Annotated in this window: 46 protein-coding genes (1 of these 46 running past the window's edge); 31 read left to right on the plus strand and 15 right to left on the minus strand. The window is 29.2% G+C overall.

All coding sequences use genetic code 11. The features are described from left to right. From V2W16_RS09915 to ilvD, 7 genes are all read left to right on the plus strand, one after another. Nucleotides 1-458: the 3' portion of a branched-chain amino acid ABC transporter permease gene (locus V2W16_RS09915; RefSeq protein ID WP_329385267.1), read on the plus strand. The gene continues 421 nt to the left of window position 1, outside the view; only the last 458 of its 879 coding nucleotides appear in the window; its start codon lies off the left edge, out of view; the stop codon is at nt 456-458. 15 nt (nt 459-473) lie between these two features. Beyond that, the gene (locus V2W16_RS09920; RefSeq protein WP_329385270.1) at nt 474-1,499 is read left to right on the plus strand and encodes a branched-chain amino acid ABC transporter permease; all 1,026 of its coding nucleotides are present in this window, start codon (nt 474-476) and stop codon (nt 1,497-1,499) included. A gap of 3 nt (nt 1,500-1,502) precedes the next feature. Beyond that, nucleotides 1,503-2,285: an ABC transporter ATP-binding protein gene (locus tag V2W16_RS09925; RefSeq protein ID WP_138269370.1), complete on the plus strand. Its 783-nt coding sequence runs from the start codon at nt 1,503-1,505 to the stop codon at nt 2,283-2,285. A 1-nt stretch (nt 2,286) separates the two neighbouring features. Continuing rightward, nucleotides 2,287-2,994: an ABC transporter ATP-binding protein gene (locus V2W16_RS09930; RefSeq protein ID WP_329385276.1), complete on the plus strand. Its 708-nt coding sequence runs from the start codon at nt 2,287-2,289 to the stop codon at nt 2,992-2,994. A 209-nt stretch (nt 2,995-3,203) separates the two neighbouring features. Next, on the plus strand, nt 3,204-4,865 hold the full coding sequence (ilvB, locus tag V2W16_RS09935; protein ID WP_329385279.1) for a biosynthetic-type acetolactate synthase large subunit: 1,662 nt from the start codon (nt 3,204-3,206) through the stop codon (nt 4,863-4,865). 17 nt (nt 4,866-4,882) lie between these two features. Continuing rightward, nucleotides 4,883-5,380 carry an acetolactate synthase small subunit gene (ilvN, locus tag V2W16_RS09940; RefSeq protein WP_253229934.1) on the plus strand — a complete coding sequence of 166 codons (498 nt, stop codon included), beginning with the start codon at nt 4,883-4,885 and terminating at the stop codon, nt 5,378-5,380. 26 nt (nt 5,381-5,406) lie between these two features. After that, nucleotides 5,407-7,071, plus strand: a complete 1,665-nt coding sequence (ilvD, locus tag V2W16_RS09945; protein WP_329385284.1) for a dihydroxy-acid dehydratase — start codon at nt 5,407-5,409, stop codon at nt 7,069-7,071. A gap of 125 nt (nt 7,072-7,196) precedes the next feature. On the opposite strand, the gene ilvA is transcribed toward ilvD, so the two are convergent. Then, a complete protein-coding gene (gene ilvA, locus V2W16_RS09950) occupies nt 7,197-8,402 on the minus strand; it encodes a threonine ammonia-lyase (RefSeq protein ID WP_329385287.1) in 1,206 nt (401 codons plus the stop codon). Between the two features lie 141 nt (nt 8,403-8,543). Here ilvA and V2W16_RS09955 point away from each other — a divergent pair, with 141 nt between their 5' ends. Beyond that, nucleotides 8,544-9,740, plus strand: coding sequence for an ATP-binding protein (locus tag V2W16_RS09955; RefSeq protein ID WP_329385290.1), 1,197 nt, complete (start codon nt 8,544-8,546; stop codon nt 9,738-9,740). 22 nt (nt 9,741-9,762) lie between these two features. Here V2W16_RS09955 and V2W16_RS09960 read toward each other — a convergent pair whose 3' ends face one another. Further along, the gene (locus tag V2W16_RS09960) at nt 9,763-10,305 is read right to left on the minus strand and encodes a 5-formyltetrahydrofolate cyclo-ligase (RefSeq protein ID WP_329385293.1); all 543 of its coding nucleotides are present in this window, start codon (nt 10,303-10,305) and stop codon (nt 9,763-9,765) included. A 2-nt stretch (nt 10,306-10,307) separates the two neighbouring features. After that, complete coding sequence (locus tag V2W16_RS09965; RefSeq protein WP_329385296.1) at nt 10,308-11,141, minus strand: deoxyribonuclease IV; 834 nt, start codon at nt 11,139-11,141, stop codon at nt 10,308-10,310. A gap of 185 nt (nt 11,142-11,326) precedes the next feature. Here V2W16_RS09965 and V2W16_RS09970 point away from each other — a divergent pair, with 185 nt between their 5' ends. The 6 genes from V2W16_RS09970 to V2W16_RS09995 all read left to right on the plus strand — a co-directional run bounded on the left by V2W16_RS09970 (nt 11,327) and on the right by V2W16_RS09995 (nt 17,140). Beyond that, nucleotides 11,327-11,809: an NADH-quinone oxidoreductase subunit NuoE family protein gene (locus V2W16_RS09970; protein ID WP_253229931.1), complete on the plus strand. Its 483-nt coding sequence runs from the start codon at nt 11,327-11,329 to the stop codon at nt 11,807-11,809. Further along, on the plus strand, nt 11,809-13,059 hold the full coding sequence (locus tag V2W16_RS09975; protein ID WP_329385301.1) for a complex I 51 kDa subunit family protein: 1,251 nt from the start codon (nt 11,809-11,811) through the stop codon (nt 13,057-13,059). The genes V2W16_RS09970 and V2W16_RS09975 overlap by 1 nt, the downstream gene beginning before the upstream one ends. 2 nt (nt 13,060-13,061) lie before the next feature. Beyond that, complete coding sequence (locus V2W16_RS09980; protein ID WP_329385304.1) at nt 13,062-14,522, plus strand: [Fe-Fe] hydrogenase large subunit C-terminal domain-containing protein; 1,461 nt, start codon at nt 13,062-13,064, stop codon at nt 14,520-14,522. A gap of 67 nt (nt 14,523-14,589) precedes the next feature. Beyond that, the gene (locus V2W16_RS09985) at nt 14,590-15,582 is read left to right on the plus strand and encodes a hypothetical protein (RefSeq protein ID WP_329385306.1); all 993 of its coding nucleotides are present in this window, start codon (nt 14,590-14,592) and stop codon (nt 15,580-15,582) included. A gap of 99 nt (nt 15,583-15,681) precedes the next feature. Beyond that, a complete protein-coding gene (locus tag V2W16_RS09990; protein ID WP_329385309.1) occupies nt 15,682-16,563 on the plus strand; it encodes a glycyl-radical enzyme activating protein in 882 nt (293 codons plus the stop codon). A gap of 241 nt (nt 16,564-16,804) precedes the next feature. Next, on the plus strand, nt 16,805-17,140 hold the full coding sequence (locus tag V2W16_RS09995; RefSeq protein WP_329385311.1) for a sigma-70 RNA polymerase sigma factor region 4 domain-containing protein: 336 nt from the start codon (nt 16,805-16,807) through the stop codon (nt 17,138-17,140). 23 nt (nt 17,141-17,163) lie between these two features. On the opposite strand, the gene V2W16_RS10000 is transcribed toward V2W16_RS09995, so the two are convergent. Further along, entirely contained in the window at nt 17,164-18,561 is a 1,398-nt protein-coding gene (locus V2W16_RS10000) for a peptidoglycan D,D-transpeptidase FtsI family protein (protein WP_329385314.1), read from the minus strand. A 212-nt stretch (nt 18,562-18,773) separates the two neighbouring features. On the opposite strand from V2W16_RS10000, the gene V2W16_RS10005 reads away from it, so the two are divergent. The 4 genes from V2W16_RS10005 to V2W16_RS10020 are packed head-to-tail and all read left to right on the plus strand — an operon-like array spanning nt 18,774 to nt 23,459. After that, nucleotides 18,774-20,225, plus strand: a complete 1,452-nt coding sequence (locus V2W16_RS10005) for a nicotinate phosphoribosyltransferase (protein WP_138269441.1) — start codon at nt 18,774-18,776, stop codon at nt 20,223-20,225. A 17-nt stretch (nt 20,226-20,242) separates the two neighbouring features. After that, entirely contained in the window at nt 20,243-21,319 is a 1,077-nt protein-coding gene (locus V2W16_RS10010) for a D-alanine--D-alanine ligase family protein (RefSeq protein WP_329385318.1), read from the plus strand. Nucleotides 21,320-21,331: 12 nt separating this feature from the next. Continuing rightward, a complete protein-coding gene (gene argS / locus V2W16_RS10015; RefSeq protein ID WP_329385321.1) occupies nt 21,332-23,005 on the plus strand; it encodes an arginine--tRNA ligase in 1,674 nt (557 codons plus the stop codon). A 10-nt stretch (nt 23,006-23,015) separates the two neighbouring features. Continuing rightward, on the plus strand, nt 23,016-23,459 hold the full coding sequence (locus V2W16_RS10020; protein ID WP_329385324.1) for a C-GCAxxG-C-C family protein: 444 nt from the start codon (nt 23,016-23,018) through the stop codon (nt 23,457-23,459). Nucleotides 23,460-23,487: 28 nt separating this feature from the next. Here the strand turns inward: V2W16_RS10020 and V2W16_RS10025 are convergent, their stop codons facing one another. After that, on the minus strand, nt 23,488-24,495 hold the full coding sequence (locus V2W16_RS10025; RefSeq protein WP_329385327.1) for a YeiH family protein: 1,008 nt from the start codon (nt 24,493-24,495) through the stop codon (nt 23,488-23,490). Nucleotides 24,496-24,625: 130 nt separating this feature from the next. Here V2W16_RS10025 and V2W16_RS10030 point away from each other — a divergent pair, with 130 nt between their 5' ends. From V2W16_RS10030 to V2W16_RS10040, 3 genes are all read left to right on the plus strand, one after another. Continuing rightward, a complete protein-coding gene (locus tag V2W16_RS10030; RefSeq protein ID WP_329385330.1) occupies nt 24,626-25,510 on the plus strand; it encodes a LysR substrate-binding domain-containing protein in 885 nt (294 codons plus the stop codon). 31 nt (nt 25,511-25,541) lie between these two features. Then, nucleotides 25,542-25,967: a C-GCAxxG-C-C family protein gene (locus V2W16_RS10035; RefSeq protein WP_329385333.1), complete on the plus strand. Its 426-nt coding sequence runs from the start codon at nt 25,542-25,544 to the stop codon at nt 25,965-25,967. A gap of 246 nt (nt 25,968-26,213) precedes the next feature. Next, nucleotides 26,214-26,822, plus strand: coding sequence for a recombinase family protein (locus tag V2W16_RS10040; protein ID WP_329385336.1), 609 nt, complete (start codon nt 26,214-26,216; stop codon nt 26,820-26,822). 24 nt (nt 26,823-26,846) lie between these two features. On the opposite strand, the gene yajC is transcribed toward V2W16_RS10040, so the two are convergent. The 9 genes from yajC to yqfC are packed head-to-tail and all read right to left on the minus strand — an operon-like array spanning nt 26,847 to nt 34,543. Then, entirely contained in the window at nt 26,847-27,137 is a 291-nt protein-coding gene (yajC, locus tag V2W16_RS10045; RefSeq protein ID WP_329385339.1) for a preprotein translocase subunit YajC, read from the minus strand. Nucleotides 27,138-27,160: 23 nt separating this feature from the next. Beyond that, entirely contained in the window at nt 27,161-28,279 is a 1,119-nt protein-coding gene (gene tgt, locus V2W16_RS10050) for a tRNA guanosine(34) transglycosylase Tgt (protein WP_138269450.1), read from the minus strand. A gap of 3 nt (nt 28,280-28,282) precedes the next feature. Further along, entirely contained in the window at nt 28,283-29,191 is a 909-nt protein-coding gene (gene era, locus V2W16_RS10055; RefSeq protein WP_329385344.1) for a GTPase Era, read from the minus strand. Nucleotides 29,192-29,196: 5 nt separating this feature from the next. Continuing rightward, entirely contained in the window at nt 29,197-29,571 is a 375-nt protein-coding gene (locus tag V2W16_RS10060; RefSeq protein ID WP_253229917.1) for a diacylglycerol kinase family protein, read from the minus strand. A 9-nt stretch (nt 29,572-29,580) separates the two neighbouring features. Continuing rightward, nucleotides 29,581-30,039 carry an rRNA maturation RNase YbeY gene (ybeY, locus tag V2W16_RS10065; protein WP_329385349.1) on the minus strand — a complete coding sequence of 153 codons (459 nt, stop codon included), beginning with the start codon at nt 30,037-30,039 and terminating at the stop codon, nt 29,581-29,583. Continuing rightward, on the minus strand, nt 30,039-32,114 hold the full coding sequence (locus tag V2W16_RS10070; protein WP_329385352.1) for an HD family phosphohydrolase: 2,076 nt from the start codon (nt 32,112-32,114) through the stop codon (nt 30,039-30,041). The genes ybeY and V2W16_RS10070 overlap by 1 nt, the downstream gene beginning before the upstream one ends. Further along, nucleotides 32,089-33,060, minus strand: a complete 972-nt coding sequence (locus V2W16_RS10075) for a PhoH family protein (RefSeq protein ID WP_329385355.1) — start codon at nt 33,058-33,060, stop codon at nt 32,089-32,091. The genes V2W16_RS10070 and V2W16_RS10075 overlap by 26 nt, the downstream gene beginning before the upstream one ends. Before the next feature lie 13 nt (nt 33,061-33,073). Continuing rightward, nucleotides 33,074-34,255 carry a sporulation protein YqfD gene (locus V2W16_RS10080; protein WP_329385358.1) on the minus strand — a complete coding sequence of 394 codons (1,182 nt, stop codon included), beginning with the start codon at nt 34,253-34,255 and terminating at the stop codon, nt 33,074-33,076. A 9-nt stretch (nt 34,256-34,264) separates the two neighbouring features. Next, the gene (gene yqfC / locus V2W16_RS10085) at nt 34,265-34,543 is read right to left on the minus strand and encodes a sporulation protein YqfC (RefSeq protein ID WP_253229914.1); all 279 of its coding nucleotides are present in this window, start codon (nt 34,541-34,543) and stop codon (nt 34,265-34,267) included. A 103-nt stretch (nt 34,544-34,646) separates the two neighbouring features. Between yqfC and V2W16_RS10090 the strand changes: the two genes are divergently transcribed. Together V2W16_RS10090 and fliB are read left to right on the plus strand one after the other, a co-directional pair. Next, nucleotides 34,647-35,534, plus strand: coding sequence for a DegV family protein (locus tag V2W16_RS10090; protein ID WP_329385360.1), 888 nt, complete (start codon nt 34,647-34,649; stop codon nt 35,532-35,534). A gap of 83 nt (nt 35,535-35,617) precedes the next feature. Then, a complete protein-coding gene (fliB, locus tag V2W16_RS10095; protein ID WP_329385362.1) occupies nt 35,618-36,703 on the plus strand; it encodes a flagellin lysine-N-methylase in 1,086 nt (361 codons plus the stop codon). Between the two features lie 2 nt (nt 36,704-36,705). Here fliB and V2W16_RS10100 read toward each other — a convergent pair whose 3' ends face one another. Next, the gene (locus V2W16_RS10100; protein ID WP_329385365.1) at nt 36,706-37,350 is read right to left on the minus strand and encodes a Crp/Fnr family transcriptional regulator; all 645 of its coding nucleotides are present in this window, start codon (nt 37,348-37,350) and stop codon (nt 36,706-36,708) included. A gap of 99 nt (nt 37,351-37,449) precedes the next feature. Between V2W16_RS10100 and V2W16_RS10105 the strand changes: the two genes are divergently transcribed. The 8 genes from V2W16_RS10105 to V2W16_RS10140 form a co-directional block, all read left to right on the plus strand. Continuing rightward, complete coding sequence (locus tag V2W16_RS10105) at nt 37,450-38,163, plus strand: 4Fe-4S dicluster domain-containing protein (protein WP_253229912.1); 714 nt, start codon at nt 37,450-37,452, stop codon at nt 38,161-38,163. A gap of 96 nt (nt 38,164-38,259) precedes the next feature. Next, nucleotides 38,260-38,832 carry a hypothetical protein gene (locus V2W16_RS10110; RefSeq protein ID WP_329385370.1) on the plus strand — a complete coding sequence of 191 codons (573 nt, stop codon included), beginning with the start codon at nt 38,260-38,262 and terminating at the stop codon, nt 38,830-38,832. Between the two features lie 84 nt (nt 38,833-38,916). After that, nucleotides 38,917-39,099 (plus strand): hypothetical protein, encoded by a 183-nt coding sequence (locus V2W16_RS10115; RefSeq protein WP_253229910.1) that lies wholly within the window; start codon nt 38,917-38,919, stop codon nt 39,097-39,099. A gap of 171 nt (nt 39,100-39,270) precedes the next feature. Continuing rightward, complete coding sequence (locus V2W16_RS10120) at nt 39,271-39,516, plus strand: L7Ae/L30e/S12e/Gadd45 family ribosomal protein (protein WP_253229909.1); 246 nt, start codon at nt 39,271-39,273, stop codon at nt 39,514-39,516. A gap of 20 nt (nt 39,517-39,536) precedes the next feature. Continuing rightward, on the plus strand, nt 39,537-39,902 hold the full coding sequence (gene rpsL, locus V2W16_RS10125) for a 30S ribosomal protein S12 (RefSeq protein ID WP_138269657.1): 366 nt from the start codon (nt 39,537-39,539) through the stop codon (nt 39,900-39,902). A 123-nt stretch (nt 39,903-40,025) separates the two neighbouring features. After that, a complete protein-coding gene (gene rpsG / locus V2W16_RS10130) occupies nt 40,026-40,496 on the plus strand; it encodes a 30S ribosomal protein S7 (RefSeq protein WP_138269656.1) in 471 nt (156 codons plus the stop codon). Between the two features lie 12 nt (nt 40,497-40,508). After that, complete coding sequence (gene fusA / locus V2W16_RS10135; RefSeq protein WP_253229908.1) at nt 40,509-42,575, plus strand: elongation factor G; 2,067 nt, start codon at nt 40,509-40,511, stop codon at nt 42,573-42,575. 33 nt (nt 42,576-42,608) lie between these two features. Beyond that, a partial coding sequence (locus V2W16_RS10140; protein WP_329384169.1) for a GTP-binding protein occupies nt 42,609-42,723 on the plus strand: 115 nt, incomplete at its 3' end.

The raw sequence follows: 42,723 nt of genomic DNA on the forward strand, positions 1-42,723 counted from the left end.
ACAAATTAATGGTTACATTGATTACACTAGTATTAATGGTTTTATTACAGTTATTAATTAGTAAGACAAAAATAGGTAAATCAATGAGAGCTGTTTCATCTGATCCAGATGCTGCTCAATTAATGGGTGTAAGTGTAGATAAAGCAATTTCATTCACATTCCTTATTGGTTCTGCTTTAGCAGCTGTTGCCGGTGTAATGTATGGTGCTATGTTTACTGTAAATCCATTATCAGGTATGACACCTGGTTTAAAAGCTTTTATCGCTGCCGTATTTGGTGGTATAGGAAGTATACCGGGAGCTATCGTTGGTGGTGTATCACTTGGACTAATTGAAACTTTGGTTAGTGGTTATCTTTCAAGTGCATATAAAGATGCGGTTGCCTTCGCAATCCTTATAATTATTCTTATTGTTAAACCATCAGGTTTACTTGGAAAGAATAGAAAGGAAAAAGTATAGGAGGTAACGTTTAATATGAAAAAGATTTTAGATATGTTTAAAAAGCAAGATCCAAGTAAGATACTTGGACTAAAAGGGAATATTCCTACTGTAATAGCTTTTGTTGCTGCATATATAATAATAAAGTTATTCATTTTTGTTGGAATTATTTCTCCATTCTATGAAACTATTGTATTAAAACTTTGTATAGATATTATTTTAGCCCTTGGTCTAAACTTAATTACAGGTATTACAGGACAGTTCTCATTAGGGCATGCGGGATTTATGGCAATAGGTGCATATACAAGTGCTCTTATGACTCTTAGAATGTCAGATAGCATTGTTATGGTTATCCTTGCGTTAATTTTAGGTGGAATTTTATCAGGATTTTTAGGATTTTTAATTGGTATTCCAACTCTTCGTTTAAGAGGTGACTACCTTGCAATTGCTACATTAGGTCTTGGTGAAATTATCAGAATTGTTATTCAAAACGTAGACCAAACTATCCTTGGTGGAGCTGCCGGATTATCTTCAATCCCTTTATATTCTTCACTTGAAGTATGTTTTATATGTATGTTTATTTGTTATTTTGTAATAACAAATGTTTTAAAATCATCATATGGTAGAGCATGTGTATCTGTAAGAGAAGATGAAATAGCTGCTGAATCAATGGGTGTAAATGTAACTAAAGCAAAAATTCTTGCTTTTATTATAGGAACATTCTTTGCAGGTGTTGCGGGAGCATTATATTCAGGTTATGTAGGCGTTATTCAACCAAAGAACTTTGGTTTCATGAAGTCAATTGATATTTTAATGATTGTTGTACTTGGCGGACTAGGAAATATTAATGGAACAATTATTGCAGCATTTGTTTTAAATATTATTTCTTTTGCTCTTCAAGACTTCTCAGAAATCAGAATGATTTTATATGCGATTATGTTAATTGCCATAATGCTTATTAAATCAGGTGAAACTCCTTTCTTTGTTAAATTAAGAGAAATGTTTTCTGTTGAAAAGTTTAAAAATAAAATAAGAAAGAATAAAGATGTAGTGGGGGAATAGTTTATGGCAATATTAAAAATTGAAGACTTAAGTAAAAGTTTTGGCGGCTTAAAAGCTGTTTCTCATGTAAATATAAATGTTGAAAAAGGTGAATTAATAGGTCTAATAGGACCTAATGGGGCAGGAAAAACTACAATATTTAACTTGCTTACAGGTGTGTATACTCCAACATCAGGTAAAATTGAATTAAAAAATGATAAAACTGGAGATACAATTTTAATTAACGGTTTAAAACCTTATATAACAAGTAGCTTTGGTATAAGTAGAACTTTCCAAAATATCAGATTGTTTAATGAACTTAGCGTACTTGATAATTTAAGAATTGCAATGCATAAAAGAGTAAAATATAATATTTTCTCTGCTATTTTTAGAACTAAAGCATACAGAGAATGCGAAACTATTTTTTATGAAAATGCAATGAATATTCTTGAGTTTGTTGGTCTTGCAGATAAAAGGGATGAGCTTGCTCAAAATCTTCCTTATGGAGAACAAAGAAAACTTGAAATTGCAAGAGCTGTTGCTACCGGTGCAAGTGTAATATTCCTTGATGAACCTGCAGCGGGAATGAACCCAAGTGAAACTGATGAACTTAGAATTTTAATAGAAAATTTAAGAAAAAAATATGAATTAACCGTTATTTTAATTGAACATGATATGAAATTCGTTATGGAAATATGCGAAAGAATATATGTTTTAGACTTCGGTACAATTATTGCTGAAGGAAAACCTGAAGAAATAAAAAATAACGAAAAAGTAATAAAAGCATATTTAGGGGAGGAAGTATAGAATGTTTTTTAAAATTGAAAATTTAAATGTACATTATGGTGCTATTCATGCCCTAAAAGATGTTTCTTTAGAAGTTAACGAAGGAGAAATTGTAACTTTAATAGGTTCAAACGGTGCCGGAAAAACATCCACTTTAAGAACAATATCAGGGCTTGTTCCAAAAACAAGCGGAAATATTGAATTTATGGGAGAGAGCCTCGATAATGTAAAGGCTACTGATATAGTAAAAAGAGGTATTTCTCATGTTCCTGAAGGAAGAAGAATCTTTGCTGATATGACAGTATATGAAAATCTTGAGATGGGTGCTTATTTAAGAAAAGATAAAGATAATATTAAAAAAGATATTTTAGAAATATACAATAAGTTTCCAAGACTAAAAGAAAGAAAAAGTCAGCTTGCAGGAACACTTAGTGGTGGAGAACAACAAATGCTTGCTATTTCAAGAGCATTGATGTCAAGACCTAAGTTTTTACTTCTTGATGAACCTTCAATGGGACTTGCACCTGTTATCGTTCAAGATATTTTTAAATTGATTAAACAAATTAATAAAGAAGGTACCACAATTTTCTTAGTAGAACAAAATGCTAATATGGCACTTTCAATATCAAATAGAGCATATATACTTGAAACAGGTGAAGTTGTTATGAGCGGTGACGCAAAAGAATTACTTCAATCAGATGATGTAAGAAAAGCATATTTAGGTGGTTAAAAAATATATGTAAGATAAACTTCCCATTAAGGTTTTAATGGGAAGTTTTTGCAAATATAAGGTATATTTATTTTGTTAAATTATATAAAAATTCTGAAAATTCTTAATAATTTAGTTTAAATACTTGTACTTTTTTGATAAAATTTATATAATTAAAAAATCAATAAAAAAATAATAATAAATAATTAGATAGAAGAGGATGATGCGATATGAAATTAACAGGTTCTGAAATTGTAGCAGAAGTATTATTAGAGCATGGGGTAGATACGGTGTTTGGTTACCCGGGAGGAGCGGCTTTAAATATTTACGATGTACTATATAAATATAGTGATAAAATTAAGCACGTCCTTACGGCACATGAACAAGGTGCAGCACATGCAGCAGATGGATATTACAGAGCAACAGGCAAAACTGGCGTCGTTATTGCAACAAGCGGTCCTGGAGCAACAAATCTTGTAACAGGTATTGCTACAGCTTTTATGGATAGTATTCCTATGGTTGCAATTACAGCTAATGTTCCGGATAATTTGATTGGTAGAGACTCTTTCCAAGAAATTTGCATAACAGGAGTTACTTTACCAATAACAAAGCATAACTTTTTTGTAAATAGAGTAGAAGATTTGGAAGATGCTTTAAGAGAAGCTTTTAGAATTGCCAATAGCGGACGAAAAGGTCCTGTACTAGTTGATATTACAAAGGATGTAACAGCAAATTTGGTTGAATATAAAAAACAAGGTCCACTTCCTTTATATGAAAATCCTATTGCAACAGATGAAGAAATTGAAGAAGTTGCAAAAATGATTAATGAATCAGAAAAACCGGTTATATATTTTGGTGGTGGTATAGTTGCATCTGATTCAATAGCAGAATTGAATGAATTACTTGAAAAAGGTGATATACCTGCAACTAATACTTTAATGGCAACGGGTGTACTTGGATACAATAATAGAAGAAGACTTGGAATGATCGGTATGCACGGAACTGTTGCAGCTAATAAAGCTATATATAATGCAGATTTGGTTTTAGCTCTTGGTACAAGATTTAGTGACAGAGTTGCACTTAATCCAAATAAATTTGCAAGTAATGCAAAAAAAATTCAAGTTGATATTGATAAAAGTGAAATTAACAAAAATGTTTTTGTACACAAGAGTATAATAAGTGATGTAAAAAATTTCTTACAAAGATTAATTCCACTTATTGAAAAGAAAACTAGAAAAGAATGGTTGGATACAACATTAAAATGGAGTAAAACACCTGTAGAAGATACATATTATAAAGGTAATTTACATCCTGGCGATATTGTAATGACAAGTTGTGGAATGGTAGATAAAAAACCTATTTTTGTTACTGATGTAGGGCAACATCAAATGTGGGCTGCACAATATCTAAAAAATGTAAAACCGGTTAAATTTTTAACAAGTGGCGGACTTGGAACTATGGGATATAGTTATGGTGCTGCAATTGGTGCTCAAGTTGGATGTCCTGATAAAAGAGTCATTCAATTTGTAGGAGATGGGTCTTTCCATATGAATTTAAATGAAGCATGTACGGCTGTTAGTCAAAATTTACCTATTATAACAATTATTATGAATAATGGCGTTCTTGGTATGGTTTATCAATGGCAAACAGTATTTTATGATAAAAGATACTCTCAAACTGTATTAAACAGAAAAACAGACTTTGTTAAATTAGCTGAAGCTTTTGGTTTAAAAGGTTATAAAGCAGAAACATTAGAAGAATTTGAAGATGTATTTGAAGAAGCTTTAAAACAAGATGGTCCTGTATGGATTGATTGTAGAATAGAAGAGCTTGAAAGAGTTCTACCTATGATTCCTAATGGTGGAACCATTGATGATATGATAATAAATTAAAATAAGGAGAATGTAAGATGGCTGATAGAAAAGAAGTTGTAAGTATTTTAGTTGACAATCAATCTAATGTTTTAACTAGAATTGTAAGTTTGTATGGAAGAAGAGGTTTTAATATTGATTCGTTAACTGTTTCAGCGACAAATCATCCTAATATTTCAAGAATTACTATTGTTTTTAACGGTAGTGATCAATCTTTATATCAAATTATTACTCAAACACAAAAACTTGAAGTTGTAAGAGATATATTTGTTTTAGATGCAAGCAATTCTCTTTACAGAGAACTTTTACTTGTGAAAATTAAAACAGATAAAACAGAAAGAACATCACTTAAAGAAATTGTTGATATATACAGAGGTAAAATAATCGATTTATCTAAAGAAAGCATGATTATTGAATTAACAGGTGCTCCTGAAAAATTAGATGGATTTATGAAAATGATAGATTGTTATGATGTTGTAGAAGTTTGTAGAACAGGTATAACAGGAATTTCAAGAGATTTAAGAGAAATACATTAATAAATAAACGACAAAGGGAGAAGACAATGAAGTTAAGAAGTGAAAATGTAACAAAAGGCTTAGAAAAGGCGCCTGCTAGAAGTCTTTTCTATGCAATGGGATATACAAAAGAAGAGTTAAGTAGACCTCTTATAGGGGTAGTAAATGCAAAAAGTGAAATTGTTCCAGGACATATTCATTTGGATAAAGTTACGGAAGCAGTAAAAGCAGGAATAAGAATGGCAGGAGGAACACCTATAGAAGTTCCTTCAATTGGGGTATGTGACGGTATAGCAATGGGACATGCAGGAATGAGATATTCTCTTCCAAGTAGAGAGTTAATTGCAGATAGTGTTGAAACAATGGCAATTGCTCATTGTTTTGATGGTCTTGTATTGGTTCCTAACTGTGATAAAATCGTTCCTGGAATGATTATGGCAGCTGTAAGATTAAATATACCAACAGTTGTATGTTCAGGTGGTCCTATGATGTCAGGACTTGTAAAAGGAGAAGAAACATCTTTATCTAAGATGTTTGAAGCAGTAGGAGCAAGAAAAGCAGATTTAATAAATGATGATGAACTTTTAGAATATGAAGAAAATACTTGTCCTGGATGTGGTTCATGTTCTGGTATGTATACAGCAAACAGTATGAACTGTCTTGCTGAAGCTATTGGTATTGCTTTACCTGGAAATGGAACAATTCCTGCTGTTGAAAGTGGAAGAATAAGACTTGCTAAAAAAGCAGGTATGGCAATTATGAATTTAGTTGAAAAAGATATTAAAGCAAGAGATATTATTAATGAAAAATCAATAAGAAATGCCCTTGCTTGTGATATGGCACTTGGTTGTTCTTCAAACAGTGTACTTCATTTATTGGCAATAGCAAATGAAGCTGGTGTTGAATTAAACCTTGAAATATTCAATGAGTTTAGCGCAAAAGTTCCAAACTTATGTCATCTTGCACCAGCCGGCGGAACTCATATGCATGATTTAAACAGAGCTGGTGGATTAATGGCTGTTTTACATGAACTTAATAAAAAAGGTTTAGTTGATACTTCATTAATTACAGCAAATGGTAAAACAGTTGGTGAAAATATTGAAGGTCATGAAATTAAAGATGTTAACTTAATTAAAACAGTGGCTTGCCCATATAGCGAAACAGGTGGTATCGCAGTTATGTGGGGTAATATAGCTCAAGACGGTTGTGTTGTAAAGAGAAGTGCTGTTGATGAAAGCATGCTTAAACATAGTGGTCCGGCAAGAGTATTTAATAGTGAAGAAGAAGCTATTGATGCAATATATAATGGAAAAATTGTTGACGGGGATGTTGTTGTCATTAGATATGAAGGTCCAAAGGGTGGTCCTGGTATGAGAGAAATGTTAAATCCTACAAGTGCACTTGCAGGAATGGGACTTGATAAAACAGTTGCATTAATAACTGATGGAAGATTCTCAGGTGCATCTAGAGGTGCATCAATAGGTCATGTTTGTCCTGAAGCTTATGCAGGCGGAAATATTGGTTTAATTGAAGAAGGGGATATTATTGAAATTGATATACCTGCATCTAAGATTAATGCTAAAGTAAGTGATGAAGAATTTGAAAAAAGAAGAAAAGCTTATGTATGTCCTAAAGAACCTGTTAAAAGTGGATGGCTTGCAAGATATCAAAGAAATGTATCTTCAGCAAGCAAAGGTGCTGTAATGAAATAAAAAATTAAATTAAAAAGAGATATATTTGATATATCTCTTTTTTTATACTATTTTATTAAATAATATTGTATCTTTTATATTTTTAAAAATAAAAAGTAAAAAAGAAACCTATTAAGGTTTCTTTTTTATACCCTTTCACTTACAATTCTAAATCCGTTTTCTGTAAGTTCTTTTTCAATTTCTTTTGCTTGTTCGCTGTCTTTTGTTTCCATTGTTATCTTAATAAAACAACTGTTTATAGGCATTTCAGGATCTCCGTTGTCGTATTGAACTCCTACAACGTTTGCTCCACATTTGCTTATTATGTTACTTACTCCAACAAGTTGTCCAGGTTTATCAGTAAGAGCAATTGTAAGAGCACTTTTCCTTCCGCTCATCACAAGCCCTCTGTCAATTACTCTGTTTAAAATGTTAACATCGATATTACCACCACTTACGATACAAACAACATTCTTGTTTTTAAGTGGAATTTTATTAAACATTGCTGCGGCAACAGATACAGCTCCTGCGCCCTCTGCAACAAGTTTTTGTTTTTCCATTAATGTTAGGATTGCTGCTGCTATTTCATCTTCTGTTACAGTTATAATGTCATCTACATATTCGCTTACTAGTTCATATGTTAAGTCTCCAGGTTCTTTAACTGCAATACCATCTGCAAATGTATTTACTGTTTCTGTTGCTTGTCTTTGATGTTCTTTTACAGATTTATACATACTTGGGGCGCCTGCGGCTTGTACACCATATATTTTACATTCAGGTTTTAGGTGTTTTATGGCATAAGCAACACCACTTATAAGTCCGCCACCTCCGATAGGAATTACAACTGCGTCTACATTTGCAAGTTGGTCTAAAATTTCAAGTCCGATTGTTCCTTGACCTGCTATTACATCTTCATCATTAAAAGGATGAATAAAAGTATATCCTTCTTCTTTTTGTAGTTCTAATGCCTTATTGTAAGCATCATCATAAGTATCACTTACAAGACAAACTTTTGCACCATAGCTTTTTGTTGCTTCTACTTTACTTATTGGTGCACCGTCAGGCATACATATTAAGCATGGTATATTACTTTTTTCGCTAGCTAACGCAACGCCTTGAGCATGGTTTCCCGCAGAGCAAGCAATAATACCTTTTTTCTTTTCTTCATCTTTTAATTGGCTTATTTTATAATAGGCACCTCTAATTTTGAAGCTACCTGTTGTTTGTAAATTTTCTGTTTTTAAATATATATTATTTTTGTCACTAAGAGCGGGTGCAATAATTAAGTCTGTTTTCCTTATTACATCTTTTAGTGTAAATGCTGCATGATAAACTTTATCTAATGTTAACATTTTAACCCTCCTTATAAATAAAAATCTATTAAATTACATTATATATTATTTTCTGAAAATTTCAAATATTTTTAATTAAATATTTAAAAAAGAAAAATTTAGTGATATACTCTTATTATATTTTTTTATAGGAGAAGAAAAATGCAACATACATTAAAAGGTTTAAATGAAAAACTGGATTCATTGGCAGTTTTTAGAAATATTTTAAATACAGATGTTATAAAAAATTTAAGAATATTATTAGATACTATTCTTGAATATGAAGATGATGAATCAATGGTATTCGTATATAGTGAATTTGTTTCATGTCTTTATAATTATGATTTTGATTTTTCAAAATACATATTTAATTTTATTTTAAATGATGAAAATTTTTATATAAAAGCTAAGGCTGCAGGGAAGAATGTTCCTGATTTTATAGAAAACTGTGTTGATGAAGAATTAAATATTCTTGATGATTTAAGTAAGTTAACACCTATTGAAATAAAAGAGTTTATTTCTTATGATGGTTTCCTACCAGCATGGGAAAATACTATGCTTGATTTAAAAGAAAAATATAAGGAAAAAGTGAATTCTTTAACTGTTACGGGTTATGGAATGTATGCAAAATATACAGCTTTTGTTCTTGATGATGATAAAATAGTTCCCGTAAAATATCCTGATTCTCAAAGACTTGAAGATTTATTTGGTTATGAAAGAGAAAGAGATTTGATAATTAAAAATACTAAAGCTCTTCTTGACGGTACAGGTGCAAGCAATATGCTTTTATATGGTGATGCAGGAACAGGAAAAAGTTCAAGTGTAAAAGCAGTTTGCAATCATTTTAAAAATGACGGTTTAAGGCTTCTTGAAATAAAGAAAAATCAATTATATAAAATACCTAATATAGTGGATGAGCTTGCGGCAAATCCATTAAAATTTGTTATATTTATTGATGATTTAAGCTTTACCGGTAATGATGATAATTTTTCAGCTCTTAAAGCTATATTGGAAGGTGGGGTTTCAGCTCTTGGTAATAATGTTGCTATTTATGCAACAAGCAATAGACGTCATTTAGTTAAAGAAACAATGTCAGAAAGACAAGGTGATGAACTTCACAGAAATGATACACTTCAGGAAACAATGAGTCTTTCTGCTAGATTTGGGCTTACAATAACATTCCAAAAACCTGATAAAAAAGCATATTTGAATATAGTTGAAAATCTTGCTAAACAATACGGTGTAGAAATGGATCTTGATGAGTTATTTACAAAGGCAGAGGCTTTTTCAATAAGACATGGTGGAAGGAGTGCAAGAACTGCAAAACAATTTGTGGAGCTTGTAAAAATAGGAATATAAAAAATACCCATATGGGTATTTTTTATTTATGAATTATATAGTCAACGGGAATATCATATTTATCTATAGGAATGCTTTCGATTATCTGTTCACTAAAGCAAAGTCCTATTTTTTTTGCTTTAAGCTTTTTGTTAGCAAAAAATTTATCGTAAAATCCTCCTCCGTATCCAATTCTGTAATTATCTTTTGCGAATACTATTCCTGGAGTTATTACAATGTCTAAAATATTTGGATTTGTAATTCTTATAAATTCTTTCTTTGGTTCGAGGATTCCATAAAATCCTTTTTCAAGCTCATCAAAGGATTTAAGTTTAGAAATATTCATTATTTTATTTTTGCTATCTATTATTGGTATATATATGTTTTTATTATTTTTTAACATATATTTAATAAATTTATGTGTATCAACTTCATTTTTAAAACTCACGAAACACATAATATTTTTAGAATTTTTAATATCTTTATTATTTATTAATTCTTCAAATATTAATTTGTTTTTTTCTTCTCTACTATGTAGGTCTTTCAATTTAAGTTGAATTTTTTCTCTTAAATCTTTTTTATTCATTTTTACTCCTTGTAATTTCCTCTTAAAAATTCTATTTCTTTTTTATACCCATCCATATCGTTTGGGGTTTCCAAAAAGAATGGTAAATGCTTTAATGCGGGATGATTAACAAATCTTATTATTGGTTCTAATTTTAAAAAGCCTTCTCCGATTTTGGCATGTCTGTCTTTATTTGTATTGAAGTCATTTAATGTATCATTTAAGTGAATTGCTTTTAATCTATCAAGTCCAATGATTTTATCAAAATCGGTTAAAACTTTATCTAAATTATTTACAATATCATAACCTGCGCAGTAAACATGACAAGTATCCAAACATACTCCCATTTTATCTTTCAAGTTTACTCTGTCAATGATTTCTCTAAGTTCCTCAAAACTTCTCCCAATTTCGCTGCCTTTTCCTGACATTGTTTCAAGTAAAATAAATGTATCGTCATCTTCCTTTATACATTCATTTAAAATATCGGTAATTCTTGTTATTCCTATTTCAACGTTATCTGTTGTGTAGCTTCCAGGATGAAAGTTATATAATTTTGAAGGGATTTGATTCATTATATCTAAATCCATTCTAAATATTTCTTTTGCAGCTTCTCTTACATCTTCTTTTGCTGATGCCATATTTAGAGTGTATGGTGCATGGGCAAGTATTGGGGCAAAATTATTATCTTGTATTATTTTTGTTAAAGCTTCAACATCTTTTTCGTTTAATTCTTTTGATTTTCCTCCTCTTGGGTTTCTTGTAAAAAACTGAAATGTATTTGCGTTTATTTTTAAAGCTTCTTCTCCTGCTTTTTTATATCCTTTTGCTATTGATATGTGTGGTCCTATATTTAACATTTTTTTTCTCCTAAAAATTTTATTATATTTAAGTATAAGAAATTTATAATAAAAATCAAACAATTATTATAAAATTAATAGGGATTTATTTTAAATAAATATTCAATGGATTGTAAATTAATTGAATATTCTGTATTTTTTTGATATAATATTGTAGATTATATTTAATTGGGAGGTACGCTGTTTTGAAGTTATCAGAAGAACAAAAAAAGGTTTGTAATAACATAATAGAATATTATGATAATAACCCATCGAATTTGCTTCAAATTTTATTAAAAATTCAAAGACAAATTCCTGGGAGATTTATAAACTTGGATACAGCTGAGTATATAGCAAGCAAGATGAATATTCCTCTTAGTAACGTATCAGAAGTTGTAACATATTTTGATGCGTTAAGCACTGAAAAAAGAGGAAAGTACATACTTGGTTTATGTAATGCAACTGCTTGCAGTTTAAACGGTAAAGACGAAATAAGAGAAATTTTTGAAAGAGAACTTGGTATTAAAGCAGGTCAAACTACTGAAGATGGTTTATTTACATTGGAATTGGTTCCTTGCTTTGGTGCTTGCGACATTGCTCCTGCGGTTAGGGTAAATGACAATGTTGTTGGAAAATTAAATGAAAAGAAAGTTAAAGCTTTAATTGCTAAATTAAGGGAGGCTAAATAATGGGACAAGTAAAATATATTTCTAAAGATTATGGAACATATGATGCCTTCAATATTGATGAATATATAAAAAGAGGCGGTTTTAGCGGACTTAAAAAAGCTATTGAACAAGGATATGAAAAGACTACAGATGATGTAGCTAAAAGCGGACTTCAAGGAAGAGGTGGTGCAAACTATCCTACAGGAAAAAAACTTGCTCAAGCAAGAGAAGCTGTTGGAGATGAAGAAAGATATGTTCTTTGTAATGCAGATGAAGGAGAACCAGGAACATTTAAAGATAAATATTTACTTAAAAACGGTATTTATAAAGTAATTGAAGGTATTATAATTGCAGCTTACTGTGCGGGAGCAAATACCGGACATATTTATGTAAGAGAAGAGTATACTTTCATGCATAAAGATATTGAATATGCAATAAAACAAGTTTATGATAAAGGATTTTTAGGTAAAGATATTTTATCAAGTGGTTTTAATTTTGAATTATCTCTTTTCTCAGGCGGTGGCTCTTATGTTTGTGGGGAAGGTTTCGCAATGTGCGAAAGTATCGAAGGAAAGAGCGGAAGACCTAGAAGTAAACCACCTTATGTAAAACAATGTGGTCTACACAGTAAACCTACTCTTGTAATAAATGTTGAGACTGTTAGTGTAATAGCCACAATGATGCAAAACGGATATGAAACAGTATTAAAATATGGTGTTGAAGATTGTCCTGGAACAAAGATGATAAGTGTAAGTGGAAAGGTTAAAAAACCTGGTGTTTATGAAGTTGAATTTGGTACAACTGTTCAAAATATTATAAAAATCGCAGGTGGAATAAGAAACGATAAACAACCTAAATTCGTACAACTTGGGGGTGCCAGCGGTACTATTGTACCTTATGAAAAACTTAATATTCCTTATACATATTCAGGAATGAAGCAAGTAAAAGGAAGTATTGGTTCAGGGGCAATTGTAGTTGGGGATGAAGATGATAGCGTAATTGATTATTTATCTGTTGTTGAAGATTTCTTCTATCATGAAAGCTGTGGTAAATGTGTTCCATGCAGAGAAGGTAATAGACAACTTAAGATGATTATGGATAGATTCAAGAAAAAAGAAGGCACTTTAAAAGATTTAAAAAACTATGTAAGAATAGTTAATGCTTTGGATGCGTCATTATGCGGAAGCGGTAGAACTCAAATTACACCGTTTATCAGTGCATATACTTATTTTTCCGATGAATTTAAGGGTGCACTTAAAGGGGAGGAATAGAAGTGATAAATTTAACTATTGATAATAAACCAGTAAGTGTAAAAGAAGGTACAACAATTTTAGATGCAGCAAAACAAGCCGGTATTGAAATTCCTACACTTTGTTATTTGAAAGACGTAAATAAACCTGCTTCTTGCAGAATGTGTATGGTTGATGTATCAGGAAGACTTTCTCCTTCATGTGTAACACCTGTATGGGAAGGTATGGAAGTAAAGACTCAAACAAAAAGATTAAGAGGAATTAGAAAAACAATACTTGAATTAACTCTTGCAAATCATAACTGTGATTGTACTATTTGTGAAAAAAGCGGTAATTGTAAATTACAAACTTTAGCAAATACATATTTGACAGGTCCAAGTGATTTTGAAACTTGTTTTGAAAAAGGCTTTGATGATTCTTCAAACTGTGTAACAAGAGATTACAGTAAATGTATTAAATGCGGAAGATGCGTAAGTATTTGTAAAGATAAAGTTGGTGCAAAAGCTATTTCTTTTGTAAACAGAAGTGATAGCACAACAGTATCTACTCCTTTTGATATTCCTGTAATTAACAGTGATTGTATAGGATGTGGTCAATGTATTTCAGTTTGTCCAACAGGTGCATTAGTTGAAAAGGGTACAACTGAAGAATTATATTATTTGCTAGGTGAAGATACTTATTACAATATTTGCTTATTGTCATATGGCACATATGAATCTTTATCAAAAGGTTTAGGTGTTGATGATGCACTTATTAAAGCAAAAGTTGTTGATGTTTTAAATAAACTTGGTTTTAGCGAAGTAATTGATTATGAAGAATATTTAATAAAAGAAATGAATGCTATTGCATACATCTTAAAAGAAAATATGGCTGAAGGAAAACCTTTAATATATGCTTGTTCACCTGGAATAAGAAAAGAAATAGAAGACGTTTATCCTGAAGCTGATAATTATTTTGTAAATCTTCCAAAAATAAGAAAAGATATCAACATGAAATTTAAAGAAGATTACTTAGATAGAAACATAGATAAAGATGTTCATTTAACAAGAGTTGAAAATTGTACTGCTTTCTTAAATGAAAATGAAGAAACAAGTGGTGTTGATATATCAATTACTACAAATCAACTTGTAAACTTAATTAAAACAAGCGGTATAGATTTAAATAAAGCTAATAATAAGCCTCTTGATACTCTTGATTATACAGGAATATTTAATCCTTATTTCTTAAGCGTAAATACAGCATATGCTATTATAAGACTTGGAGATAAGTCTTCGATTAAGAATGATAAAGGTAATATAAAGGAATTTTCATTTGAATTATCAGATGGTAAAGAAATAAAATGTGCTGTTGTAAATGGATTAAAACAATCTAAAGAAGAAGTTGAAAAGATTATAAACAAAGAAAGCGAATACGATTTTGTATGTGTTATTCCTTGTGAAGGCGGATGTGTTAACGGTGGAGGAAGACCAGTAGACGTTAAGTAGTTTAAATAATAAAATAAAAAGATTATTCATATATATGAATAATCTTTTTTTTATTTGGAGGGAAAATATGCAAATTCATTTTTTAAGAGAAAATGAAAATATTGATGATTTAAGTATATTATATTCGGTAGAAAAAAATAAAATAATGGAAGCAAATAAATTTAGAGGCGATAAGCTAAGAGATAATCAAGTAATTATCCCATGTGATGATTTTTATTATTTTAAAAAGTATGAAGAGAGTATAGAAAGTATACTTAGTAAATTTGATATAGCAAAAGAAGAATTATATTCTTTAAATAAAAGTCCCTTATGTTTTAAAGATGGAGGAATAAGGTTAAAATTAAAGCAAAAGAAAAAATATATAAAAGTGTATTCTTTGGTAGATTTAACAATGGGGAGCAATTGTTTTATAGAGGCTGATTTGGAAAATTCCTATGTAAACTCTTTTATTGGATATAATACTGCTTATGACGAAAATGATGATATTGAAGATTTTTATTTAAAGAAAATATCAGAAATAGAAAATAAGGAAGTTAGTTTAATTATTCATAATAAAGTTTTTGATTCTGTTAAAACTTTCATTCAATATATAGATTTGAAATTTGATAAAAAATATTATAAAGAAGTAAATATTTATTATGACATTACTAAAGTAGATTTTGATGAATTAATAGCAAATATTAATCATTCTTATTTTAAATTTAATATTGTTTTAGATATATCTTTATTAAATAAAGTATTAGAGAATGAAGATATTGTAAAAAAGATAAATGATAATTTTGATAAAATTTTCATTTTGCCTACATATATAAGCGATAAAAAGAGTTTATCCTTTGATGAATATAATAAGTTTTTAGAAGAAATAAGTGTTTTTAAAAGGGATAAAATTGCAGTAGGACTTAATTTGAATAATTCTGATAACATAAATTTAATTGAGCTTATGAAAATAATTAATTTGATTTATAACAAAGATATATCTTCTTTGATAATATATTCATGTTCAAACAGATTCTTTCAAATAAATTATATTTTAAATCATTTTTTTATAATAAATAGTTAAATAATATATTTTGATATTTGAGTAAAATATATTATAATAATATGGAATACACTGAATTTAAAAATATTTCTAACATAAGATACAAAAAAAGGAGATTTTATGGAAGGGTTAATATATAAAATAGATAAATATTCTACTCAAAACGGTCCTGGTTTTAGAACTGTTGTTTATATGAAAGGTTCATCTTTAAATATCCCATGGGGAGAACATCCTGAAGCTTTAAGTAAAAATATTGAAATGCTTTATGATAAAGAAAAATGTAATATGTGCTATAAATGTATAGAAGCATGTAATGAAAGAATGCTTGCAGAAGAAGAAAATAGAGTTTTTGAATGCACAAAATGTGGTAAATGTGTAGATGCTTGTCCAATGGGAGCCAGAAAACTTATAGGTGAAAGAGTTTCTGCTGATGAATTAATTAAAAGAATAATGCCGGAAATACAGTATTATAAAGCAAGCGGAGGCGGAGTTACTTTTGCCGGCGGTGAACCTATGCTTCAAGAAGAATTTTTACTTGAGGTTATAAAAAAACTTAAAGAAAAAGATATTAATGTAGCAGTTTCCACAAGCGGTTTTATAGATTATAAAATAATGGAAAAATTTATTCCTTATGTTGATTATTTTATTTATCACTTTAATTTGGTAAATAAAAAAGTACATGAAAAATATACAGGACAAAGTAATGAAATAATAATTGAAAATTTAAAGAAAGTATGTTTTATGTCTAAAGTTATTATTTCAATTACGTTTATTAATGAAGTAAATTGTAATATGAACGAATTAAAACAAATTGTCGGCTTTATGTCTAAATTAGAACTGTATGGAATTGTAATAAAAGGATATAGTAATAAAAATGAACATATGTATCGTTTGCTTGGAAAAGAGCAGAAATATACATTCCATCGCCCGGAAAAGAAAACATTAACCAATATCGGTAATTTATTTTCAAGACTTTGTGATAATATACAAGTTGTTTCTTAAAATATGACAAAGTAGTATAAATTTATTCCATAGCTTACTTGTTTTTTATAATGGGAAATATATATAATATGTGTATGATTAATGTATAATTAAAGCTAAATTTTTATGTTTATACATTAGAATATTAAAAATAAAAAGAATATTAGCAAAGATTATAGTTATATCATTACAGGTTGTCAAAATGAATTTCTTTTACTATTCTTTTTATTTTCTTTTAAATTTAATTAGGAGATAGGGGATTATGGCTAAGAGTGAAAATTATAAGATTTTTGAAAAAAGAATAAAGGGAATGAATTTTAAAAGAAAAAGACTTGTATTAATTGAACAACTTGAAATATGTGATGAAGAAATTATGAACGAAAAAAGAGCAATTGAAAAAGAATTATCGTTTTTTGAAAGTGCACTTGATTCTTTGGAAGAGATGGACAGAAATATTATAGAATCTAATTATTTTGAAAAAATGAGTATGGTTAAAATTGCGCAAGAAACTAACTATGATGCAAGTGTATGTTCTAGAAAAAAAGTAAAAGCAGTTAAGAATCTTATGTATCTTATGACAGGAATAAAAGAAGATTAAAAGAAGGTTTTAACCTTCTTTTTTTAATCTTCCATTTTTAAAAGAGTATTTGCAATATTATCAAAAATTTCAAGAGCAGTTCCTGAACCATATCCTCCGTTTTCAATAAATACTGTCATTGAATATTTAGGGTTATTATATGGAAAATATCCGCTAAACCAGGCGTGAGGAGTTTCTTTTGTATTTTCTGCGGTTCCCGTTTTCCCTGCAAGTCCACCATAATTATCAATAGAATTATTCTTTGCAGTTCCTTTTGTACATACCATTCTTAGAGCTTTCTGTAGGGTTTTTATGGTGTTATCACTAAGCTTCATATCAAATATCTTATTTTCTTTTGTTTCTTTTATTTTTCCATTTTGAGATGTTACACTTTCCACAATATATGGGTAATTGGTTTTTCCTCCGTTTGCTATGGCTGACATTATTGTATTCATCATTAGAGGTGTCGCTTGAACGTTTCCTTGTCCCAAAGCAAGATTAAACGTATCTAGGTTGTTGTATATATTATCTGGAACAAATGAATAATAGTCGTTATATTCTAATATGAAGTTTTTGTTTTTATTTGTTTTATCATTGACGCTTCCAAATCCAAGTTCTTTTGCATAATCTATAATTTTATTTGAAGTAATGTTTCCGTTTTTATCTTTTATATTTAATCTTGTTGCAAGAGTATAAAAAACTTCATTGCATGATTTTGCAAAACCATCTAAAACTGTTAATTTCCCATGCCCCTTTCCTTCGTTACAATATCTTGTTACTCCGTCAATATTTATTTTACCGTTGCAGTTAAACTCTTCATCTAAATCAACTACATTATTTTCAAGTGCAAGAGCTAATGTTAAAATTTTAAATACACTTCCGGGCTGATATGAAAGAACATTTTTATTTAGGGTTTCATCGCTTGAATACATTGTAATTATTTCACCTGTTGTGACGTCTGTTATTACTACACTGGCACCTTTTAAGTTGTTTTTTGTTAAATATTCTTTTACACAAGATTCTGTATATTTTTGTACATGATAATCTATTGTTGTATTAATATTATACCCTTCGTTTATATGGTCGTTAACTGCTAAATAATTATTTTGGTTTATTGTTTGTCCCGTTGCATCTATTTGTGAAAGGATTTTAATTGCCTCCCCTCCGTTTAGCTGCTTATCATAATATAATTGAAGACCGCTTACTCCACTAACTGCTTGATTTGTTGTAGTTTCCTCGTTTATTTGAATATTTCCGATAAAAGTTTTTCCTATAGGGAAATTTATATTATTTTGAATATTTAATTTTAAATTGTCAAAAGAACTGTTATCAGAAAAGTTTATTCCGTTTCTATCTAATATTGCACCACGAGGATAATAAGTTTGTATAACTGTTTCGTATTGAGATGAAAGTTTATTTATGTTATCTTTATCTTGAAACATGAAGGCTTTTATTACAAAAATTGTTAATAAAGTAAATAAAATAATAATAAATATGGATAAAATTTTAATTCTTTCTTGTATTATTTTTTGAAACATATTATAAGTATTGCTATAATATGGTTTTTTATACTATTTTTAATGATTTTTAGAAAAAAAGTGATATAATATTTAATTATACATGACATTTAAATGTAATAAATGGGAGTTTAGATATGGAAAAACAAAGGAAGCTTGAATTAGCTACTGATTTTTATCAATTAAGCGTAAGTAACGTTTATGAAGCAAAGGGGTTTAAAGACAGAAAAGCCGTTTTTGATGTCTTTATAAGAAGAAATCCTTTTGAAGGAGGATATTCTGTTTTTGCAGGATTAGAACAAGTAATAGATTATATTAATAATTTAAAGTTTGATGATGATGACATAAAAATGTTAAAAGAAAATCATCCTGAACTAACTGATAGTTTTTTAGAATATTTAAGAAACTTTAAATTCAGCGGTGAAATATATGCAATGGAAGAAGGAGAAATATTCTTTCCTTCAGAACCTGTTTTAAGAGTAAAGACAAATTTAATTGAAGCTCAGATAATAGAAACTGCAATTTTAGCGATAATTAATCATCAAAGTTTAATTGCAACAAAAGCTTCAAGAATATGTTCTGCTGCCGGAACTTATGACCCTGTACTTGATTTTGGACTTAGAAGAGCTCATGGAACAGAAGCAGGTCTTTACGGTGCAAGAGCATGTATTATAGGCGGTTGTGTAGGAACTAGTAATGTAGAGGCTGAATATTGCTGGGATACAGTTTCTAAAGGAACTATATCTCATGCTTTTATTATGGCTTTTGATAAAGAGATAGATGCTTTTAGAGCATATGCAAAATATAATCCGGACAATTTAATACTTCTTGCGGATACTTATGATACACTTAACAGCGGTGTTAAAAATGCAATACAGGTATTTACGGAAGAAAGAGAAGCAGGAAGATTAAAAGGAGCTTATGGTATAAGACTTGACAGCGGAGATTTAACATATTTATCTGTAAAAGCAAGAGAAATGTTTGATGAAGCAGGATTTGAAAGTGCTGTTATAAGTGCATCAAATGATTTAGATGAATATATTATTTCTGATTTAAGAAATCAAGGTGCTAAGATTGGAATGTACGGAGTAGGGACAAAAATGATTACTGCAGACGGTACTAGTGCTTTGGGTGGAGTATATAAACTTGCTGCGATAGAAAGAAACGGAAAATTATCACCAAAAATAAAAGTATCTAATGATCCAATTAAGATAACAAATCCGGGATATAAGAAAGTTTTAAGATTTTATGATAATCGTACGAATATAGCTATTGCTGATTTAATAACATTAAATGATGAGATTATAGATGAAACAAAACCTTTAACAATATACCATCCTGTTCATACATGGAAGAAAAGAACTTTGGAAAATTTCCATGTAAAAGAATTATTAAAACCTATTTTTATTGATGGGAAACAGGTTTATGAGTCTCCAAAATTATCTGAAATAAGAGAAAATCATTTGGTTGCTAAGAGTACATTCTGGCCAGAATATTTAAGACTTATTAATCCAAGTGAATATCACGTTGATATTTCTGATAATTTATTTGACATTAAAAAAGACTTACTTGCATCTGTGCAAAAATAATTTTTAAGGAGTATTAAATGAACAATAAAAAAAATGTAGGTATTATATTCGGTGGTAAATCCGGAGAATATGATGTCTCTTTGTTGTCTGCATATAATGTTATAAACGGAATCGACAAAGAAAAATATGATTTAACTTTGATTGGAATATCACTTGAAGGTAAATTTTATATTTACAAAGGTGATGTTGAAAAAATAAAAAATAATGAATGGATTAATGATAGCGAAAATTTAATATCTGAATTCTCACTTTTTGATGATGAAATAATTAAAAATATAGATATAATTTTCCCTGTTCTTCATGGACAAAACGGTGAAGATGGAAGAATTCAAGGTTTATTTGAAATGATGAATAAACCATATGTTGGCTGTGAAGTAATGACTTCTGCAGTTTGTATGGATAAAGATATTGCCAAAAGAGTATTTAAAAGCGTAGATATACCTGTTGTTGACGATGTTTTAGTATTTAATACGGATATTGAAAGTGATAAACTTTTAAATGAAACGATAGAAAAATGTGAAAAAAATCTTCCATATCCTATGTTTGTAAAACCTGTAAACATGGGCTCAAGTGTTGGTATTTCAAAAGCAAAGGATAGACAAGGTTTAATAGATGCACTAAAAAAAGCGGTACAGTTTGATACAAAAATATTGGTTGAAAAGGCAATTAATGCAAGAGAAATAGAAGTTGCTGTTCTTGGAAATTCTCATCCAGAGGCTTCTTATCCAGGAGAAATTGTTTCATGTAAAGAATTTTACGATTATGAAGCAAAATATTTATCAGGTGATGACAGCAGAATAGATATACCTGCAAAGGTTAGCGATGATATTATAGAAAAAATAAGAACTTATGCCGTTAGGGCTTTTAAAGCTGTTGGAGGAAGCGGTTTATCCAGAGTAGATTTTTTCCTTGATAAAGATAACGGTAATTTATACTTAAATGAAGTTAATACACTTCCCGGTTTTACAAATATAAGTATGTATGCAAAAATGTGGGACTATATGGGAGTTAAATATTCTGATTTAATAGATAAGCTTATTGATTTAGGTTTTGAAAGATATGAAATAAAACATAAACTAACAATAAAAGAATAATAGGAGAAGGTAATGTTCGGAAAGAAAACAAGAGAAAAAGAAATTATAGCATTAGTAAAAGATTCAATAAATAAATGTATAGATGAAAAATTAATAGAAATAAGTAAAGAAGATATTCCATCTATAAAAGTGGAAGTACCAAGAGAAGAAAAATTTGGTGATTTTAGTGTTAATACTGCAATGCAACTTGCAAAAAAGGCAAGATGTAATCCTAGACTTATTGCCGAAAATATTGTAAAAAATATTGATACAAAAGATTCATATGTAAAAGATATTTCAATCGCAGGTGCTGGATTTATTAACTTTACATTAGACAATAAATGGTTATATGATGAAATGGAAAAAGTAATTTCATTAAAAGAAAAATACGGTAAAATCGTTGAAGAAAATCCGAAAACTGTTGATGTTGAATATGTAAGTGCAAATCCAACTGGTCCTCTTCATATAGGAAATGCAAGAGGTGGCGCAATAGGTGATGTTATAAGTAATATTTTTACTTGGGCAGGATATAAAGTAACAAAAGAATTTTATTTGAATGATGCCGGAAATCAAATTATAAAATTTGGTCAATCTTTACAAGCAAGATATTTACAGGCTTTAGGACATGATGTTGAGTTTCCTGAAGATGGTTATAAGGGTGACGATATAATTGAACTTGCCAAAATGCATATTGAATTATATGGAAATAAACTTGAAAACGTTGATGAAGAAGAAAGACAACATAAACTTGTTGAATTTGCTCTTGACAAGAATGTTACCAATATGGTTAATGACCTTAAAAATTATGGTATAAATTATGATGTATTTTTCAGTGAAAAAACACTTCATAATTCAGGTGCAATAACTGATGTTATTGATAAAATGAAAGAAATGGGAAGTGTATATGAAAAAGATGATGCAGTATGGTTCAAAGGTACTGATTACGGACTTGAAAAAGATGAAGTTTTAATAAGAAAAAATGGGGTACCTACTTATTATGCTGCTGATATTGCATATCATTATGATAAATTGGTAAAAAGAAATATTGATTATGCAATAAACGTATGGGGCGCAGATCATCATGGACATGTTGCAAGACTTAAAAAAGCTATGGTTGCTCTTGGAGTAAGTGAAGATAGATTAGAAGTAATTTTAATGCAGTTAGTTCGTCTAGTTAAAGGTGATGAACAAGTTAGAATGTCTAAAAGAAAAGGTAATATTTTTACATTATCTGACTTGGTTGATGAAGTAGGAAAAGATGCTGCAAGATTTATTTTTAACTACAATAAACCAAATACACATATGGATTTTGATCTTGATCTTGCTATTAAAAAATCAAGTGAAAACCCTGTATTTTACGTTCAATATGCACATGCAAGAATTTGCAGTATTATAAGAAATATCAATAAAGAAGTGAAAATAGAAAACTTTGATTTACTTGATAAAAAAGAAGAATTAAACTTACTTAAAGTTATTGCAAACTTTAGTGATGAAGTAATAAAGGCAAGTAAAGATTTAGATCCAAGTAAAATAACAAAATATGCTATGGATTTAGCTTCTGCTTTCCATTCATTCTATAATGCTCATAGAGTAATCGTAGATGATGAAAAATTGCTTAATGCAAGACTTGCTTTGGTTGTTGCAACAAGAGAAGTATTAAGTAATACATTGAGTATATTAGGTGTAAGTGCTCCAGAAAAAATGTAGGAGAAAAAGAATGATTGAAAAAAGTGTTGTTGATATAATCGCTGACATCAAAAAAGAAGAGCATTCAAAGATTGATGAAGAAAAACCTTTATATCACAAAAACTGTGGTGAGACGCTTATTGAGGCGCTCTCAGTGAAGTATGAAATAGATATAGATACTAAAGCCTTTAAAATGCTTGCTCCTTATGGATTTGGTCTTAACAGTGGTAAAACCTGCGGAGCTTTTGCAGGCGGGATTGCTGCTATTGGATTAATGTTTACGGAAGATAAACCTTCCACTAATGATAAAATGAAAGAAATTGTGAAAAAATGGGTTGAAGTATATACCAAAAAATTTGGCTCAATAGACTGTGAATATATAAGACCAAGACATAAAGATCCTATAAGAGGTTGTCTAAAGGTGCAAGAAGAAGCCGGAAAACTTTTTGAAGAATTTATAAAAGAATATATTTAAAAAAGCACTGCAAAGCAGTGCTTTTATTTTACCAAATATGAAGTAAATGTTGCATTAGTAAGCTTACAAATGCTATTCCTACCCAACAGCAAGCCCCTATAAATATAGGTTTTGCTCCTGACTTGATAAGTTTAACAATATGTGTATTAAGTCCAATTGCGGACATAGCCATTACTATAAAGAATTTACTTAATTCTTTTATCGGATCTGTTATTGCAGGAGATAGGTTAAATACAGTTGTTATTACTGCAGCAAGTACAAAGTAAAGAATAAAGAAAGGGAAAATTTTCTTTATATTTACTTTATTTCCGCCTTCATTTTTTTCTCTTTTTGTTCTAACAAAAGCAAGTACTAGTGTTATAGGTATAATAGCAAGAGTTCTTGTTAATTTAACTATTGTTGCTTCAGCAAGAGTATTGCTTCCATGAATGCCATCCCAAGCAGCTGCTGCAGCAGTAACTGAAGATGTATCGTTTATAGCTGTACCAGCAAACAAACCAAATCCTTCGTTTGAAAGCCCGAGCATTGAACCAAGTGCAGGGAATATTAAAGCTGCAATTACATTAAATAAGAATATAACGGAAATTGCTTGTGCTATTTCTTCATCGTCAGCATCTATTACCGGTGCAGTTGCTGCTATTGCAGAACCACCGCATATTGATGACCCAACACCTACAAGTGTAGATATTTTTGATGGTATTTTTAACAATTTACATAATACGTATGAAATAATAAGTGATGTTGAAATTGTAGCGATAATGATGGGTAGAGATTGTTTACCTTTCATTAAAATATCTGTTAAGTTCATTCCAAAACCAAGTAAAATAACTGCATATTGAAGTATTTTCTTTGATGTAAATGTAATACCGGGTTGAAGAGTTGATTTATCTTTGATAAATAATGTTATAACCATTCCCGCAATAATGGCAAATACAGGTCCACCAACAACAGGAACAAGTTTACCAAGATACCATGCAGGAATTGATATTATAAGACATAAAATTAAACCTTTGATGTTTTGTTTTATAAATTCCATAATTTCTCCTTTATTTGATTTAATACCTATGTATTCTATCATCTTTTATAAATAATTTAAAATTATAAATATTTATTTATATATAAAAATATGTTATAATGTGTAAAATAGATTTAAAAGGAGAACTGTAATGTTAGATTTTAGGGTAGATACTTTTTTAGAAGTTTGTAAATGCATGAATATAACAAAGGCTTCAAAAAATCTTAATATTACTCAACCTGCCGTAACTCAACATATAAAATACCTTGAAAAAAGTTATGGAGTAAAGTTATTTGGGTATAAATCAAAAAAACTATATCTTACAAGAGAGGGAGAGGTATTTTTAAACTACATTACAACTCTCAAACATGATGATTTAAAACTTAGAAATGAAATATCTCATATAGATAATAAGAGTAAATTTATTATTTTTGGTGCTACGTTAACTGTAGGTGAATATTTAATGCCGGATAAATTAGACAAATATTTAGAATTATATCCTAATACAAATATTAAAATGATTGTTGGAAATACTGATAAATTACTTAAATACTTAAATGACGGTAAAATAGATTTTGCAATTATTGAAGGGTATTTTCCTAAAAGTGAATATGAATATATTACGATATCGAATGAAAATTATGTAGGTGTATGCAGCTGTTTAAGTGATTTAAAAGATAAGGAACTTTTTCTTGAAGATTTGCTTGATTATAGACTTATAATAAGAGAAAAAGGTTCTGGAAGCAGAGAACTTATTGAAAGATACTTAGAGAGTAAAAGTGTTTTAGTTTCTGATTTTAAAAATAAAATGGAAATAAACAGCATTGATATAATAAAAAATTTCATAAAAAAAAATATGGGAATAACTTTTTTATATGAACTTGCAGTAGAAAAAGAATTAAAAAGTGAAGAGTTTTGTAAACTCAATATAAAAGATATGAAAATAGATCATGAATTTAGTTTTATTTGGCGAAAAAACAGTCAATATAGAAATTATTATAATGATATATTTGATAAATTATTAAAAAAAGAATAAAATGATTTTAAATAATTTAAGGAGAGAAGAAATGGAAAAATCAAGAGTAGAAATAGCAGTTGAAAAATTTAAGAATGGATATAATTGTTCACAAGCAGTTGTTTGCACATATTGTGATTTACTTGGAGTTGATGAAGCGACTGCATTTGCTTTGGCAGAAGGATTTGGAAGCGGTATTGCAAGAACAAATGAAACCTGTGGTAGCGTTTGTGGAATGATAATGTTGGCAGGGCTTTTTAATAGTGATAAAAATTTGAAAAATCCTAAAACAAAAATTGAAACTTTAAAACTTGGTAATGAGCTTATGGAAAAATTTAGAGAAATGAATACAACCGTAAAATGTAAAGAATTAAAAAATCTTGGAAACGAAGCTCCTCCTATAAGAAGTTGTTCTGGATGTGTTAAAGACAGTGCAATTATTGTAGAAAAATATTTATTAAAAGATATGTTTGAATAAAAGTCCTTTATGGGCTTTTTTATTTAACCCTACAAGTCGTATAGTAGTATAAATATATTGTTGTATTAGATTTAAAATAAAAAGGATGTCATCTTGTGATTGGGACGAAATATAGCCATATGTAGTTTTATTTATTTTTGTTTGGTTTATGCTTTTCATTATAACTTTATAAAAAAATTAAATATATTTTCTTTTTCCGTAAATGTGTTTCCTTATTTTAGGAAAGAAAAAACGGAGGTATTTTTTATGAAAATTTATGGTTATGTGAGAGTATCAACCAAAGAACAAAATGTTGCAAGGCAGTTTGAGGCTATGAGAAAGTTTCCGGTGGAAGAGAAAAATATTGTTGTTGATAAATTCAGCGGAAAAGATTTTAATCGTCCAAATTACAAAAAACTTTTAAAGACGATGAAAAAAGGTGATGTTCTTGTTGTTAAAAGTATTGACAGACTTGGAAGAAATTATGATGAAATTTTAGAACAATGGAGACTTTTGACAAAAGAAAGGCATATAGATATTGTCGTTATAGATATGCCTTTACTTGATACAAGAGAAGGAAGAGATTTGACAGGAACACTCATTGCCGATATTGTGCTTCAGCTTTTAAGTTATGTTGCGCAGTCTGAAAGAGAAAATATAAAACAAAGGCAAAGAGAGGGGATTATGGCAGCAAAGGCAAGAGGGGTAAAATTTGGCAGACCTCGAATACATATTCCGGATGAATTTTTTGAATTTTATGACTTATGGCAAAATGGAAAAATCTCATCAAGAAAAGCGGCAAAACATTTGAATGTATCCTATCAAACATTTTTAAGATGGACAAACAGAATGGTAAAAGGGGATTTGTTTGTATAAAAAAAGCGTCTATAAAGACGCTTTTTATTCTTCGTTACTTTTTTTATCTTCTATTATTGAAACAACAGCATTTCTGTTTAATTTTACTTTTACCCCTTCTGGATCAAGTGCAATTAATATATCCTCATCATAAACTTCTAAAATAGTTCCATAAAGGCCGCTAACTGTCATTATTTTATTACCTTTTTTAATGCTGTCAAGTAGTTGTTGATGTTCTTTAAATCTTTTTTGTTGTGGTTTTATTGATGAGAAATATACTACTACAAACATAACAATAATAATAACTAGCATTGCAAAAACATTATTCATTCCCATTTTTTTTCTCCTTGAATTGATTTTTAAATTATTCCATAATCACTTTCAAATTGGTGTTTGAATTCCAAAAATCTATCTTCCATAATGGCGTTTCTCATATTTTCCATTAATTTCAAAGTGAAGTATAAATTATGATAGCTTACTAACATACTTGCAAGAATTTCTTTACATACAACCAAATGTCTTAAATAAGCTCTTGTATAGTTTCTACAAACATAGCAGTCACATTTATGATCAAGTGGAGTAAAGTCTTCTTTGTATTTTGCATTTTTTAAAGTTACTCTACCGCTGCTTGTAAGGGCTGTACCGTTTCTTGCCATTCTTGTTTGTAAAACACAGTCAAACATATCTATACCGCTTTTAACACCTTCTAATAGAGCGTCAGGACTTCCTACACCCATTAAATATCTTGGCTTATCCTTTGGAAGCAGCGGAGTTGTATAATCAAGTAAGTCAAACATCATATCCATAGGTTCCCCTACGCTAAGACCTCCGATTGCATATCCAGGAAAATCAAGATCAATAAGCTGTGTTGCAGATTCTTTTCTTAAATCTTTAAACATTCCACCTTGTATAATTCCAAAAAGTCCTTGTTTTTCAGTATTCTTATGAGCCTCTTTACATCTTTTTGCCCATCTCGTAGTCATTTCAAGAGAGTTTTTTGTATAAGTTTTATCTGCTCCATAATGTACGCATTCATCAAAAGCCATCATTATATCAGAGCCTAAATTATTTTGAATTGCCATGGATTTTTCAGGTGTAATAAAATGTCTGCTTCCATCAATATGACTTCTGAATGTTACACCTTCTTCTGTTATATCATTTGTTTTACTTAAAGAAAAAACTTGAAATCCACCGCTGTCTGTAAGGATTGGTCTATCCCAGTTCATAAACTTATGAAGACCACCGGCTTTTTTTACTATTTCATCTCCCGGTCGTAAATATAGATGATATGTGTTTCCTAATATTATTTTTGCATCTATTTCTTTTAAACTTTCCGGAAGCATTGCTTTAACTGTAGCCCTTGTTCCTACAGGCATGAAAATAGGAGTAGGTATTTCTCCGTGAGGAGTTATTACTTTACCAACTCTTGCACCGCTTCTTTTATCTTCTTTTATTAGTTCATATTTTATTGCGCTCATATTTTATAGTTCATCCTTCTTGTTATATCCGAGAGAATTTAAAATGTTTGGTTTATCTCTCCATTCGTCTTTTACTTTAACCCATAATTTTAAATTGACTTTACAATCAAGCATTTGTTCAATTTCTTTTCTTGATTCGCTGCCGATTTTCTTTAGCATATTACCGCCTTTACCAATGATAATTCTTTTATGATTTTCTCTTTCTGTATATATATTTGCTTCAATATCATAAATTTCCTTATCATTTCTTTTTTTCATTTGCATTACTTCTACTGCGGTTCCATGAGGTATTTCTTCTTTAAGAGATCTTAATATTTTTTCCCTTATAAGTTCGCTGACTACAAATCTTTCGCTTCTGTCTGTTACCATGTCTTCAGGGAAGTACATAGGTCCATAAGGCAGATATTTTTCTATTATTTCAACTAAAGTGTCAATATTTTCTCCTTTAAAAGCACTTATGGGAACAATATCCTTTATAAAGTCATATTGTTCATATAGCTTAATTTTTACAAGAATATCTTCTTTTTTTATTTTATCGATTTTATTTATTACCAAAACTACAGGTGTTTTTTCATTTTTTAATTTTTCAAGTAAGAATTCATCGCCTCTTCCTATATTTAAGTCTTCCTCAACAAGGAAAAGAATTAAATCTACTTCTTTAAAAGATTCACCTGCAACTTCTACCATATAATCAGATAGTTTGCTTTTAGGTTTATGAAAGCCCGGTGTATCTATAAAAACCATTTGAGATGTATTTGTAGTTCTTATACATCTAATATTATTTCTTGTTGTTTGAGGTCTATTTGATATTATTGATATCTTTTGACCTATAAGTGTATTAAGAAGTGTTGATTTTCCTACGTTTGTTCTTCCTATAATTGATATAAATCCACTTTTATAATTATTGTTCATTTTTCTTATCCCCATATTAAATGTATTATTTTAGGTATATATAGAGCTATACCCATTATTACAGCCATAAATGCTCCGATTAATACGGCACATGCTGCTGAATCTTTTGATCTTTTTGCATTTTCATTCATTTCTTTTGTTGCACAGTTAACAGCTTCTTCTATTGCCGTATTTACAGCTTCAAGTATTATTACAAGGAAAATTATAAATCCAAGTAATAACCATTCATAGTAAGAAAATTTTAATAAAATTGCTCCTATGATTGCAAGAAGGGCACATGTACAATGAATTTTAAAGTTTTGTTGTGTTTTAAAATTATATTCAACTCCATGAAATGCATATTTAAAACTTTTTATTAATCTTTTTATGTTTTTTTTCATTTCTTCTCCTTAATCTCTTGTAAGATTTAGTTTTTTCATAACTTCTTTTTCATGAAATCTCATTTCTTTTTTTTCTTCGTCATCCATATGGTCATATCCTAAAAGATGTAAAATTGAATGAACTGTCAAGTAGCAAATTTCTCTATCTGTACTGTGACCAAATTCTACGGCTTGTTGTTTAGCTTTATCTATACACAAAACAACATCTCCCAAAATTACAACTTCATCTTCAAATCCTTCTTCATCCATAGGAAAAGAAAGTACATCTGTTTCTTTATCAATATTTCTGTAATATTTGTTAAGCTCTTTTATTTCTTCACCGTCAACGATTGATACACTTACTTGAGATGGTTTTGTAAAATTTTCGTTTTTAAGTGTTTCGTTTATTGCATTTTCTATTTTATCATAAGTTTCCTTAGAAATTTCTTCTTTACTTCTATTATCAAAAAGTACTTCTGTTTCTATCATTACTTTACCTCATTTTCTTGATTTATTTTTTCTTGTCCTGGGTATTGAACTCTTTCATGATAAACACCTGTAAGGACTCTTAAAAATGCTTTTTTTATTGTATCAATATCCTTCATTTTTAGTGGAGAATCATCTAATTGATGGTCTGTTATTTTTTTATCAATTATTTTATCAATCATTTCTTTTATTTTTTCTTTATTCCCTGTATCCATACTTTTTACCGCAGCTTCAACTCCATCTGCAAGTAAAACAACGGAAGTTTCTATTGTTGTTGGTCTTGGACCTTCATAAGAATAAGATTTTAAATCAGGTTCATATCCTCTATCTTTTTCTTTTACATAGAAATACTGTATTAAAGTATCACCATGATGAGTTTTTATGAATTCAATAATTTCATCAGGCAACTTATATTTATTTGCCAAATATACACCGTCTCTTACATGGTTTTTTATAATCCTTACGGAAACATTTGGGTCTAAATGGTCGTGAGGATTGTTACCGTTTTGTTGATTTTCGCTGAAGAAAAGCGGTTTCTCGCTTTTTCCAATATCGTGATAATATGCTCCTACTCTTGCTAAGAGTCCATTTGCACCTATGTCGCTGCAGGCTTCTTGTGCAAGATTACCTACAAGAAGAGAGTGATGATATGTTCCAGGAGCTCCTGTTATAAGTTTTCTTATAAGTTCATTTGTAGGACTTGATAATTCAAGAAGTTTAAATGGTGTTAAAATATCAAATATATATTCCCAGAAAAGCATCATTCCAAGAGAGACCATTCCTGATAATAGTCCGTTTATTCCTGCATATAATATGTTATAAAACATACTTATTCCAAGTGTATTTTCAAGTACGCTGTTTATTAAAACTATAATCATATTTGATATAGAGACAATTAAAGCAGCTTTATATATTTTGCTTCTTTCTTGAACTCTTTGCATATATAGTATTCCTACAAAACCTGATAATAGAAGGAATATTAAAGCTTCTGTATTAATATCTAAAGTTACTGCTAATAGAAGGGTTATAAATACATTTGTATTTATTGCTATTCTTGGACCTATTAATATGCATAAAGTCATACTCATTATTGAGATGGGTATTAAATATATATTAAATAAACTTGCAATTTGTGATAATACTATCATTAATAAGAACTGACTTGCTATTAAAGCTAAAAGTTTATTGTTGTTATATATATGATTATGAAATATCTTTAAATAAAGAGTATATATAACCATTAAAAGTAAAATCATGGAGGCAAGACCTATTGTGGTTTTATAGTCATCAAATAAACTGATTCTTATCATTGAGCCTTCTTGTAAAACGTCTATTTGATTTTGAGTTATAGTATCACCTTTTTTGATAATCACTTCACCAGGTTCATAAGTAATATCTTCTACCGCATTTTTTGCGTTTAATTTAGCCTGTTCTGTTGCTTCTTCATTAAGTACCATATTGGCTTTTAATGCATTTTTGCATATATTTTTACATGCATTGCTTATTTCTTCATTAAAGGAAGACTTTGTAAAATATGAGTTTATTTTAGCATAGTAAGTATCTATTTCGTCAGATACTACTTCATCGTTATAAATGTTTTCTATTAAAGATATTATTTCATTTTTTATATTATCTCTTGTATTTTTATCTTGATTTATTAATGTTTGATAAGTTTCCTTTGTTAAATCAATTCCTGTTTTACTGTTGTATACATCTATTGAACTTTCGGTTAAATCATTTGATTTTATTTCTTCAAGTTCTTTAAATAGTGTATTTATATTTTTTATTACTGAATCTTTTGTTCCAGGTATATAGTCGTATACATTTGGAGTTTGTTCCACAGCTTGTTCTTTTAAGCTGTTTGTAAGTTTTGTGTTAACAATTTTTCTTGGCGCAATAATATCTTCCGTAGCAACTTGTCCAACTTCTACATCATATCGATGTGGTATTGCACTTATAAAAGATAGAACAAAAGTCAAAATGAAGAAAATTATTGCTATGGATAATTTTACTTTTTTATTTGTTTTTACATTCTCAAAAAAAGCTGATATTTTAGTCTCTTTGTTTTTTTGTTTCATATTCTTCATAAGCTTCAATAATTCTTTGTACCAAAGGATTTCTTACTACATCTCTCTTTGTTAAATGTACAAAATCTACTCCTTCGACTTTGTTTAAAATTCTTTCTGCATATAAAAGCCCTGATTTTTTTCCACTTGGTAAATCAACTTGTGTTACATCTCCGGTTACGACTGCTTTTGAACCTTCTCCAAGTCTTGTAAGGAACATCTTCATTTGTTCTCTTGTTGTATTTTGAGCTTCGTCAAGAATAATGAAAGAGTCGTTTAAAGTTCTTCCTCTCATATATGCAAGAGGCGCTATTTCTATATTGCCTCTGCTTACGTTTCTTTCATATGATTCGCTGCCCATTATATCAAATAATGCATCATATAAAGGTTTTAAATAAGGATCAATTTTTTCTTTTAAATCTCCCGGAAGAAAACCTAGACTTTCTCCTGCTTCAACAGCAGGTCTTGTCAATATTATCCTTGAAACATCACCGTTTTTTAATGCTTTTACAGCAAGAGCGACTGCAAGATAAGTTTTTCCTGTTCCTGCAGGACCTATGGAAAATACAATATCATTTCTTTTGGTTGCATTTATAAATGCACTTTGACCTATTGTTTTTGTTTTAATTGGTTTACCTTTAAATGTATAACATATAACTTGGTCAAAGTTTCCTATGTCCTTTTTGTCTTCATCAATCAAATTTAAAAGATAGTGAAATGTATGATCGTTTATTGCAGAGTTGTCTTGTATTCTCTTTATCATACAGCTTAAAAGCTCTTTTGCTTTTGACAGATTTTTTTCATTATCACTGTTTATGTTTATCTTATTATCTCTTAGGGTAATTTTAACTGAGAATTTTTCTTCAATTTCGATTAAATATTTATCGTTGCTTCCAAACAGTGTAAGATTGTCAAATTCGTCACTTGGGATGTCTATTTTTGCAGTGAATTTTTCCAAATTATTCTCCTTATTATTTTTTTATTTCTTTTTCTTCTACAATATTTTCTTTTAATTTGATTGTTGCAGTAATATTGTAGTAGTTGTCATTCGACACATCAATATTTAAATATATATCAATTATGTTATCTTTGTCAATATTTTGGGTTTTATTTAAATATTCGATGACATCATTTTCAATTTGTTCTTTATTTTTCTTCTTTAAATTCTTTATATTATACCACTTTGTTGTTGTTTGCTCTATAGGTAGAGGGATAAAAAGTAACTTAGTTTTCTTCTTTTCTTCTTTTATTTGGATATATGATTTGTCTTTGATAGTTTTTTTATAATTAAAGTTTCTATTTTTAAAAGAATAAGTTACTTCTTTTTCATACTCGTCATCTTCTTGTATTAAATATGGGTTGATTTTGATGTTGTTATAAGTGTATTCGCTTGTTATAAACACATCACCCATAGCATGTATATAATAAGAAACCATATCACCGTCTTTTCCTTCGTAGCTTATTTCTCCACTTATAAGTAAGTCTCCCTTTTTTACTTTATCACCCTTTTTAACTTTTGTTATACCATTATAAGCAATAATACTTTCTATTTTTCCGCTTTTTGCAGCCACTATATCTACTGCTCTTGATTTATCAAATTGTTTTATTGGAGAATTTTTTTCGGTTAGTTTTATTATAGCTTTTGTTCCTTTATATTCTATTGTTACATCTGAAAATGTATTATATGTGTTTAGAAGCTTTTTAGATATTTGTTTTTTATCTATACCATATTTATAGCATCCTTCTTTAAATCCTATATCTTCGAGAGTAGCAATAATACTGTTTGTATCAATATTTTTACTGCCTTCTATTTCTATGTCCCATATGAAGAAAGAAAAAGAAAACATTACAATAAAAATTAAAAAGACACTAAAAATAAATATTTTTCTTTTTTGTAGTGTCTTTAACAATGTATTTTTTCCATATTCTTTTTTTATTTCGATTATATAATGAGCTTTTTTTGCTATTTTTTCTGCGCTCTTTATTTCAGATAACATTATTTTAAATGCTATGGTTGTTTTGTCTGATTTTGTTATATCCCATACTGATATATTGTTTATATTTAATAAATTTATTATTTTTTCGGGATTAATCCCTTTTATTTCTACTAAATAATAGCCCATTATGTAATGATAAAATTTTAAGATAAACATTTTATTCTCCTATATTATATATTCGATTGAATCTATTTCTCCTTCGATTATTAATTCTTCACTGATTAATGTTGATAATAGTAAATCTTTACCTTTAATTGATAATAAACCTGAAGTTGAATTTATTCTTATATTTTCACTACTATAATAAATAATTCCTTTATGGTTTATTATGTTTATTTTCTCATTTCCGAGAATCTCTATATTTAGTTTTTCAAGTAAAATATCTTCCGGAAGTTGAAGAGATTTTGTTATTTTTTCTTTTGTGTTATTAAATATTTTTTTCATATTAATATATATGATGATATTTTGATATTATGAAAATATGTCATTTGCATTATGTAAAAAATTATTTTGTGATATAATAAATATATACAAGGGAGGGGTTAAAATGAGTGATTATAAAATAACATGTTGTTCTACTGCAGACATGAGTTATGAATTTTTTAAACAAAACGATATCCCTTTAGCCTATTTCCATTATATTTTAGAAGGCAAAGAATATAAGGATGATTTAGGAAAGACGATACCATTTGATGAGTTTTATAAAAAGATTGAGATGGGGGCTATGCCCACAACTTCTCAAATAAGCCCTGAAGAATATATAGAGCTTTTTGAAAGTATTTTAAAAAAGGATATGGATATTTTGCATATAACTTTGTCGAGCGGTATTTCCGGAACAATTAATTCTGCAAATATTGCAAAAAAGACACTAGAAGATAAATATCCAAATAGAAAAATATATGTTATAGATTCTCTTGGTGCTTCAAGCGGTTATGGATTACTTGTTACATTGGCAAATGAAAAGAAGAAAGAAGGAAAAAGTATTGATGAAGTTGCGAAATGGGTATTGGATAACAGATTAAATATACATCATTGGTTTTTCTCAACTGATTTAACAAGCTATTTTAGAGGAGGAAGAATATCGAGAACATCTGCTATATTTGGTACAGCTCTTAAAATTTGTCCGTTATTAAATATGAGTTATGACGGAAAACTTATTCCAAGAAATAAATACAGAGGAAAGAAAAAAGTAATTGAAGAAATTGTTAAAAGAATGGAACAGCATGCAAAAGATGGTCTTGATTATAGCGGAAAATGTTATATTTCTCATTCTGCATGTTTTGAAGATGCAAGAGCCGTTGCAGATAAAATTGAAGAAAAGTTTAAAAAACTAGATGGCAAAGTAGTTATAAATAGTGTTGGAACTACAATAGGTGCTCATACGGGACCGGGGACTGTTGCATTATTTTTTGTAGGAGATAAAAGAGAAGATTAAAAGCCGATATATATCGGCTTTTTTATTTGTAAATAAAATGTTAAAATATAAAATATATTATATATGAAACAAGGAGGATGTTTATGTTATATACATATCCTGATTATTATAAAAAATTTTATTGCCTTATGGATAAATGCCCTAAAAGCTGTTGTGAAGGGTGGCAGATTGTAATTGATGAAAATACAATTGAGAAATATATATCTTGTGAAGGTTCTTTTGGAAATAGACTTAAGAATTCTGTTGATTTTGATAAAGGGATTTATAAACAATATAATAAAAGATGTGCATTTTTAAATGAAGATAATCTTTGCGATATACATATAGAAGCAGGGAGAGGAATGATGTGTGATACATGTAAAAATTATCCATATCATACAGAAGAGTTTGAAAATGAGAGGGAGATGTCTCTTGCTTTGTCTTGTCCTATGGTGGCAGAAATGATTTTAAGTAACAAAAATAAAGTTTCATTTATAACAGTAGAAGATGACAAAGAAGAGATTGAAGATGATGATTTTGATTTCTTTTTATATTCTGCTCTAGAGCAAAGCAGGAAAGTAATATTAGAAATAATTCAAAACAGAAGTGAAGATATATTTATTAGAATAAATAAGGTATTAATTCTTTGTGAAAAAATACAAGAATGTATTGATGAAAATAATATTTTTAATATAGAAAATATCTTAGTTGAATATGAAGATAGATTTAAAAACGAAGAAATAGAATTAATATATAATAAATGGATAAATAAAAAAAATGCAAATAAAATCCTACGAATCTTAGATGAGTTTGAATTGCTAGATGAAAAATGGAATGATGATAAAGAAAAGTGGAATAAACTTATTTGTGAAAAAAATATTGATTTAAGTTTTGAAGTCAATTCACAAATACAGCTTGAACAAATATTAGTATATTTTATATATGTATATTTTTCTGGTGGAGTTTATGACTATGATATCATTTCTAAAATTGGTATTGCTGTTTTAAGTACATATATTTGGGATATTATTTGTAAGATACAAGAATCAATATTAAAAGATAGGTTTTGTGAAAATGATAAAATAGAACTTGCATGGAGATACTCAAGAGAGCTTGAACATTCAGATGTTAATATTAATAGAATGGAAGAAATTATTAATAAATATAATTTGATTGATTTATTTTTATAAAATCATTTTGTGATTAATGTAAAATTATTTTTATTGTACGCTATAATTCCTTCTTTTTTCATTTTTGATAATTCTCTTGATAACGCACTTCTGTCAACTGCTAAGAAGTCCGCCATTTCTTCTCTTGAAAAAGGTATTTTAAAAGAATTGTTATTTGCACTTATAGCTTGTTGAGATAAAAAAGTCATAACTTTTTCTCTTATGGTTCTTTTTGACAGAAGTTCGTTTTTTCTATTTAGCATTAACGTTTTTGTGCTTATTATATTCATAAGGTTTTTTATAAATATAAAGTTTCTTGTTTTGTTTATTATTTCATTTACATTAATAAATAATATTGTTGAATTTTCATTTGATACAACACTTACATTTAAAGGTATATTATTTTTTAAAGAAAATATTTCTGCAAAAATATTCCCCTCAGATAAAGTTGAGATTATATTTTTATTTCCCCAAAAGTCTTCACTAATAACACTGATTTCTCCTTTTAAAATTATTCCTGTATTAAATATGAAGTCACCTGCTTTTAAAATAAATTCATCTTTCTGATATGATTTTATATATGATTGGTTTATTATTTCATTTATTTCTTTTTCTTGTATGTTATCGAATAAAGGTACTTTTTTTAATTTTTCATATAAATTTTTCATAAAAATCCTTTCTTGTTGCATTTGCAACGTAAATTTTATATACATTATATTATAATGCCAATAGATAATCAATTTATATTATAATTTTGGAGGAAAATAATGATTAGAAAAATTATTAAAATAGATGAAGAAAAATGTAATGGCTGCGGACTATGCGCAAAGGCTTGTCATGAAGGAGCAATAGGGATGGTTAACGGAAAAGCAAAATTACTTAGAGATGATTATTGTGACGGGCTTGGAGATTGCCTTCCTGTTTGTCCAACAGGTGCAATATCATTTGAAGAAAGAGAAGCATTGGCTTATGATGAAAAAGCTGTTATGGAAAATCAAAAGAAAAAAAACAATCTTCCTTGTGGATGTCCTGGAAGTTCTTCAAAAGCAATAAATAGGAAAGAAAATGAATTAGATGAATCAAAAAATAAAAATGAATATGTAAATGTTAATAGTAAATTATCACAGTGGCCTGTCCAAATTAAATTAGCTCCTGTTAATGCTCCTTATTTTGAAAATGCAAAACTTCTTATTGCAGCAGATTGTAGTGCTTATGCATATGGTAACTTTCATAATGAGTTTATAAAAGATCATATAACACTTATAGGTTGTCCTAAATTGGATAGTGTTGATTATAGTGAAAAACTTACAGCCATTATAAAAGAAAATAATATAAGAAGTGTTAAAGTTGTAAGAATGGAAGTTCCTTGCTGCGGAGGAATTGAAAATGCAGTGAAAAAAGCAATTTTTGAAAGCGGGAAATTTATTCCATGGCAAGTTGTTACTATTTCCACAGATGGTAAAATTATAGATGAGATATAAAAGAGCTTTAATGCTCTTTTTTTATATATATCATTGTAGTTACAATTTTTTTATGATATATTTTTAAAGAAACCAAAATATATTGGAGTAAATGTAATGAGAAGAAAAAGACGCAGAAGAAATAGTTCTTTAAGGAATTTGTTTTTTGTTATTATTGTTTTTATAATATTACTTGGATTGCTTTTGGGGGGCATAGCCTTTTTTATTTCTAACTATTTATCTAGTGAACATTCTAATGTAAGTAATAGTGCTTCATATTCAACTGAAGAAAAACAAAATGGTATAGTTGAGTTTTTTAACAATCTTTTTGGGAAAGAGAATGAAGATGAAAAGTTTAAAGATAAAAACATATATATAAGCAATATAGAAGATGGTCAGACTTTTTCAAAAGGTTCAACAATAAAATTACAATTAAAGGCAAAAGACATATTTGAAGAGGGAAATACAAATATATTTTTGGGAATATACGATGTGAAAAATGAGACATATGCCTATAATAAAACAATAAATAATGTAACTGGAGAGATAAGCGAAGAAATCATAGTAGAAACCGGAAATTTGAAACCCGGAGAATACTATATAGATGCAATTATAAGTGATATAAATAAAGATGATATAGATTTGGTTGATAGCGGATGTGTTTATAGTGTTACAATAAATATAGAGTAAGACTGATAAAAATCAGTCTTATTTTTTTATAAAACTACAAATTATTTGAAACCCATTTTATAAACTTTGTATGAGGTGACAAATATGAAGTTATTAAAGGGATTTTTTGTTTTATTTTTTTGTTTTTGTAATTTAATTTTTGGTTTGTTTAGTTTTATATCTTTTATGAACAATACATTTGTAGATGAAATGAATTACATATTTTTAATTTGTTTTGCTGTTAGTGTAATATTAACATTAGTAAGTGTAAAAAAATATGTAAAATAATAGAAAAATACTGGATTATTTTAAATTAAAGGTATAAAATATATTTTGTTAAGTGTTTTTTTTTAGTTTTAAATATTATATAAAAAAAATCGTTGAAATGCCGATTTTTATTGACATTTCAAGTTTTTTTTGATAAACTTTTTAGGCTGACTGTGAAAAGGAGTTGAAAAAATGCTTAATGAAATACCTAAATCACAATATGTGGTTGGCACAAAACAGACTTTAAAAGCTGTTGAACAAAATGAAGCTTTGAAAGTGTTTTTGGCTAAGGACACAGATGCGGCAATAAAAGACAAAATAGTTAATATTTGTCAAAAAAACGATGTGACTATAGAATATGTAGCCACAAAAAAAGAATTAGGTAAAGCATGCAACATAAGCATAGATGCTGCTGTTGCTTGTATATTAAAAATTTGAGGAAGGAGGAATAAGGTTTAATGCCAACAGTTAATCAATTAGTTAGAAAAGGTAGAAAAGACTTAGTTTACAAAACTAAATCTCCTGCTCTTAAATCTAATCCTCAAAAAAGAGGAGTGTGCACAGTTGTAAGAACTGCTACACCTAAAAAACCAAACTCAGCTATGAGAAAAATTGCCAGAGTTAGACTTGTTAACGGTATGGAAGTAACAGCTTACATTCCAGGTATCGGTCATAACTTACAAGAACATAGTGTTGTTATGGTTAAAGGTGGTAGAGTAAGAGACTTACCAGGTGTACGTTATAAGATTATTAGAGGAGCACTTGATACTCAAGGAGTTGCTGACAGAAAACAATCTAGAAGTAAATACGGTGCTAAGAAATAATTTATAATGTGTGTAACTATAAGGCAAGCCTTATACCTATATATCTAATATATAGAGCACAACGATAAATTTTTACTTATCGAGTACCAATGAAAAAATTTAAATTATTAGGAGGGAAGTACAGTGCCAAGAAAAGGTCCAGTACCAAAAAGAGAAGTGCTACCTGATCCAATGTATAATTCAGTTTTAGTAACTAAGTTATTAAACAACGTTATGCTTGATGGAAAAAAAGGTGTAGCTCAAAAAATTGTATACGGTGCTTTTGACATCGTAGCAGAAAAAACAGGAAAAGAACCATTAGAAGCTTTTGAAGAAGCTTTAAATAATATCATGCCTTCACTTGAAGTTAAAGCCAGAAGAGTTGGTGGTGCAACATACCAAGTTCCAATGGATATCAGACCTGATAGAAGACAAACATTAGGTCTAAGATGGCTTGTAACTTACACAAGAGCCAGAGGCGAAAAAACAATGAAAGAAAGATTAGCTGCTGAAATTATTGATGCTATCAATAACACAGGGGCTTCAGTTAAAAAGAAAGACGATACTCATAAAATGGCAGAAGCTAATAAAGCATTCGCTCATTTTAAATGGTAAGGTGAATAAAAGATGGCAAGAGAGTTTAGTTTAGATAAAGTTAGAAATATCGGAATTATGGCTCATATCGATGCTGGTAAAACTACAACTACTGAAAGAATCTTGTACTATACAGGTAAAATCCACAAAATTGGGGAAACTCATGAAGGTGGAGCTCAAATGGACTGGATGGAACAAGAACAAGAAAGAGGTATTACAATTACTTCTGCAGCTACAACATGTCATTGGAAAGGTCATGAAATTAACATCATCGACACACCTGGACACGTTGACTTTACAGTAGAAGTTCAACGTTCACTAAGAGTACTTGACGGCTCTGTTGCAGTTTTCTGTGCTAAAGGTGGGGTTGAACCTCAAAGTGAAACAGTATGGAGACAAGCTGACAAATATAACGTACCAAGAATCGCGTTTGTAAATAAAATGGATATCATGGGTGCTGATTTCTACAATGTAGTAAAAATGATCAGCGAAAGACTTGGAGCAAATCCTGTTCCAATTCAATTACCTATTGGTAAAGAAGAAGATTTCGTAGGTATTGTTGACTTGGTTAAAATGAAAGCATTTATTTATCATGATGACCAAGGTAATGATATTGAAGAAACAGATATCCCTGAAGATATGATGGATTTAGCTGAAGAATACAGAGAAAAATTATTAGAAGAAATCTCTGTAAACAGCGAAGAAATTATGGAAAAATACCTTGAAGGAGAAGAAATAACAGAAAAAGAAATTATTGCTTCTTTAAGACAAGGTGTTCTAAATCTTGATTTTATACCTGTATTATGCGGTACAGCATTCAAAAACAAAGGTGTTCAAATGTTAATTGATGCTATCGTTAACTTAATGCCTTCTCCACTTGATGTACCAGCTATGATTGGACATGATCCAAAAACAGGTGAAGAAATGGAAAGACATCCTAAAGATGACGATCCATTCTCAGCATTAGCATTTAAAATTATGGCTGACCCATTTGTTGGTAAATTAGCATTTACAAGAGTTTACTCTGGAACACTTCAAAGTGGTTCATATGTATATAACTCAACAAAAGGTAAAAAAGAAAGAGTTGGTCGTATTTTAAGAATGCATGCGAACGACAGAAAGCAAATTGAAGAAATCAGAACTGGTGATATCGTTGCTTTAGTTGGTTTAAAAGATACAACAACAGGTGATACTTTATGTGCTGAAAATGCTCCTGTATTACTTGAATCAATCGAATTCCCAGATCCAGTTATTTCTGTAGCTATTGAACCAAAAACAAAAGCAGGTCAAGAAAAAATGATCGCTGCTTTAGTAAAATTAGCAGAAGAAGACCCAACATTCAGATTTAAGACAGATGATGAAACAGGTCAAACAATTATTGAAGGTATGGGTGAACTTCATCTTGAAATTATCGTTGATAGACTTCTTAGAGAATTTAAAGTTGAAGCTAATGTTGGTAAACCACAAGTTGCATTCAAAGAAGCAATTACTAAACCAGCAAGAGCTGACTACAAATATGCTAAACAATCAGGTGGTAGAGGTCAATACGGTCATGTTGTTATTGAAATCGAACCAAATGAAGAAGGTAAAGGTTATGAATTCACTAGCGAAATCGTTGGTGGTGCAATTCCTAAAGAATATATCGAACCTGTTAGCAAAGGTATCCAAGGAGCTATGGAAAATGGTATCCTTGCAGGATATGAAGTTATTGATGTTAAAGTAAGATTAGTAGACGGTTCTTACCATGATGTCGACTCTTCTGAAATGGCCTTCAAATTGGCTGGTTCTATGGCATTTAAAGAAGCTATGGCTAAAGCAGGCCCTGTTTTAGTTGAACCTATCTTTAAAATTGAAGTTGTTGTTCCTGAAGAATACCTTGGAGATGTTATGGGTGACTTAACAGCAAGAAGAGGTAAGATTGAAGGTATGGAACTTCATAATGGTGTTCAAACTCTTAGAGGATTTGTTCCATTATCAGAAATGTTCCAATACACAACAGACCTTAGAAGTAAAACTCAAGGTAGAGGAACTCATACTTTGACATTCTCTCATTATGAGCCAGCACCTCAAAGTATGTTAGATAAACTTAAAAACGAATAATATACAATTAATGATAGATTAAGGAGAAAAAAAATGGCAAGAGAAAAATACGAAAGAACTAAACCACATGTAAATATTGGTACAATCGGTCACGTAGACCACGGAAAAACAACATTAACAGCAGCAATCACAAAAGTACTACATGAAA

Origin of the sequence: Anaerofustis butyriciformans, assembly GCF_036289385.1 — a bacterium.
Classification (GTDB): domain Bacteria; phylum Bacillota; class Clostridia; order Eubacteriales; family Anaerofustaceae; genus Anaerofustis; species Anaerofustis butyriciformans.

Excerpts from the sequence above, each read along its gene's own strand:
- yajC (WP_329385339.1), bottom strand. The coding sequence starts at position 27,137 with ATGGGAATGAATAATGTTTTTGCAATGCTAGTTATTATTATTGTTATG.
- V2W16_RS10120 (WP_253229909.1), top strand. The coding sequence starts at position 39,271 with ATGCTTAATGAAATACCTAAATCACAATATGTGGTTGGCACAAAACAG.
- V2W16_RS09925 (WP_138269370.1), top strand. The coding sequence starts at position 1,503 with ATGGCAATATTAAAAATTGAAGACTTAAGTAAAAGTTTTGGCGGCTTA.
- ilvB (WP_329385279.1), top strand. The coding sequence starts at position 3,204 with ATGAAATTAACAGGTTCTGAAATTGTAGCAGAAGTATTATTAGAGCAT.
- ilvA (WP_329385287.1), bottom strand. The coding sequence starts at position 8,402 with ATGTTAACATTAGATAAAGTTTATCATGCAGCATTTACACTAAAAGAT.
- V2W16_RS10090 (WP_329385360.1), top strand. The coding sequence starts at position 34,647 with ATGAGTGATTATAAAATAACATGTTGTTCTACTGCAGACATGAGTTAT.
- tgt (WP_138269450.1), bottom strand. The coding sequence starts at position 28,279 with ATGAGCGCAATAAAATATGAACTAATAAAAGAAGATAAAAGAAGCGGT.
- yqfC (WP_253229914.1), bottom strand. The coding sequence starts at position 34,543 with ATGAAAAAAATATTTAATAACACAAAAGAAAAAATAACAAAATCTCTT.
- ybeY (WP_329385349.1), bottom strand. The coding sequence starts at position 30,039 with ATGATAGAAACAGAAGTACTTTTTGATAATAGAAGTAAAGAAGAAATT.
- V2W16_RS10060 (WP_253229917.1), bottom strand. The coding sequence starts at position 29,571 with ATGAAAAAAAACATAAAAAGATTAATAAAAAGTTTTAAATATGCATTT.
- V2W16_RS09930 (WP_329385276.1), top strand. The coding sequence starts at position 2,287 with ATGTTTTTTAAAATTGAAAATTTAAATGTACATTATGGTGCTATTCAT.
- V2W16_RS10030 (WP_329385330.1), top strand. The coding sequence starts at position 24,626 with ATGTTAGATTTTAGGGTAGATACTTTTTTAGAAGTTTGTAAATGCATG.
- V2W16_RS09965 (WP_329385296.1), bottom strand. The coding sequence starts at position 11,141 with ATGTTAAATATAGGACCACACATATCAATAGCAAAAGGATATAAAAAA.
- V2W16_RS09995 (WP_329385311.1), top strand. The coding sequence starts at position 16,805 with ATGGCTAAGAGTGAAAATTATAAGATTTTTGAAAAAAGAATAAAGGGA.
- V2W16_RS10115 (WP_253229910.1), top strand. The coding sequence starts at position 38,917 with ATGAAGTTATTAAAGGGATTTTTTGTTTTATTTTTTTGTTTTTGTAAT.
- V2W16_RS10080 (WP_329385358.1), bottom strand. The coding sequence starts at position 34,255 with ATGTTTATCTTAAAATTTTATCATTACATAATGGGCTATTATTTAGTA.
- V2W16_RS10020 (WP_329385324.1), top strand. The coding sequence starts at position 23,016 with ATGATTGAAAAAAGTGTTGTTGATATAATCGCTGACATCAAAAAAGAA.
- V2W16_RS10000 (WP_329385314.1), bottom strand. The coding sequence starts at position 18,561 with ATGTTTCAAGATAAAGATAACATAAATAAACTTTCATCTCAATACGAA.
- V2W16_RS10040 (WP_329385336.1), top strand. The coding sequence starts at position 26,214 with ATGAAAATTTATGGTTATGTGAGAGTATCAACCAAAGAACAAAATGTT.
- V2W16_RS10025 (WP_329385327.1), bottom strand. The coding sequence starts at position 24,495 with ATGGAATTTATAAAACAAAACATCAAAGGTTTAATTTTATGTCTTATA.
- V2W16_RS10105 (WP_253229912.1), top strand. The coding sequence starts at position 37,450 with ATGATTAGAAAAATTATTAAAATAGATGAAGAAAAATGTAATGGCTGC.
- V2W16_RS09975 (WP_329385301.1), top strand. The coding sequence starts at position 11,809 with ATGGGACAAGTAAAATATATTTCTAAAGATTATGGAACATATGATGCC.
- V2W16_RS09920 (WP_329385270.1), top strand. The coding sequence starts at position 474 with ATGAAAAAGATTTTAGATATGTTTAAAAAGCAAGATCCAAGTAAGATA.
- rpsL (WP_138269657.1), top strand. The coding sequence starts at position 39,537 with ATGCCAACAGTTAATCAATTAGTTAGAAAAGGTAGAAAAGACTTAGTT.
- ilvN (WP_253229934.1), top strand. The coding sequence starts at position 4,883 with ATGGCTGATAGAAAAGAAGTTGTAAGTATTTTAGTTGACAATCAATCT.
- fliB (WP_329385362.1), top strand. The coding sequence starts at position 35,618 with ATGTTATATACATATCCTGATTATTATAAAAAATTTTATTGCCTTATG.
- V2W16_RS10110 (WP_329385370.1), top strand. The coding sequence starts at position 38,260 with ATGAGAAGAAAAAGACGCAGAAGAAATAGTTCTTTAAGGAATTTGTTT.
- V2W16_RS09955 (WP_329385290.1), top strand. The coding sequence starts at position 8,544 with ATGCAACATACATTAAAAGGTTTAAATGAAAAACTGGATTCATTGGCA.
- V2W16_RS10035 (WP_329385333.1), top strand. The coding sequence starts at position 25,542 with ATGGAAAAATCAAGAGTAGAAATAGCAGTTGAAAAATTTAAGAATGGA.
- V2W16_RS09990 (WP_329385309.1), top strand. The coding sequence starts at position 15,682 with ATGGAAGGGTTAATATATAAAATAGATAAATATTCTACTCAAAACGGT.
- V2W16_RS10070 (WP_329385352.1), bottom strand. The coding sequence starts at position 32,114 with ATGAAACAAAAAAACAAAGAGACTAAAATATCAGCTTTTTTTGAGAAT.
- V2W16_RS09960 (WP_329385293.1), bottom strand. The coding sequence starts at position 10,305 with ATGAATAAAAAAGATTTAAGAGAAAAAATTCAACTTAAATTGAAAGAC.
- V2W16_RS10010 (WP_329385318.1), top strand. The coding sequence starts at position 20,243 with ATGAACAATAAAAAAAATGTAGGTATTATATTCGGTGGTAAATCCGGA.
- fusA (WP_253229908.1), top strand. The coding sequence starts at position 40,509 with ATGGCAAGAGAGTTTAGTTTAGATAAAGTTAGAAATATCGGAATTATG.
- V2W16_RS10005 (WP_138269441.1), top strand. The coding sequence starts at position 18,774 with ATGGAAAAACAAAGGAAGCTTGAATTAGCTACTGATTTTTATCAATTA.
- V2W16_RS10100 (WP_329385365.1), bottom strand. The coding sequence starts at position 37,350 with ATGAAAAATTTATATGAAAAATTAAAAAAAGTACCTTTATTCGATAAC.
- V2W16_RS09985 (WP_329385306.1), top strand. The coding sequence starts at position 14,590 with ATGCAAATTCATTTTTTAAGAGAAAATGAAAATATTGATGATTTAAGT.
- argS (WP_329385321.1), top strand. The coding sequence starts at position 21,332 with ATGTTCGGAAAGAAAACAAGAGAAAAAGAAATTATAGCATTAGTAAAA.
- era (WP_329385344.1), bottom strand. The coding sequence starts at position 29,191 with ATGAACAATAATTATAAAAGTGGATTTATATCAATTATAGGAAGAACA.
- ilvD (WP_329385284.1), top strand. The coding sequence starts at position 5,407 with ATGAAGTTAAGAAGTGAAAATGTAACAAAAGGCTTAGAAAAGGCGCCT.